At 59.2% G+C, this 56,480-nt stretch carries 58 protein-coding genes and 1 tRNA gene; 48 read left to right on the forward strand and 11 right to left on the reverse strand.

The features are described 5' to 3' along the window. Positions 1-273 precede the first annotated feature (273 nt). The 12 genes from ribA to AO268_RS22210 all read left to right on the forward strand — a co-directional run bounded on the left by ribA (position 274) and on the right by AO268_RS22210 (position 11,200). A complete protein-coding gene (gene ribA, locus AO268_RS22155) occupies positions 274-894 on the forward strand; it encodes a GTP cyclohydrolase II RibA (protein WP_076962761.1) in 621 nt (206 codons plus the stop codon). After that, entirely contained in the window at positions 891-2,573 is a 1,683-nt protein-coding gene (locus tag AO268_RS22160) for a WD40 repeat domain-containing protein (protein ID WP_099169862.1), read from the forward strand. Before ribA ends, AO268_RS22160 begins: the two co-directional genes overlap by 4 nt. A 149-nt stretch (positions 2,574-2,722) precedes the next feature. Continuing rightward, positions 2,723-3,607: a formylglycine-generating enzyme family protein gene (locus AO268_RS22165; RefSeq protein WP_169867333.1), complete on the forward strand. Its 885-nt coding sequence runs from the start codon at positions 2,723-2,725 to the stop codon at positions 3,605-3,607. Further along, the gene (locus AO268_RS22170) at positions 3,604-4,968 is read left to right on the forward strand and encodes an MATE family efflux transporter (protein ID WP_141562836.1); all 1,365 of its coding nucleotides are present in this window, start codon (positions 3,604-3,606) and stop codon (positions 4,966-4,968) included. The genes AO268_RS22165 and AO268_RS22170 overlap by 4 nt, the downstream gene beginning before the upstream one ends. A gap of 21 nt (positions 4,969-4,989) precedes the next feature. Beyond that, the gene (locus tag AO268_RS22175) at positions 4,990-5,538 is read left to right on the forward strand and encodes an NAD(P)H-dependent oxidoreductase (RefSeq protein ID WP_099169865.1); all 549 of its coding nucleotides are present in this window, start codon (positions 4,990-4,992) and stop codon (positions 5,536-5,538) included. A gap of 21 nt (positions 5,539-5,559) precedes the next feature. Further along, a complete protein-coding gene (locus AO268_RS22180; RefSeq protein WP_099169866.1) occupies positions 5,560-6,507 on the forward strand; it encodes a class I SAM-dependent methyltransferase in 948 nt (315 codons plus the stop codon). Continuing rightward, positions 6,504-7,160: a LicD family protein gene (locus AO268_RS22185; RefSeq protein ID WP_099169867.1), complete on the forward strand. Its 657-nt coding sequence runs from the start codon at positions 6,504-6,506 to the stop codon at positions 7,158-7,160. The genes AO268_RS22180 and AO268_RS22185 overlap by 4 nt, the downstream gene beginning before the upstream one ends. Positions 7,161-7,256: 96 nt before the next feature. After that, positions 7,257-9,149, forward strand: coding sequence for an aminotransferase class I/II-fold pyridoxal phosphate-dependent enzyme (locus AO268_RS22190; protein WP_099169868.1), 1,893 nt, complete (start codon positions 7,257-7,259; stop codon positions 9,147-9,149). Between the two features lie 7 nt (positions 9,150-9,156). Beyond that, on the forward strand, positions 9,157-10,260 hold the full coding sequence (gene ribD, locus AO268_RS22195; protein ID WP_169902062.1) for a bifunctional diaminohydroxyphosphoribosylaminopyrimidine deaminase/5-amino-6-(5-phosphoribosylamino)uracil reductase RibD: 1,104 nt from the start codon (positions 9,157-9,159) through the stop codon (positions 10,258-10,260). Between the two features lie 190 nt (positions 10,261-10,450). Further along, positions 10,451-10,690, forward strand: coding sequence for a T6SS effector amidase Tae4 family protein (locus tag AO268_RS22200; protein WP_090412788.1), 240 nt, complete (start codon positions 10,451-10,453; stop codon positions 10,688-10,690). Then, positions 10,687-10,914 carry a hypothetical protein gene (locus AO268_RS33285; protein WP_076964522.1) on the forward strand — a complete coding sequence of 76 codons (228 nt, stop codon included), beginning with the start codon at positions 10,687-10,689 and terminating at the stop codon, positions 10,912-10,914. Before AO268_RS22200 ends, AO268_RS33285 begins: the two co-directional genes overlap by 4 nt. Positions 10,915-10,954: 40 nt before the next feature. Beyond that, a complete protein-coding gene (locus tag AO268_RS22210) occupies positions 10,955-11,200 on the forward strand; it encodes a DUF6429 family protein (protein WP_076964521.1) in 246 nt (81 codons plus the stop codon). A gap of 78 nt (positions 11,201-11,278) precedes the next feature. Here AO268_RS22210 and AO268_RS22215 read toward each other — a convergent pair whose 3' ends face one another. From AO268_RS22215 to AO268_RS22230, 4 genes are all read right to left on the reverse strand, one after another. Further along, the gene (locus tag AO268_RS22215) at positions 11,279-11,521 is read right to left on the reverse strand and encodes a hypothetical protein (RefSeq protein WP_076964520.1); all 243 of its coding nucleotides are present in this window, start codon (positions 11,519-11,521) and stop codon (positions 11,279-11,281) included. A 12-nt stretch (positions 11,522-11,533) separates the two neighbouring features. Further along, positions 11,534-12,013 carry a hypothetical protein gene (locus AO268_RS22220; RefSeq protein WP_076964519.1) on the reverse strand — a complete coding sequence of 160 codons (480 nt, stop codon included), beginning with the start codon at positions 12,011-12,013 and terminating at the stop codon, positions 11,534-11,536. A 171-nt stretch (positions 12,014-12,184) separates the two neighbouring features. Next, positions 12,185-12,556, reverse strand: a complete 372-nt coding sequence (locus tag AO268_RS22225) for a PH domain-containing protein (protein ID WP_076964518.1) — start codon at positions 12,554-12,556, stop codon at positions 12,185-12,187. A 34-nt stretch (positions 12,557-12,590) separates the two neighbouring features. Next, entirely contained in the window at positions 12,591-12,920 is a 330-nt protein-coding gene (locus AO268_RS22230) for a hypothetical protein (protein ID WP_099169870.1), read from the reverse strand. Positions 12,921-13,170: 250 nt separating this feature from the next. Here AO268_RS22230 and AO268_RS22235 point away from each other — a divergent pair, with 250 nt between their 5' ends. The 5 genes from AO268_RS22235 (at position 13,171) to AO268_RS22255 (ending at position 17,879) form a co-directional block, all read left to right on the forward strand. Beyond that, complete coding sequence (locus AO268_RS22235) at positions 13,171-14,154, forward strand: helix-turn-helix domain-containing protein (RefSeq protein WP_099169871.1); 984 nt, start codon at positions 13,171-13,173, stop codon at positions 14,152-14,154. 160 nt (positions 14,155-14,314) lie between these two features. Continuing rightward, the gene (locus AO268_RS22240; RefSeq protein WP_099169872.1) at positions 14,315-15,349 is read left to right on the forward strand and encodes a DUF1254 domain-containing protein; all 1,035 of its coding nucleotides are present in this window, start codon (positions 14,315-14,317) and stop codon (positions 15,347-15,349) included. Positions 15,350-15,422: 73 nt separating this feature from the next. Continuing rightward, positions 15,423-16,265 carry a MipA/OmpV family protein gene (locus AO268_RS22245; protein WP_373562150.1) on the forward strand — a complete coding sequence of 281 codons (843 nt, stop codon included), beginning with the start codon at positions 15,423-15,425 and terminating at the stop codon, positions 16,263-16,265. A 14-nt stretch (positions 16,266-16,279) separates the two neighbouring features. Beyond that, positions 16,280-17,095, forward strand: a complete 816-nt coding sequence (locus tag AO268_RS22250) for an acid phosphatase (protein ID WP_099169873.1) — start codon at positions 16,280-16,282, stop codon at positions 17,093-17,095. 13 nt (positions 17,096-17,108) lie between these two features. After that, positions 17,109-17,879, forward strand: coding sequence for a hypothetical protein (locus AO268_RS22255; RefSeq protein ID WP_099169874.1), 771 nt, complete (start codon positions 17,109-17,111; stop codon positions 17,877-17,879). A 355-nt stretch (positions 17,880-18,234) separates the two neighbouring features. Here the strand turns inward: AO268_RS22255 and AO268_RS22265 are convergent. Further along, positions 18,235-18,319, reverse strand: a tRNA-Leu gene (locus AO268_RS22265). 108 nt (positions 18,320-18,427) lie between these two features. Here AO268_RS22265 and queA point away from each other — a divergent pair. From queA to AO268_RS22295, 6 genes are all read left to right on the forward strand, one after another. Beyond that, positions 18,428-19,477, forward strand: coding sequence for a tRNA preQ1(34) S-adenosylmethionine ribosyltransferase-isomerase QueA (queA, locus tag AO268_RS22270; RefSeq protein ID WP_099169875.1), 1,050 nt, complete (start codon positions 18,428-18,430; stop codon positions 19,475-19,477). 5 nt (positions 19,478-19,482) lie between these two features. After that, complete coding sequence (gene tgt / locus AO268_RS22275; RefSeq protein WP_032858353.1) at positions 19,483-20,598, forward strand: tRNA guanosine(34) transglycosylase Tgt; 1,116 nt, start codon at positions 19,483-19,485, stop codon at positions 20,596-20,598. A 43-nt stretch (positions 20,599-20,641) separates the two neighbouring features. Continuing rightward, positions 20,642-20,980 (forward strand): preprotein translocase subunit YajC, encoded by a 339-nt coding sequence (gene yajC, locus AO268_RS22280; protein WP_076964513.1) that lies wholly within the window; start codon positions 20,642-20,644, stop codon positions 20,978-20,980. Positions 20,981-21,042: 62 nt separating this feature from the next. Then, positions 21,043-22,914, forward strand: coding sequence for a protein translocase subunit SecD (gene secD, locus AO268_RS22285; RefSeq protein WP_099169876.1), 1,872 nt, complete (start codon positions 21,043-21,045; stop codon positions 22,912-22,914). Between the two features lie 9 nt (positions 22,915-22,923). After that, positions 22,924-23,838 (forward strand): protein translocase subunit SecF, encoded by a 915-nt coding sequence (secF, locus tag AO268_RS22290; RefSeq protein WP_076964511.1) that lies wholly within the window; start codon positions 22,924-22,926, stop codon positions 23,836-23,838. A 123-nt stretch (positions 23,839-23,961) separates the two neighbouring features. Continuing rightward, a complete protein-coding gene (locus AO268_RS22295; RefSeq protein WP_029298576.1) occupies positions 23,962-24,504 on the forward strand; it encodes a glycine zipper 2TM domain-containing protein in 543 nt (180 codons plus the stop codon). Positions 24,505-24,707: 203 nt separating this feature from the next. Here the strand turns inward: AO268_RS22295 and suhB are convergent, their stop codons facing one another. Next, complete coding sequence (suhB, locus tag AO268_RS22300; protein ID WP_003175971.1) at positions 24,708-25,523, reverse strand: type III secretion system regulator SuhB; 816 nt, start codon at positions 25,521-25,523, stop codon at positions 24,708-24,710. A 145-nt stretch (positions 25,524-25,668) separates the two neighbouring features. On the opposite strand from suhB, the gene trmJ reads away from it, so the two are divergent. The 21 genes from trmJ to AO268_RS22405 all read left to right on the forward strand — a co-directional run bounded on the left by trmJ (position 25,669) and on the right by AO268_RS22405 (position 44,583). Beyond that, on the forward strand, positions 25,669-26,439 hold the full coding sequence (gene trmJ / locus AO268_RS22305; protein ID WP_076964509.1) for a tRNA (cytosine(32)/uridine(32)-2'-O)-methyltransferase TrmJ: 771 nt from the start codon (positions 25,669-25,671) through the stop codon (positions 26,437-26,439). Positions 26,440-26,441: 2 nt separating this feature from the next. Continuing rightward, on the forward strand, positions 26,442-27,227 hold the full coding sequence (cysE, locus tag AO268_RS22310; protein ID WP_076964508.1) for a serine O-acetyltransferase: 786 nt from the start codon (positions 26,442-26,444) through the stop codon (positions 27,225-27,227). A 299-nt stretch (positions 27,228-27,526) separates the two neighbouring features. Continuing rightward, complete coding sequence (iscR, locus tag AO268_RS22315) at positions 27,527-28,018, forward strand: Fe-S cluster assembly transcriptional regulator IscR (RefSeq protein ID WP_038446306.1); 492 nt, start codon at positions 27,527-27,529, stop codon at positions 28,016-28,018. A gap of 50 nt (positions 28,019-28,068) precedes the next feature. After that, the gene (locus tag AO268_RS22320) at positions 28,069-29,283 is read left to right on the forward strand and encodes an IscS subfamily cysteine desulfurase (protein ID WP_076964506.1); all 1,215 of its coding nucleotides are present in this window, start codon (positions 28,069-28,071) and stop codon (positions 29,281-29,283) included. 99 nt (positions 29,284-29,382) lie between these two features. Further along, entirely contained in the window at positions 29,383-29,769 is a 387-nt protein-coding gene (gene iscU / locus AO268_RS22325; protein WP_034100437.1) for a Fe-S cluster assembly scaffold IscU, read from the forward strand. A 28-nt stretch (positions 29,770-29,797) separates the two neighbouring features. Further along, positions 29,798-30,121, forward strand: a complete 324-nt coding sequence (gene iscA / locus AO268_RS22330; RefSeq protein WP_010565230.1) for an iron-sulfur cluster assembly protein IscA — start codon at positions 29,798-29,800, stop codon at positions 30,119-30,121. 8 nt (positions 30,122-30,129) lie between these two features. Continuing rightward, positions 30,130-30,651, forward strand: coding sequence for a co-chaperone HscB (hscB, locus tag AO268_RS22335; RefSeq protein ID WP_076964505.1), 522 nt, complete (start codon positions 30,130-30,132; stop codon positions 30,649-30,651). A gap of 51 nt (positions 30,652-30,702) precedes the next feature. Beyond that, positions 30,703-32,565 carry a Fe-S protein assembly chaperone HscA gene (gene hscA / locus AO268_RS22340; RefSeq protein ID WP_076964504.1) on the forward strand — a complete coding sequence of 621 codons (1,863 nt, stop codon included), beginning with the start codon at positions 30,703-30,705 and terminating at the stop codon, positions 32,563-32,565. A 3-nt stretch (positions 32,566-32,568) separates the two neighbouring features. Continuing rightward, a complete protein-coding gene (gene fdx, locus AO268_RS22345; RefSeq protein ID WP_076964503.1) occupies positions 32,569-32,910 on the forward strand; it encodes an ISC system 2Fe-2S type ferredoxin in 342 nt (113 codons plus the stop codon). Between the two features lie 14 nt (positions 32,911-32,924). Then, a complete protein-coding gene (iscX, locus tag AO268_RS22350) occupies positions 32,925-33,125 on the forward strand; it encodes a Fe-S cluster assembly protein IscX (protein WP_076964502.1) in 201 nt (66 codons plus the stop codon). A 90-nt stretch (positions 33,126-33,215) separates the two neighbouring features. Next, positions 33,216-33,641 carry a nucleoside-diphosphate kinase gene (gene ndk / locus AO268_RS22355; RefSeq protein ID WP_017846179.1) on the forward strand — a complete coding sequence of 142 codons (426 nt, stop codon included), beginning with the start codon at positions 33,216-33,218 and terminating at the stop codon, positions 33,639-33,641. Between the two features lie 29 nt (positions 33,642-33,670). Beyond that, positions 33,671-34,819 (forward strand): 23S rRNA (adenine(2503)-C(2))-methyltransferase RlmN, encoded by a 1,149-nt coding sequence (gene rlmN / locus AO268_RS22360; protein WP_057437941.1) that lies wholly within the window; start codon positions 33,671-33,673, stop codon positions 34,817-34,819. Positions 34,820-34,831: 12 nt separating this feature from the next. Beyond that, positions 34,832-35,590: a type IV pilus biogenesis/stability protein PilW gene (pilW, locus tag AO268_RS22365; RefSeq protein WP_099169877.1), complete on the forward strand. Its 759-nt coding sequence runs from the start codon at positions 34,832-34,834 to the stop codon at positions 35,588-35,590. Beyond that, positions 35,590-36,579 carry a RodZ domain-containing protein gene (locus tag AO268_RS22370; protein WP_076964500.1) on the forward strand — a complete coding sequence of 330 codons (990 nt, stop codon included), beginning with the start codon at positions 35,590-35,592 and terminating at the stop codon, positions 36,577-36,579. The genes pilW and AO268_RS22370 overlap by 1 nt, the downstream gene beginning before the upstream one ends. Before the next feature lie 2 nt (positions 36,580-36,581). Then, positions 36,582-37,691 (forward strand): flavodoxin-dependent (E)-4-hydroxy-3-methylbut-2-enyl-diphosphate synthase, encoded by a 1,110-nt coding sequence (gene ispG, locus AO268_RS22375; protein ID WP_057437947.1) that lies wholly within the window; start codon positions 36,582-36,584, stop codon positions 37,689-37,691. A 23-nt stretch (positions 37,692-37,714) separates the two neighbouring features. After that, positions 37,715-39,004: a histidine--tRNA ligase gene (gene hisS, locus AO268_RS22380; protein ID WP_099169878.1), complete on the forward strand. Its 1,290-nt coding sequence runs from the start codon at positions 37,715-37,717 to the stop codon at positions 39,002-39,004. Between the two features lie 41 nt (positions 39,005-39,045). After that, positions 39,046-39,687: a YfgM family protein gene (locus AO268_RS22385; RefSeq protein WP_057437951.1), complete on the forward strand. Its 642-nt coding sequence runs from the start codon at positions 39,046-39,048 to the stop codon at positions 39,685-39,687. Next, positions 39,680-40,831, forward strand: coding sequence for an outer membrane protein assembly factor BamB (bamB, locus tag AO268_RS22390; protein WP_038446317.1), 1,152 nt, complete (start codon positions 39,680-39,682; stop codon positions 40,829-40,831). Before AO268_RS22385 ends, bamB begins: the two co-directional genes overlap by 8 nt. Positions 40,832-40,966: 135 nt before the next feature. Next, complete coding sequence (gene der, locus AO268_RS22395; protein WP_076964498.1) at positions 40,967-42,436, forward strand: ribosome biogenesis GTPase Der; 1,470 nt, start codon at positions 40,967-40,969, stop codon at positions 42,434-42,436. Between the two features lie 219 nt (positions 42,437-42,655). Then, positions 42,656-43,804: a pyridoxal phosphate-dependent aminotransferase gene (locus tag AO268_RS22400; protein ID WP_076964497.1), complete on the forward strand. Its 1,149-nt coding sequence runs from the start codon at positions 42,656-42,658 to the stop codon at positions 43,802-43,804. After that, on the forward strand, positions 43,792-44,583 hold the full coding sequence (locus AO268_RS22405) for an amidohydrolase (RefSeq protein ID WP_099169887.1): 792 nt from the start codon (positions 43,792-43,794) through the stop codon (positions 44,581-44,583). The genes AO268_RS22400 and AO268_RS22405 overlap by 13 nt, the downstream gene beginning before the upstream one ends. Before the next feature lie 124 nt (positions 44,584-44,707). On the opposite strand, the gene leuA is transcribed toward AO268_RS22405, so the two are convergent. From leuA to AO268_RS22430, 4 genes are all read right to left on the reverse strand, one after another. Continuing rightward, a complete protein-coding gene (gene leuA / locus AO268_RS22410; RefSeq protein WP_099169879.1) occupies positions 44,708-46,387 on the reverse strand; it encodes a 2-isopropylmalate synthase in 1,680 nt (559 codons plus the stop codon). A 380-nt stretch (positions 46,388-46,767) separates the two neighbouring features. Beyond that, on the reverse strand, positions 46,768-47,589 hold the full coding sequence (locus AO268_RS22420) for a M23 family metallopeptidase (RefSeq protein WP_099169880.1): 822 nt from the start codon (positions 47,587-47,589) through the stop codon (positions 46,768-46,770). 3 nt (positions 47,590-47,592) lie between these two features. Next, entirely contained in the window at positions 47,593-48,972 is a 1,380-nt protein-coding gene (gene xseA, locus AO268_RS22425; RefSeq protein WP_099169881.1) for an exodeoxyribonuclease VII large subunit, read from the reverse strand. Positions 48,973-49,002: 30 nt separating this feature from the next. Further along, on the reverse strand, positions 49,003-49,893 hold the full coding sequence (locus AO268_RS22430) for a LysR family transcriptional regulator (protein ID WP_099169882.1): 891 nt from the start codon (positions 49,891-49,893) through the stop codon (positions 49,003-49,005). Positions 49,894-49,992: 99 nt separating this feature from the next. Here AO268_RS22430 and AO268_RS22435 point away from each other — a divergent pair, with 99 nt between their 5' ends. The 4 genes from AO268_RS22435 (at position 49,993) to guaA (ending at position 54,731) form a co-directional block, all read left to right on the forward strand. Beyond that, positions 49,993-50,760, forward strand: a complete 768-nt coding sequence (locus AO268_RS22435) for a sulfite exporter TauE/SafE family protein (RefSeq protein WP_099169883.1) — start codon at positions 49,993-49,995, stop codon at positions 50,758-50,760. Between the two features lie 135 nt (positions 50,761-50,895). Continuing rightward, entirely contained in the window at positions 50,896-51,444 is a 549-nt protein-coding gene (locus AO268_RS22440) for a sugar ABC transporter ATPase (protein WP_076964490.1), read from the forward strand. Positions 51,445-51,603: 159 nt separating this feature from the next. After that, on the forward strand, positions 51,604-53,073 hold the full coding sequence (guaB, locus tag AO268_RS22445; RefSeq protein ID WP_099169884.1) for an IMP dehydrogenase: 1,470 nt from the start codon (positions 51,604-51,606) through the stop codon (positions 53,071-53,073). Positions 53,074-53,153: 80 nt separating this feature from the next. Beyond that, positions 53,154-54,731, forward strand: coding sequence for a glutamine-hydrolyzing GMP synthase (gene guaA / locus AO268_RS22450; protein ID WP_099169885.1), 1,578 nt, complete (start codon positions 53,154-53,156; stop codon positions 54,729-54,731). A gap of 140 nt (positions 54,732-54,871) precedes the next feature. On the opposite strand, the gene AO268_RS22455 is transcribed toward guaA, so the two are convergent. Further along, positions 54,872-56,480, reverse strand: a 1,609-nt coding sequence (locus AO268_RS22455) for an autotransporter outer membrane beta-barrel domain-containing protein (RefSeq protein ID WP_141562837.1), incomplete at its 5' end; no start/stop codon positions are given.

Genomic DNA, 56,480 nt, shown 5'->3' on the forward strand with positions numbered 1-56,480 from the left:
CTCGTCGAATTGATTGTTTTTTGATCATTTGGCGAGTTTAAAAGTTGCGCTAGGTGGTATGCCGGGGAAATACATGGCTACTTCAGACCATCCTTAAGGGGCCGCAGCGTGGCGGCCATAACAATCTGTCGGTATCGGTATCCAGAGTACGAAACTTCAAGTCATTAGAAGTGCTGTGCCCGGCTTGGTTTGTCTGCGTGTATGTACTCTTCCTATAAAAAGCTGCAGGGCGAATCGCCTTGCCGAATAACTGTCGTCCAGGGAAACAATAAAATGGCTACGATTATTAAGGAAGTCGATATACCACTCATGTTGGACAGTGAAGTGGTTGCCACTTTCATTTCATTCGATGAATTGAAAGATCCTGTTGAACATATTGCTATTCGGTTGGGTGGGTTCAAGGCGGGCGGTCATAAATTACCGTTGGTTCGGTTGCATTCCGAGTGTTTGACCGGCGATATCTTTCACTCCATGAAGTGCGACTGTGGCGATCAACTTTCCGAGTCGCTGCGCCTGATTAACGAAGTGGGTGGGTATTTGATTTACCTGCGCCAGGAAGGGCGAGGCATCGGTTTATATAAAAAGCTCGAAGCCTATGCATTGCAGCAGCATTCAGGTGTGGACACCTACGAAGCCAATAATATGCTCGGCTTCGCCGATGATTTGCGCGATTACTTTGATGCGGCACAGATGCTCAAGGCATTGGGCTGCCCGAAGATAATCCTGTTGACGAATAACCCGGAAAAAGAACTGCAGTTGAGAAACCTGGGTATTGAAATTACCGAGGTCAAGTCTACGTCCATGCATATTGGCAAACATAATGCGGGATATATAAAAGCAAAAATAGAAGTCACCCATCACCAGTTCACTGCACAGGCGGAGGTTTCTCAATGATTCAGCATCAGGCACCTATCAGCGGTCTCTCATTGTTTGGGCAGCAGTACATTGCAACGGCAGGCTACGATAACCAGATTATTTTGTGGAATGCCCAAACACGCCAACCCTTGCAGCGCGGCTGGCATGATCACTTGGCCAACTATTGCGACTTTTCCCCGGACGGCAGCCTGTTGGTGACGGCCAGCAGTGATGGGTCGACCCGTCTATGGAGCGTGCCTGAGTTCAAGTTGCAATGTGTCATGACCAGCCACAGCGATGACGTCATGCAGGCCAAGTTCTCGCCGGATGGTGAAAAAATAGCCAGTTGCTCTTACGACAGCAGTTTGTCGGTGCACCATAAAAACGGCAACTTCATCTGCAAGATGCAGGGGCATAGCGGCCTGGTAGAGAGTTTCGACTGGACAGCCGACAGCCAGCAGCTATTGTCCTGCGGCACCGATGGAACCATTCGTGCCTGGGATGCGGCCACAGGGGAGTGCCTGGCGATCAAGGAGACCGAAGGTCACGATATGGATGCCCTGGTGACCCTCTCGGCCGGGGTTTTTATCGTTGGCAATAACGACGGCGAACTCCAGGTCATCAGTGGCAATACGGTGTTAAGTACCTACAAGGGGCACCGTTCCAGCGTCAAGAAGCTGGTGAAGTCAAAGTTCGACAATAGCCTGCTGAGCCTGGGGTATGACGGGGTCGCGGTGTTGTGGTCGATCGAAGGCCACACCTTGGTGGAGTGGAAGCGTTCGGAGTATCCGAAGGAAATCTGGGCGCGCTCGGCGGAGTTTCAGAGCCGCGACAAAATCTATTTCGCAACGTTTGGCTCGACGTTCGCCATTTGGGATATCGCCCGCAACCATTGGGACCTCGAGGGTTTTGTGCCCTCGGCCAGCTTGAACTCAGTGTATGCGGCAGACGGGGTTGTCTACAGTATTGGCGATGCCGGTCTGTTGAAGGCCGATGGCAAAGACATGGGCGGGCCGCAATCGCTGTGCAACTTTGTGCTGAAAAGCGGACCGGTCCTGGTGTGCGGCGGGCAGACCGGACAAGTGTTCGATGTCCTGAAAAACCGAGTTGCCTATGCCCACCACGCGCCCCTCAACTGTGGGGTGAACTTTGAGCTCGACGGTGAACAACGCCTGGCTGTGGGCAGTTATTCCGGCGATATCATCATCTTCAAGATCAATGACCGACACCTGGAGTTTGTGTCTTGCCACAAGATTCATGAAAACGCGATCAAGGGTATTTCGCTGCATGGCAACTGCCTGTACACCGGGTGTGCCGATGGTGAGATCGGGGTCACGGATATCCGCACTTACGAGGTGGTCAACAAGATCACCCATGCCCATGAAGGCATCTTGAATGACCTCTGCTCTTATGCGCACGGGGTTGCCACGGTGTCCCGGGACCTGACCCTGAAGTTATGGGGGGAGCCGAGGGCGACGATTCCCAGCCGGCATACCCACTCTATCAAGTGCATTGCGTCCAACAGCGACGGCAACTTTATCGCCACCGGCAGTTATGGCGGCACCGTCGATATTTATGACTGCACGGCCGGGCAATGGCTGGGCAATGTGCGCAAAGTCAGTGCGGCGGGTATTTCTTCCCTGACCTGGGATGACGCCAAACAGCGCTTCCTGGCGTCGTCCTATGACGGTCGTATTTATGCCGTCGAGCTTGGCTGACCTTCAACTTTCAGCGTGGACTTACAACCATGAATGCACGAGAAAAAGTAGTTGTCGCAGAAAAGTGTACGGTGACCTCGCCACTCGATCCCTGTGAGCAACCTGCGGCTTATCAACCTCAAACCGGATTGCTCGAAACGTTGGCGCGGATGAGCCGTTTTTGCGAAACGCCAGAGGCGGCGGCGTTACTGCGCAGCTTTGAGGCAGCGACAGACTTGTCCCGGCGCTTGCAATTGGGCATGGAGCTAGCGATCAAGGGCGACCCGAGGATCGTCGGTGGTGCGCTGAACCATTTGGTGGCGATTCCCGCAGGCGAGGCCCGTATTGGTATCGACGAATCGCAAATCGATGCCGTGGTGCGTGAATATGCCGATGTGGGGGTTATTCGCGACTGGATTCTCAAGGAAGTACCCCGGCATACGGTGTCCCTGGCGGGCTTCAATATTTCAAAGTATCCGGTGACCAACCTGGAATACCTGGCGTTTTTACAGGATTGCCCCCATGCCGAAGTGCCTACGTCCTGGCCTTTGCGGGCATTTCCTCTGCACTACGCCAACCATCCGGTGTATTCGGTCAGCGCGAGCGCGGCGGATGCGTTCTGCACCTGGCTGTCGGCCAGGACCGGCCGGACCGTGCGCCTGCCTGACGAGGCGCAATGGGAATACGCCGCCGGTGCCGGGAGGTTTGAATACCCGTGGGGCAATGAGGCCCGGACCGAAAACGCCAATACCGCCGAGCTTGGGTTGTTGGCCACCACGCCGGTCGGCGTTTTCCCACAGGGTGCATCGCCGTTCGGCCTGATGGACATGGGGGGTAACGTCGAGGAATACACGTCGAATGATTATGACGCGTACCCCAATGGTCCTTTTGTCATGGACGATTTGATCTCTGAGAACCGGCCGACCTATCGAATCACCCGGGGCGGTTGCTTTGGGCGTTTTGCCGATCTTTGCCGGGTGTCCAGGCGGCACGGGCTGAGCATTACCCCCTATGCCTCGCTGTATGCCGTGGGCTTCCGGGTGGTTGCCGAGTGAGACAGCCAGCGTCCATGCCCCAGGACTGGTGGCGGTTGAGCAAAGAGATCAACAGCCAGGCCATGCACACCATGTTGTCGTTCAGTGCCCTGATGGTCGCGAATGCAATCGACATGGTGTTCATTGCCCACCTCGGTCATGAACCACTGACGGCAGCGAGTCTGGCCAGCCCTTTTATGTGGCTGATGAACACGATCGCCATGGGCATTGCCCTGGCGATCAGTGTGCATGTGTCCAAAGGGCAGGAAAGGGGCGGGGGCAACACGGTCATCGATGTGTTGCTGCCAGGCCTGCTGATGGGCGCCGCGGTCTATGGCGTGGTGCTGGTGGGCGTCGGCCTGAACCTTGAGGCCGTACTGGGTGCGATGGGGGCGGCACCACCGGTTTATGAGCAAAGTGAAGGTTATTTAAGGACATGGCTGTACGGCTTCATCATTACCCTCACGTTTGCCATTTCCACGGCGTATTTGCGGGGGCTGTCGTTATTCAAGACCCAGGCCGTGGTGGTCGCGGTGGTATGCCTGATGAACATCGTGCTCGATCCCCTGCTGATGTTTGGCGTGGGCGGTTTTGCCGGCTTCGGCCTGGTGGGTTCGGTGTATGCCGCCTGGCTGGCACAGGCCGGTGGGGCGCTGGTGTGCATCTACTTTGGCGTCAGGCATACCCGGGTCAGCGGCCCCGGCAAGCTGCGGGTGGGCCAGATGCTCAAGGCGGCGGGGAACATTTCCCGACTGGCCTGGGTGACCAGTTCCACGGCGACCTTCTGGCCGATCTCTGGAATCGTGGCCACTTATCTGATCTCGAAACTGGGGGATGCAGAAGTGGCAACCATGGGGGTTATTTCCAAGTTGCAGCCGCTGATCATGATTCCCGTCTGGGGGGTGTCTGCGGTTACCACCGTGTTGTTGAGCAAGGCATTTGTTCAACAGCGTCATGACCAGGTGGGGATGATTTTCAAGTCCGGCTATGTCCTGGTGTTGATGTGGCAAACCGTCGTGGCCCTGCCGTTCATTGTCTTTGCCCAGCCGGTGGCGCGCTTTATGTTGGGTGGCTATGACGACGCGCTGCCCTTTGTGGTGACGTACTTGATGATCATCCCGATCACGGTATTCGGCCGGGGCATGCTGTACCTGGCTGTCCATGGGTTGCCAGCGATTGAAAGAGCCCGGACCGCCATGGCGGTTGACGCGCTGTACGTCCTGGTGCTCCACACCGGCTGCTATTGGCTGGGCTATCTGTTTAACGATTTCAATCTGGCGCTGCTGATGTTGCTGGCCTTGAACCTGCTGGGAGGCGTACTGGCTGTGTGGGTGTCCCAGCGCGCCCGGCGCACGCAACAGTGGCCACTGGAAACTATTTGATATTTACCGACGGGGGCAACTATGGAAGTGCTGATTATTGCGGGCAGCCCAAGAATGGATTCGCAAAGTTTAAGGGTCAGTAGAATCCTGGAAAACTATCTGCGGGACTATTCGGTATTGACACCGACCGTCCTGAACCTGGCAGCACAGCCCACCGGCCCGCAGCGTGATGAACTTGCCAGCCGGGCCGAGGCTTTCATTGTTGTAGTACCGGAACATTCGGGTATGGCCCCACCGGTATTGAAGGAGTTCTTTGTTTCCAGCGAGTACCCGGTATTGGCACACAAGCCGGCCTTGATTGTTTCAATCTCCAGCGGCATGGGGGGGAGTTACCCGGTACTGGATCTACGGGCGACGACTTATAAAAACACCAAGATCTGCTACATGCCGGATCACCTCATTATTCGCGAGGTTGAGGACTTTGGCCCGGATATGAGCAGCCGTGCCTATGCCGGCCTGGGCAAGCGTATCAGTGCCTGTGTCCACATGCTGGAGTTATACGCACGCCAACTGTCGGCTGTTCGTGCCGACCTGTTGGGGGTGGGGGCGGCGATCACTTACGGCATGTAATCCTTATTGGGCGGGGCGACGATGAAACCACAAGAACTTCACCAGTTAGTGTTTAACTTCAGGGCGGCACGTGCCGTCATGTTTGCGGTACAGGCTGGCCTGTTCGAGGAACTGTGCCAGGAAGATCTGACGCTGGATGAACTGGTTGGCCGGCTGGAACTGCATCGTGTCTCTACAACGATCCTTGTGGAAACACTGGTGCAACTCAATGTCCTGAACAAACAAGGCCTGCGCTATCGCGTCGCGCAGGACCTTCGGGCCACGCTGCGTCGGGATACCGAGGGGTCGATCGCCAATTTGCTGTTGCTGGACGCCAATCATTGGTCGAACTGGTCGGTGGCAGAGGATTTCTTCCGTCCAGGGCAGGACACGGCGTTTGCCTATGACCGCCAGAGCAACTTTGCGGCGGCCATGCAACAGGGGGTCGGCGATATGAATGTGCGCTTGGCCCAAGTACTGCTCGCCCACGAACCGCGGCATATCGTGGATGTGGGCAGCGGCCCGGGGTTGTTGATTGAGCAGTTACTGGCAAGCGCGACAGATCTCACATACACGCTGGTGGATTTTGCGAACACCCTGGAAATCGCCAAGGGCAACCTGAGTGACTACAAACACTTCGATGTGAACTTCCTGGCCCATGACATTGTGCTCGGCAAGTTGGAGGTGGAGGCTGACTGTATTGTCACTTCGCGCCTGTTGATGGGGTTTGACGAGCCCGAGGCGAAACAGATTCTGGCGAATATGTGCCATGGCCTGGCACGTGATGGCGTGCTGGTGATCAATGAGTTCGATACCCAGACGAAAGTGGGAGCATTGATGTCGCTGGACATGCTGGTTAATTGCGGCGCGAGAGTTTATGGCCGGGAACAACTTGCACAATGCCTGGATGAATTGGGTTTTGAAATAGTTTCAGAGCAAGCCACTACGGTCTTCACCCGCGCATTGTCTGCCAAAAGGAAAGGGATATGAGTCAAGCGAAACTTGGAAAGACCCCCCAGGCGTTTGTCGATCAAATCTATGAGGGGCTTGAAGTCATCGACGAAGTGTTCAGCGCCAATGGGCTCGAATATTGCCTGGCGGCGGGTACTTTGTTGGGGGCCGTGCGGCATACCGGCTTGATCCCTTGGGATGATGACGCGGATCTCTATATTCTTGAGGCCGACACCGAAAAGTTCTTTGCTCTGGCGCCGCAATTTGCAGAGCGGGGTTATCGCCTCAGTCAACAACCCTGGGAACTGTGGGGCGGGTACAAGGTGTTTTCGACGGCGGGTATCTCCATGCCGCAAGAGAATAATCGCGATTACTTATATCCCTCGGTGGATATCTTTCCATTGTCCGAACTGGATGGGCAACTTCGTTATACCAGCCCCCTGGCCTTGGCAAATTGGCCCCGTGAGTACCTGAGCGTGGAAGATTGGCACTCCCGAGGCGCTACACGGTTTGGACACCTCGACTTGCCAGCCCCTGAAGCGCTGGCCTCCAGGCGTTACTTGGAGCGGGCGTATGGAAGTGAATGGAATAGCCATGCGGCCAAAGGGTTTGATCATCGGTATGAAGTGGACCTGGATGCCGAGAAAGTGACCCTGAGTGACTTCCGGTGTGCGGTAAAAACCCGGGCCTGAATCCAGGCTATCTTTGTTGATAGTCCTGACCGTAGTTTGCTTGCAGGATGTCAACAGTTCAGTACTTCGCTTTTGCTCTGCAATAGGTGAACTATCATGAAAAAAGCTATTGTCCTTGCCGCAGGCATGGGGTCTCGTCTTGGACGGGCCTCTGACTCTATTCCCAAGCCACTGACCGAAGTCAATGGTCTTAGTATCCTGGCTAATGCACTCAATATTCTTGTTGAAGCGGGTTATCAGGAAGTTGTTGTAGTGATCGGTTATAAAGGCATAAAGATACAAGCCAGTGTCGCAGCGCTGGAACTACCGGTGACGGTGCGATTTATCGAAAACACGCAATGGGCCACGACCAATAACCTGTATTCGTTGTTTCTGGCCTCCCATGAACTGGCAGGCGAAGAGGGGGTCACGTTGCTGGAGGGTGATATCTTCTTTCGGCCTTCGGTGATCACGGCATTGGACGCACGCAGCGCCGGCGAATGCCTGGCGGTGGTGTCACCGCTCACGCCCCTGATGGAAGGCACCTTTGCCGAAGTGGATGCCCATGGGTTGATCCGCCAGTTTGGCAGCAGCAAAAGTGATGATCATCTGACCGCCGCCAGGCCACTTAAGACGGCCAATCTCTATTATTTGTCGGCCGACTTTTGCAAAAACTATTTAATCGGCGAACTTGCCCGAAATGTAAAAAATGGTCGAGTGAATGATTACTACGAAGTGACCTTTAAAACCGCATGTGCGCAAGGCGTGGGGTTCAGGGCCATTGAAGTAGATCCAGGCACCTGGATTGAAATAGATAACTTGTATGACCTGCGTATCGCGTCCTATCAGTTTTCCGAGCACAAGCATGCGCTGCTTTCCAGCCAGCATGGGGGCTATTGGCGTTTTCCGGTGACCGACCACGCCCTGATCTATAACTTGCACTTTCCGCCTGTGGGCCTGAAGAAGCTGATGGTTGATCGCTTTGCTGATATTGCCCTCAACTATCCGGCCTCGTCAGGTGCAAGTCTGCCGCTTTTGTCGGACTTCCTCGGGGTGCCTGCCGACAACCTGGTGATTGCCAATGGCGTCTCGGAAATCATTCGCCTGTTGCCCAGGATTTTTTCCGGCAATGTGCTGGTGTTCGAGCCGTCGTTCAACGAGTTCGCCAATGCCTTCCCCGTGGAGCGTGTCACGACGATCAGGCTGGCTGCACACAATCAGTTTGCGCTGAATATCGAGCAGACGCTGCGCGTTATCGAACAGCAGCAGCCGGAGGCGATTGTGCTGGTGACGCCGAATAATCCCACAGGCTGTCTGATTTCCAGGGACACGATCCTGGAACTCTACAGACGTACCCAGGATCAGGCGCCTTATCTGATTGTGGACGAGTCATTTCTCGATTTTGCCGGCGATGCACGGGATCAATCGTTGCTCCATGACCTTCTGGCTTGGCCAAGAGTCATTGTGCTGCGAAGCATGAGCAAAACCTTCGGTATTGGCGGCCTACGGCTGGGTTACGCGGCGAGTGCGGACCAGGACTGGCTGAACGCGCTACGCAAGGAGCTGCCGATCTGGAACATCAATGGTTTTGCCGAGGAGTTCATGCTCAACCTGCCGCAATATCGTAAAGAGTATGCCGCCAGTTGCGCCCAGGTGCGGCGCGAGACGGATGGGCTGGTTGCGCAGCTGCGTGAAATCGAGGCCCTCGAGGTGTTCGCTACCGCCAGCAATTTTGTGTTGTGCCGGTTGAAGCCGGGCTACCCATCGGCCCCGGAACTGGCGGCATTACTGGTTGATGACTTCAGTATTTTCATCAAGGAATGCAGCGGCAAAGTGATGGATGACGCCGACCGATACCTGCGCATCTCCTCCAGGAATCGCGAGCAGAACGACAGGCTGGTGGACGCGTTGAAACACGTATTGCTTTTGGACGACTACACGCCGTCCCTTGGCCCCTGTGTCGGCCTGTCCCGCCTGCCCCTCAGCCAAGATGCAGCGCTCAGCGAGTGAGGAACCCATGAACCCGATTGACTGTATGCAAAGGGCAATTGAACTGGCGCAGCTGGGCCTGTATTCCACCAGCCCCAATCCTCGGGTCGGCTGCGTGATTGTCAATCAGGGGCGCATTGTCGGCGAGGGCTGGCATGTCAGGGCCGGGCACGCCCATGCTGAAGTGCATGCGCTGCGCCAGGCGGGCGCCGCTGCTGCCGGGGCGACGGCCTATGTGACGCTGGAGCCTTGCTGCCACTTCGGCTCCACGCCGCCCTGTGTCGATGCCCTGATCAACGCCGGGGTGAAACAGGTGGTGATCGCCATGGTCGACCCTAACCCGCAGGTCGCAGGCCAGGGTGTCAGGCGCCTGCGTGCTGCTGGCATCAGCGTCGCATTCGGCCTGCTGGAGCAACAGGCCCGGCAGCTCAATCGAGGGTTTATCAAACGCATGGTCACCGGCCTGCCGCTGGTGCGGGTGAAAATGGGCATCAGCCTGGATGGCCGAACCGCCATGCACAGCGGTGAAAGCCAGTGGATCACAGGGCCGGTGGCGCGGGCAGAAACCCAGCGCCTACGGGCGCAGTCGAGTGCCGTTATCACCGGCGCCGACACGGCCCTGCGGGACCAGGCGCGACTGACGGTGCGCAAGGCCGAGTTGCAACTGGAAGAGTCCCAGGCCTGCCTGGCCATGGAACGCCCACCCCTGCGCGTGCTGATCGACAGCCAAAGGCGAGTGCCCCATGACGCCGCCTTTTTTAGCGCCGGCCCGGCGTTGGTGGCAACCACCTCGATCTCACTGACTGATCCGGGCGAGGGCCAGGAGTTACTGATGTTTGATGCGGTCGACGGGCAGGTGCCGCTTGAAGCATTGCTCAAGACCTTGGCAAGCCGTGGCGCAAATGAGGTGCTGATCGAAGCCGGTTCGCGGCTGGTGGCGGCGTTTGCGCGCTTGAACCTGGTGGATGAATACATATTCCATATCGCGGCCAAGTTTCTGGGCTCCACGGCCAAGCCGGCGCTGGACTGGCCGATCGACCATCTGGGGGACGCGGTGAAGCTTGAGTTCACCAGCGTCAAACCTTTGGGGGATGATCTGTGTGTGATTGCACGGCCAGTGGGGGCTGCGTGAAAGGGCTTGGGTCGTTACCGCCATGGTCTGTAGTCCAGATTTGATGCGGGAAGTACTGCTTGCTGGTGGAGCGTCGTTTGTCTGCTCCTGAAATTTGCGTACGAGTAGGAGCTTTCCTGTTTTCATGTAGCCCCATCTTTGATAGCACGGCGTTTGCTACTTTTGCGTAAAAAATATGCGGAGATAGGTTGTGCCCGAAGGCTTCGAGGATACGTTGGGCGGGCAGCGAGGCATCATTTTCTTCAAAGACTTTTGGCGTCGAGGCAACGAGACGTTTGGCAATCGCAGTGGTGACCACATTGATCTGTGGAATGGGCGGCGGTTGACGGATTGGCTGAGCTACCCGCGTATTCAACTGGGTTTTTCGATTGAGGGAACATTCTCGGATTATCACGAGTCCAGGGAGATTTGGTTTTGGAAGGTTTTATGAGGGTGGTTAAGGGCGTGGTATTTGTAGTTTTGGTGGTCGCCGTGGCAGTTGCGGTGTTTAACGGGGTGGTTGTGGCGGCTTCGGCTTACTTTGGGCCGTTTTACGAGAGTGATGCGGATCAGAGTCGGAATTTTGGGATTTGGTTGGTGGGGAATGGGGTGGTGGTGGTAGTTTCAGTGTTAGCTGGAGTTGTTTGGTACCGTCGGCGTTTGCTTAGGGGGTAGAGGGGCACCATACCTGTTGAGTCTTAACGGAGGAGCAATCATGAACTACGACGAAAAACTGATTGAAGACGCCGTGCTCGCCCTGTTGGCGGCCTTCAGTTCAGACAAAGGCAATACCTGGAAAGGTTTCGATTTCGAGATCATGAACCGATTGCATGAACAGGGCTTCATCAGTGACCCGGTGAACCGGAACAAATCGGTATGGTTGACGGAAGAGGGACTGGAGCGAGGTCGGCAGCTGGCCGGCCGGTTGTTTGGGGGGAGCGGATCCAACCCGGAGAGCTGACTTCATATGACGGGCGCGCTGGGTGGGGAGGCAGGTGTAGGCGGGCAGCTCAAGGGGCCCGGGGAAATTCTGCCACCTTCACCCCATCTGCTCGAACCGCCGCCGCTTGAGGAACAACCCCACCCCCAGTGCAACGGCAAAGATCGACAGCAGCCCCAGGTCAAACCCAAATAAACGGATGTGGCTCGCAGCCACGCAGCCGACCGCCCCAATCGTTACCAGCAGCATCCCTAGCCATTTGCGAAGCGGGTACGACTTAAGAAACCGATCGAGCAGAAAGAACAGCACCAGGGCAATGACCAGTTGGGTAATGTCAGACATGTGTTTCTCCCGTCAGGTCTTGATGATCAGGGTCGAGGCGCTACGTTGCGGGCCGATGCCGCCATTCACCTGCGCCTCGATGCTGACCAGTACGTCGCCTGCATGATAGGTGGGCAGGGTTTCATTCACATACATGCGCACACCGGCGCCGATAGGGGCACCCACGTAAGGGGAGGCGACATAAGAGGTGGCGCCAGCGAAGGCCGAGGCCGCGAGGTTAGCGATCTTGGTGCGTTGGGCATTGAGAACATCGCCCTGTTGCCGGGTCAGCGGCTTGGAGATACCGATCATCATCAGGCACGGCAGGTTCTTGGCCAGCATCTTGTCGTACACCTCGACGACCTTGCGGTTGACCTCATAGTGGGCGCTTTTCGCTTCACCAAAATGCAGCTCGCCCAGGCGTCCGCGTTCGCTGTCGGTGAGGGTGATCTGCGAGACGTTGAACACGATCCCGTGATTGCCCATGTATTGGAAAGTCCCTTCAAACTTCATTGCACGCATCCTTTCGAGCCAAAGGTGGGGATTGTCTAGAAGGCGCGCGCTGGATTCAAATCATTTCACCTGCCTGGCAAATCGCAGGCAAGCCAGCTCCCACATTTGATGGCGTACACCCGTTGAGTCAGCACCGCCTGCGGTAAAACGACCTTGGTTTTTACCGGCCGATCAACCCAGCAGGTGCTTGGAAATCAGCCTGGAGATTTCCACCATCGAGGTCTTGCCCGTGAACTCGAACTTCACTTTGCCCAGCGACGAAAAGTAGATCTCCAGCTCCGAATCCAGGTCGAACGTGCCGGAAGTTTCCACCGAGTACGCAACGATGTTTTTGTAGGGCAGGGAGGTGAAGTCTTTCTTGCTGCCGGTGATGCCTTGCACGTTCACGGCGATGATGCGCTTGTTGGTGAATACCACCCCGTCGCGCATGGCTTTGTAGGCATCGACCACGTGTTCGTCATCGAGCAGCAGGGAGGCAACGCGTTCGGCGTATTCATTGTTTTGCTTGAGCTTGAAGAAGCCTTTGTTGTTGAAGTCGATCATTGGGTGGTCCTTGTGGTGTGTCGGGGAGGGTGCGTTACAAGATGGCCTTGAGGTAGTCCTTGAGTGCGTCGAGCGGGATCTTCAGTTCCTCCAGCGTCGAGGCTTGCTGGGCTTGTGTCGCAAGCTTTTGCAGTTCACGGCCCAACACCGTATTGGCGCCACCCAAGGCCTCCAAGGCCTGCGTCATGCATTCATCCAGCTTACGTTGGACAGTTGCCAGGTCGCCACCGCGCACCAACAACCCAAATACCTCCCGCTCATACCCATCCATGACCAGATCGTCGCGCAGAATCGGGCTGCCTTCTTCGGTCTCATGCACCAGCTTGAGGGCGAACAGAGCAACGGCTTCGAGTGTCAATTCCATGGTCCTGGTTCCTCGACTGTCGGGTGCGGTGGGCGATGATCACTTTTCTGCCGGCGAAAAAAAAGACCTTGAGTTTCAAGGTCTTTTTTAAAAGGGTGCCCGATGCCGAAAATGATGATCTTTTCGCTGAATCGGCTATCGTGGTTAATGTGCTGTCAATAGCGCGACTTTGGTAAAAAAGTGCTGGTGTTTACCATCACGCCAAGATGGTCTTCAGGGACATTACCTTTAAAAACAGGCTCGCATACCCATGACGCAAGCTACGCCAGCCATCAAACTCAGCACACTTAGGCAAATCGCCCCCTATCTGAGTATGCGGGGGGTGTCGCCGCTGGAGTTCTTTCGGCGTTTTGGTATTTCCCCCCATGTTTTTCAAACCCCTGAAACTTGGGTGCCACGAGCAGCCTGCTTTCATATCGCCAATGAAATGGCCGCTATCGCACAGGACCCCTTTGGCGGGGCAGTTATCGGGCACTTGACCGATGTCCGTTCAACCGGCATGTGGGGCGAATTGATATTGGGCTCGACCAACCTCGCTCAGGCATGTGCGGCGGCGGCGGTCCATACGGATTTGCTGCATCAGGGAAGCGAAGTAAAAATCGTCACCGAAGGCCGCACGACGAAACTGATCCAACACTTTACAGGGCACCACGGGGCTGATCCGAAGCAGGTCATTTTCGGCACCCTTGCAGTGCTTAGAAAAGTGCCGCTCATGTCCGGCGCGCCTGGCGCTATACGGGTACATCTAAAGACCCCTAGAGCGCGAGGCGACGAGGCGCTCGAAGAGTACCTGGGCCCGAATCTCGTAATGAATGCTGAGCACAACATGATCGAGTTTGATCGTGAGTTGCTCGAGATTGCCCTGCAGCCTGTTAGAGATGTTGCCTGGAAAACCACCCAAGCCTTGAAGTCGACCGCTGACGTCGCTGACGTGCTCGTCCAGCAGATAGCCGATCAGGAACTTTCCAAACTTGCCAGCATTTCAAGAAAAATTGGACTGTCTGCTCGAACACTACAGCGGCGTCTTGAACATTGCGGCATCGACTTCGACGCTTTACGTGACGAGACACGTCGCAGTGAAGCCGTTCAGTTGATTGCCAGTGGCAGATACAGCGCGACCGAAATTGCATATATGGTCGGTTATAGCGATCCAGCTCACTTTACCCGTGCCTTCAAGCGTTGGATGGGGAGTCCGCCGTCGCACTATCGCATCCTCTTGAAACAAGTCCGTTAACATCGTCGTCTAATCCATTCTCCCCAAACATTTTGCCTCTTTCTGGGGTGGCCTTCGCATGCGTACTCGCTTTGCTTTTGGCACCAAATGGCAAGTTTTCGCAGAGGCGTTCTTATACAGTCAAAAAAATAACGCCAACTTATAAGGCCTTGAGGTTTAAATGTCTCACTCATCCAGCACCTGCGTCCTCGCTATCATACTGGCAACGTTTGGAAGTGCGAACGCCCAGTCATCCCCGGAGGCGGTAATACCGGTGGGTGTGGATAACTTTGTTCGTGCCGAGTCCGATCTCTACCTGGGAAAAATGGTCGCGAGTGGCAGCTTGGGCCGGTTTGTTCATACCCGTGAAGCGGTGCCCATCGACGCCCAGAATGTGGTGCGGATGAATCGGGACACGCTCTATTCATCAGCGGTATTCGACCTCGATGCAGGCCCCGTCACAATCACTTTGCCCGAGACCGGCGGGCGGTTCATGTCGACGGCGGTGATCAATGAAGATCACTACGTCCCCCTCGTCACGTACGGTGCCGGCCGCCGGACACTGACAAAAGAGGCCATTGGGACACGCTACGTATTTGTGGCGGTGCGCACGTTCTTCGACCCCGCAGACCCCAAAGACCTTGAAAAGGTACATGCACTGCAGGATGCAATCACCGTCAGCCAGGCCAAGGTCGGGGAGTTTTTAGTTCCCAAGTGGGACCCGGCGAGCCAGGCAAAGGTGCGTGAGGCCTTGGAGGTCCTGGGGTCGACAATTCCTGACTACAACCAGTCCTTTGGCCCCAAGGGCACTGTCAATCCAATCCATCACTTGATCGGCACTGCGACAGGCTGGGGCGGGAACCCGGCCAAAGACGCGATCTACCTCGGCGGCGTGATGTCGCACAACGATGGGAAAACCATTTACCGACTTAAAGTTGGAGAGGTCCCGGTCAATAGTTTCTGGTCTGTCAGTGTTTATAACGCTGACGGTTACTTCCAGAAGAACCCCTATGACGCCTATTCGTTGAACAACCTCACCGCCAAGAAAAGTGAGGACGGCTCGATTGTTATCCAGTTCGGCGGTTGCGACGGGAAGATCGCCAATTGCCTGCCCACTCCCCCTGGCTGGAACTACACCGTCAGGTTGTATCAGCCGAGCGAACAAATACTGAATGGCAAATGGAGCTTTCCAAAGCCACAGCCCGTTGCACTCTGATTATCCACTCCTGACTTCTATTAACGTCGCAAAAACGCCAATCAGTGTGGTTTTACACCAAAGGAAGTAAGCGGTGACAATCCTCTATGGTTTGAACTTTCTCAAGTACCCGGTGAGGCTCATGGCAGGCGCGACTCTCGTCTTTGCGATGGTGTTGCCTGCACACGCCGACAATTCAAGTGAGCCCTCCGTGACCGTCGGTGGCGGATTTGCCGTTGGCCCGCTGTACGAAGGTTCATCACACTACGCCGCGTTCCCTTCACTGAAACTCAAAGCGGTTTTGCCTACCGAAAACTGGGGCAAATTTACCGCATCCTTCCCGGACGGGCTGCGCTGGGACCTACCGGGGTTGTCCCCTTTCGGGATCGCCCTGTTGCTGGGTTACGACCAGGGTCGCAAGGAAAGAATCCACACCCTGGGCGGTCGTGATGACTACCTCAAGGGCATGGGCAACCTGGACAGCACCGCGCTTGTCGGGGCGGAGGCGTATTGGATGCTACCGGCCGGACGCCTGTTTGTGCGCGGCCTGCAAGCCAGCCAGAGTCGCGATTACGGTGGCGAAAGTCTGGGGCGTACGGCGTTCCTGGAAGCCGGCTTTGCCACTGCCTACGCGCTGTCTTCCACACTGACCCTGGACTCGACCCTATACGGCACCTGGAGCAATGAGAAAGACATGATGGCGCGCTTCGGCGTCACCGCCCAACAAGCGGCGCGCACCGGTTTCGACGAATACCACCCGGGCGGCGGCATGCGCGACGTGACCTTGAAACTGGGCCTCACCTGGCAATGGCAACCACAGCTGGCGCTGGAAGGCGGCATCAAGACCTACGCCCTGGTCTCCGACGCCCGCAACAGCCCGCTGACGGGTGAAAACGTGGGCGCAGGCGCCTATCTGAATGCCCTTTATCGGTTTTGATCAGGGAACACTCGATGAAAACAGTACATAAGCAGCTGGGATTGGCCGGCCTGTTCTGGTCGGGACTGGTACTTGCCGGCGATGCCGCCACCACGGTCACGGACCCTCACTTCAAACTGGCCCCCGGATATCTGAACTCGGCGGACTTGCCACTGCGTCTGGCATTGCTGGGCGCTCCGCCAAAGTCTGACTCTGCGGCGCTTGCACGGGATGAAGAAGCACGGCGAGCAGCGCTGTCGCTACGCGGTACGGCTCGGGAGAAACTCGCCGCAGCGGATGCGGAGCTGTCATTCCCGGGCCCGGCCAACGCATTCTCCTGCGCGATGGGCGTGCCGATCAGCGAGAAAAATACACCGCATCTCTACACCCTGATGCAGCGCACCCTGACTGATGCAGGCGGCTCCACCTATGCCGGGAAAAATGCCTACAACCGCACCCGCCCTTTCGTGGCCCATAACGAAGGAACCTGCCGCAAAGACATGGAACCGTTGCTGCGTACCGATGGTTCCTGGCCGTCCGGCCACTCCGCTGCGGGCTGGGCCTGGGGGCTGATACTTGCGGAAATCAACCCCGTACGTGCCACCGAACTGATGACCCGCGGGTTGTCCTTCGGCCAAAGCCGGGTCATCTGCGATGCGCACTGGCAGAGCGACGTGGATGCAGGCCGCATCATGGGGGCCGCCACGGTGGCAAGCCTGCATAGCAATCCGGCATTCCTGGCGGACCTGGCGGCAGCGAAGGAAGAGGTCAAGGCCGCTCAAAAGGCTGGCCTGAAACCTACAGAAGACTGCGCGACCGAGAGCTTAGCGCTCTCGCTGACCCAGCACTGATCGGGGAAACACCATCATGCACAGTGACAACCCCCGCTCGACATTGCGGCGCAAGCACGCCCGCATGGTACTCCTGGCTGGCGCCTTTGTTGCCGCCGGGCCCGCCATGGCGGCAGACGACGATGGCTGGACGTTCAATGGCGGGCCTTACGTATGGGGCGCCGGCATTCGTGGACACGTGGGCCATAGCAGTACAGGGACACAGTTCATAAAGTCCGGCTTCTCCGACATCGCCAAGACGGTCGATATGTCGGTGATGCTGATGGGGGAGGCGCGACGTGGGCCCTACAGCGTGCTCGCCGACCTGATGTACATCGACACCGACACCCGCAACCGCCTGCCCGGCGGCGCCAAACTTGAGGTAGAAAGCAAGACAGCCTCCGGGTTCCTGGGGGGCGGCTACACCGTCCTGGGAGATGAAAACCGTCGTCTGGATGTCGCCGGTGGCGTGCGCGTTTGGTACAGCGGCACCACCCTCACCTTTCATGGTGGACCTCTTGGTGGTTCATCGGGCTCTGATAACGCGTCCTGGGCGGATGCCATGGCGGGACTGCGCGGGCACTATGCTGTGAATGACCGGTTCTGGTTGTCATCCTGGGGAATGGCGGGCGCCGGGCAATCCCGGGAAGACTGGGACCTGGCCGCGCTGGCGGGTTGGGAGTTCTGGCCGGGATTTTCAGCAGTGGTCGGGTATCGGGCCATGGGGGTTAATTATCGTCATGAGGGGTTTGTGTATGACATTGTCCAGAAGGGGCCACTGCTGGGTATTAGTGGGCGATTCTGAGGCTTTCATATATAGCTCCTGCAAGGAGATATGCGGATACACGCCCAGTGACATGCGTGCCGCCTGGCCTGATAGGTGTACCGGAAGTGCCAATACTTGCTGCCGTAGCAGGGCAAGACCCGAACTATCACTCAACGTGAAGGGGCTGCCGGCAGGCTTGGACGTTTTGCTTTGCAGGGCGGTCCATGGCATCGCTGTACACCTGCGGTTCTCGCACTGGAATATGTACAGGAAATGTACCCAAAAGAGGCTGGCTTGCAAGGGACGGGGGTGGAACCCCAGAGACAAAAAAGCCCGCAATTAGCGGGCTTTAGGGGTGTTGCGTAGACGCTGGTAGTCGTCTATGTACTGCAAATGGTGCCCCGAGGGAGACTCGAACTCCCACTCCTTTCGAAAACGGATTTTGAATCCGCCGCGTCTACCAATTCCGCCATCAGGGCTCAATGGCGGCGAAGTATAGAGAGGTGATTACCGTTGGTCAATCACGTTTCATGGTCTATTTTCACTATTTCCGCTAGACTTCCCGGCCCTGCTAGACGAACCCCATCATGCGCGTTGCTGACTTTACTTTTGAACTCCCGGATTCGCTGATCGCCCGCCACCCTTTGGCCGAGCGTCGCGCCAGCCGACTGTTGACCCTGGACGGGGTCAGCGGTGCCCTTGCACACCGTCAATTCATTGATTTGCTTGAGCATTTACGCCCGGGCGACTTGATGGTCTTCAACAATACCCGGGTGATTCCGGCGCGGCTGTTTGGCCAGAAAGCGTCCGGCGGCAAGCTGGAAATCCTCGTGGAGCGGGTGCTGGACACCCATCGCGTGCTGGCCCATGTGCGCTCCAGCAAGTCGCCCAAGCCGGGTTCGCAGATCCTGATCGATGGCGGTGGCGAAGCCGAGATGGTGGCGCGCCATGATGCGTTGTTCGAGCTCAAGTTTGCCGAAGACGTGTTGCCGCTGCTGGAGCGTGTCGGCCATATGCCGTTGCCTCCTTATATAGACCGCCCCGACGAAGACTCGGACCGCGAGCGCTACCAGACGGTGTACTCCGAGCGCCTCGGCGCCGTAGCCGCGCCGACGGCCGGGCTGCATTTCGACCAGCCGCTGCTGGACTCGATTGCCGCCAAGGGGGTCGAAACCGCCTATGTGACCCTGCACGTGGGGGCCGGGACGTTTCAGCCGGTGCGTGTGGAGAACCTTGAAGATCACCATATGCACAGCGAATGGCTGGAAGTCAGCCAGGCCGTGGTGGATGCAGTCAACGCGTGCAAGGCGCGCGGTGGGCGGGTGGTCGCGGTGGGCACCACCAGCGTGCGTTCCCTGGAGAGTGCCGCGCGTGATGGCGTGCTCAAGCCGTTCAGTGGCGACACCGATATCTTTATCTACCCGGGCCGGCCGTTTCATGTGGTCGATGCCCTGGTGACCAATTTTCATTTGCCGGAGTCCACGCTGTTGATGCTGGTGTCGGCCTTTGCAGGGTATCCCGAAGCCATGGCCGCCTATAAAGCCGCCATCGAGCAGGAATACCGTTTTTTCAGCTACGGTGATGCGATGTTTATCACCCGTAATCCGGCGCCGCGCGGCCCAGAGGAACAACTATGAGTCGTATGTCGTTTGAATTATTGGCCACTGACGGCAAAGCCCGGCGCGGGCGCCTGACCTTCCCCCGTGGCACCGTGGAGACCCCGGCGTTCATGCCGGTCGGCACCTACGGCACGGTCAAGGGCATGCTGCCGCGCGACATCGTGGCCACCGGCGCCGAGATCATCCTCGGCAACACCTTCCACCTGTGGCTGCGCCCGGGCACCGAAGTGATCAAGAAGCATGGCGACCTGCATGACTTCATGAAGTGGCAAGGCCCGATCCTCACCGACTCTGGTGGTTTCCAGGTGTTCAGCCTGGGTGCCATGCGCAAGATCAAGGAGGAGGGCGTGACCTTCGCCTCGCCGGTGGACGGTTCCAAGGTGTTCATGGGCCCGGAAGAGTCAATGCAGGTCCAGCGTGACCTGGGCTCCGATATCGTGATGATTTTTGACGAGTGCACGCCGTACCCGGCCGATGAAGACGTGGCGCGGATCTCCATGGAGCTGTCGTTGCGCTGGGCCCAGCGCTCGAAGAATGCCCATGGCGACAACACCGCCGCACTGTTCGGTATTGTCCAGGGCGGTATGCATGAAAGCCTGCGCAAGCGCTCGCTGGAAGGCCTGGACAAGATCGGCTTCGATGGCCTGGCCATTGGCGGGTTGTCGGTGGGCGAGCCCAAGCACGAGATGATCAAGGTGCTGGACTACTTGCCGGGGTTGATGCCTTCTGACAAACCTCGTTACCTTATGGGCGTTGGCAAACCAGAAGACCTCGTAGAGGGTGTGCGCCGCGGTGTGGACATGTTCGATTGCGTGATGCCAACCCGTAATGCCCGCAATGGGCATCTGTTCATTGATACAGGCGTGCTGAAGATCCGTAACGCGTTCCATCGCCATGATGATTCGCCGCTGGATCCCACCTGTGATTGCTACACCTGCCAGAACTTCTCCCGTGCTTATCTGCACCATCTGGACAAATGCGGGGAAATGCTGGGTAGCATGTTGAATACCATCCACAATTTGCGTCACTACCAAGTCCTGATGGCTGGTTTGCGCGAGGCTATTCAACAGGGTACATTGGCCGCCTTTGTCGATGCCTTCTATGCCAAGCGCGGGCTGCCCGTGCCGCCCTTGGACTGAGTTTCCCGACCCTAAGATTCACTATTTGCAACTGGAGTGCTAAATGACCTTTTTTATCTCTAACGCTATGGCTGACGCCGCTGCACCGGCCGCTGCCGGTCCTATGGGCGGTGGTTTCGAGTGGATTTTCCTGGTCGGCTTCCTGGTCATCTTCTACCTGATGATCTGGCGCCCACAGGCCAAGCGCGCCAAAGAGCAGAAAAACCTGCTGGGCAGCCTGCAAAAAGGCGACGAAGTGGTCACCACCGGCGGTATCGCTGGCAAGATCACCAAGGTTTCCGATGCTTTCGTGGTACTGGAAGTCTCCGACACCGTTGAAATGAAGTTCCAGAAGGGCGCCATCGCCGCCACGCTGCCAAAAGGCACGCTCAAAGCGATCTGAGTAACAACTTTTACCAATCGACGGGGCGCGCAAGGCGCCCCGCGTCATAAGCGGGCGGCGTGATGCTGAACAAATACCCTCTGTGGAAATACGTACTGATCCTGGCGGTGCTGGCGATCGGTTTTATTTATTCCGCTCCCAATCTTTATCCAGATGACCCGGCGATCCAGATCAGCGGCGCTAGCACGTCGTTGCAAGTGACCGATGCCGATCTGGAGCGTGCGAGCAAGGCGCTCACCGAAGCCGGTTTGACGGTCAAGGCTTCCAGCCTGACGGCCAACGGCAAGGGCGGCCTGTTGCGCCTGGCCAAGCAAGAAGACCAGTTGCCAGCCAAGGATGTTGTGCGCAAGGTGTTGGGTGATGACTATGTGGTCGCACTGAACCTGGCACAAACCACCCCGCAATGGCTGCGCAGCCTCGGCGCGCACCCGATGAAGCTGGGCCTGGACTTGTCCGGTGGTGTGCACTTCCTGCTGGAAGTGGACATGGACAAAGCCCTCGACGCACGTATGAAAGTCTACGAAGGCGATGTGAAGAGCCTGTTGCGCAAAGAGCGCCTGCGTTATCGCAGCCTGCCGCAGCTCAACGGTGCCATCCAGCTGGGCTTTGCTGACGAAGCCACCCGTGAACAGGCCCGCGCCCTGGTTCGCAAGAGCTTTACCGATTTCGACATTGTGCCCGCCGACCTCAATGGTCAGCCGGTGCTGCGTCTGGCGATGACCCCGGCCAAGCTGGCGGAAATCCGTGAATACTCCATCAAGCAGAACTTGACCACGGTACGTAACCGCGTCAACGAGCTGGGTGTGGCCGAGCCGCTGGTCCAGCGCCAGGGCGCCAACCGCATCGTGGTTGAGCTGCCAGGCGTGCAGGACACCGCTGAAGCCAAGCGCATCCTGGGCAAGACCGCCAACCTTGAGTTCCGCCTGGCCGCCGAGCCGGGGGCTTCCCGTGCGACGAGCGAGGAGTTTGAGTTCCGTGAAGGCAACCGTCCTCCAGCGTTGATCGAGCGTGGCTTGATCATCACGGGCGATCAGGTAACTGATGCCAAGGCGGGTTTTGACTCGCAACAGGGTTCTCCCGAAGTGAACATCCGTCTGGATGGTCACGGCGGCGAACTGATGAACCGCGCCACCCGCAGCAACGTCGGTCGCAGCATGGCGGTGATCTTCATCGAGCAACGTCCGGTGACCACCTACGTCAAGCAGATGGTCAACGGCGTCGAGAAAGACGTGCCGGTGCAGACCTTCAAGGAAGAGAAGAAGATCATCAGCCTGGCGACCATCCAGTCGCCGCTGGGGGCCCAGTTCCGTATCACCGGCCTGAACGGCCAGGGTGAGTCTTCCGAGCTGGCGCTGCTGTTGCGTGCCGGTGGCCTGGCGGCGCCGATGTACTTCGCCGAGGAGCGCACCATCGGTCCGAGCCTGGGTGCAGACAACATCACCAAGGGTATCGATGCTTCCCTGTGGGGCATGCTGTTCGTATCGCTGTTTATCATCGCCATCTACCGCTTCTTCGGCGTTATTGCCACGGTTGCGCTGGCGGTGAACATGGTGCTGTTGCTGGCCCTGATGTCGCTGCTGGGGGCTACACTGACCCTGCCGGGTATCGCCGGTATCGTACTTACCATGGGGATGGCGGTGGACGCCAACGTGCTGATCTTCTCGCGGATTCGTGAAGAGATCGCGGCGGGCATGAGCGTACAGCGGGCAATCAACGAAGGTTTCGGCCGGGCATTTACTGCGATTCTCGACTCCAACCTGACCACTTTGTTGGTCGGCGGGATTCTCTTTGCCATGGGCACCGGCCCGGTCAAGGGGTTTGCGGTGACCATGTCCCTCGGTATCTTTACCTCGATGTTCACGGCCATCATGGTGACCCGCGCAATGGTCAACCTGATCTTTGGCGGGCGTGACTTCAAGAAGTTGTGGATTTAAGGGGCTGCCATGTTACGTACAATCAACTTCATGGGCGTTCGCAACATTGCGTTCGGCGTCACTGTGCTCCTTACCGTCCTGGCGTTGTTCAGCTGGTTCCATAAGGGCCTGAACTACGGTCTGGATTTCACCGGTGGTACGCTCATCGAGCTGACCTACGAGAAGCCGGCTGACGTCACCAAGGTGCGTGCCCAACTGAACGCAGCCGGTTATAACGAGGCGGTCGTGCAGAGCTTTGGTGCGACCACCGACCTGCTGGTGCGTATGCCCGGCGAAGACCCGCAACTGGGTCATCAGGTGGCCGAGGCCTTGCTCAAGGTCGGTGGCGATAACCCGGCGGCGGTCAAGCGCGTCGAGTTCGTTGGCCCGCAGGTCGGCGAAGAGCTGCGCGACCAGGGCGGCCTCGGCATGCTGATGGCGCTGGCCGGCATCATGATCTACCTGGCATTCCGCTTTCAGTGGAAGTTCGGCGTCGGTGCGATTGTCTCGCTGATCCACGACGTGATCGTGACGGTAGGTATCCTGTCGTACTTCCAGATTACCTTCGACCTGACGGTATTGGCGGCAGTGCTGGCGATCATTGGTTACTCCCTCAACGACACCATCGTGGTATTCGACCGGGTTCGCGAGAACTTCCGGGTACTGCGCAAGGCGACGTTGATCGAGAACATCAATATCTCCACCACCCAGACCCTGTTGCGCACCATGGCGACCTCGATCTCCACCTTGCTGGCGATTGCCGCGCTGATGATCTTCGGTGGCGACAACCTGTGGGGCTTCTCCCTGGCGCTGTTTATCGGCGTTCTGGCGGGGACCTACTCGTCGATCTATATCGCCAACGTGGTGCTGATCTGGCTGAACCTCAACAGCGAGGATCTGATCCCGCCTGTGGCGACAGACAAGGAGGTCGACGACCGCCCTTGATGGGTGTTTGTTGATCGGCTGTGACAAAGAAGGCGCGAGTATTGAACTCGCGCCTTTTTTATTGCTCCAAGGCTGGGTATAGCGCGGACGTTTCAGTCCGCTTGTGATGGTCAGGAGGTTCACGTGAACAAGTCGTTACTGGTTGGTGCGGTATTGGGTGCTGTCGGTGTGACTGCCGGGGGTGCTGTCGCCACCTACAGCCTGGTAAAAAGCGGCCCTGAGTATGCGCAAGTGCTGGCAGTGCAGCCGGTCAAGACCCAGATCAAAACCCCCCGTGAGGTCTGCAAGGACGTCACCGTGACCCGGCAGCGTCCGGTGCAGGATCAGCATCAAATCGCCGGCACGGTAGTCGGCGCCCTGGCAGGCGGCCTGCTCGGCAACCAGATCGGCGGCGGTACAGGCAAGAAGATTGCCACCGTAGCCGGCGCAGTCGGTGGTGGTTATGCCGGTAACAAGGTTCAGGAAGGCATGCAGAACCGTGATACCTACACCACCACCCAGACGCGCTGTAATACCGTCAACGACATCAGCGACAAGGTTGTTGGTTATGACGTGCGTTACAACCTGGATGGCAAGGAAGGATCGGTGCGCATGGAGCGTGATCCGGGTAGCCAGATCCCAGTGGATAAAGAAGGGCGTTTGATCTTGGGCCAAAATCAACAGTAATCCCAAGCCTGGCGCAGCTCAAAATGTGGGAGCGGGCTTGCCCGCGATGGCGGTGGATCAGTCAGATGTGTCTAACCTGGCCCTCCGCTATCGCGGGCAAGCCCGCTCCCACAGTTGATTTGTGTTGTCGCTGGAATCGAGGCATGCCCAAATCCCGGGCATAAAAAAAGCACCCTTCGGGGTGCTTTTTTGTGCTCGCTCGCTTAACGCTTCAGCGAAGCCGGCAGGTGCGGCTGGATCGCCGTCAGGACTGCCTTGAAGCATTTGGTGTTGCCTGCAACCACGTGACCCTTCTCCAGGAAGTCGTGACCGCCGGTGAAGTCGCTCACCAGGCCGCCGGCTTCTTGAATCAGCAGGGCGCCTGCGGCCATGTCCCACTCGGACAGGCCCGACTCCCAGAACGCATCAAAACGACCAGCGGCCACATACGCCAGGTCCAGGCTGGCGGCACCGGCGCGGCGGATGCCGGCGGTCTGGCCAACCAGGGCGCGGAACATGCCCAGGTAGTTTTCCAGGTTATCCATCTGGTCGTCACGGAACGGGAAGCCGGTGCCCAGCAGGGCGCCGTCCAGGCTGGTGCGGCCGCTGACGCGCAGGCGGCGACCGTTCAGCTGGGCGCCACGGCCACGGCTGGCGGTGAATTCTTCCTGGCGAACCGGGTCCAGGACCACGGCGTGTTCCAGGCGACCACGGTATTTGCAGGCAATGCTCACGGCAAAGTGCGGGATGCCGCGCAGGAAGTTGGTGGTGCCATCCAGTGGGTCGATGATCCACAGGTAGTCTTCGCCTTCGCCGCTGCCTTTGTGCAGGCCGGTTTCTTCGCCGAGGATGCCGTGGGTAGGGTAGGCCTTGCGCAGAGCGTCGATGATTTTCTGTTCGGCGGCGCGATCCACCTCGGATACATAATCCTTGGCGTCTTTTTCGTCGACCTTGATGGTATCCAGGCGCTCGATGGAGCGGAAGATCAATTCACTGGCGCTGCGGGCGGCGCGCAGCGCGATATTCAGCATGGGCTGCATGGATGTGTCACCTAAGGTTGTTAAAGAAAGCCGAGCATTCTAGCAGAAACTTTCTTCAGGTGAAGGATGGCGTTCGCTTTCATGGCATAACCTTAGGCTGTTCTGTAAGATTTGCTCCCCTTTCCCGTGTCCGCGAGCGCCTCCCTTGCTGCAAAACATTCGTGTCGTCCTCGTTAATACCAGTCACCCCGGCAATATCGGCGGGGTGGCGCGGGCCATGAAAAACATGGGGCTGACGCGCCTGGTGCTGGTGGAACCGCGCGTGTTCCCGCACCACGAAGCCGATGCGCGCGCCTCTGGCGCCAATGACATCCTGGAAAAAGCCCAGGTCGTCGCCACTCTGGAAGACGCTCTGGTGGGCTGCAACCTGGTGCTCGGCACCAGCGCCCGCGACCGGCGCATCCCCTGGCCGCTGCTCGATCCCCGTGAATGTGGAGCCAAAGTGGTCGAAGAGGCGGCCGGCGGCGCTGAAATCGCCCTGGTATTTGGCCGTGAAGACTCCGGCCTGACCAATGACGAGTTGCAGCGCTGTCATTTTCACGTGCACATCCCGTCCGACCCCGAATTCAGCTCGCTGAACCTCGGGGCGGCGGTGCAGGTGCTGAGCTATGAAGTGCGCATGGCCTGGCTGGCAGCGCAAGGCCAGCCGAGCAAGATGGAGAAGGACGAGGTCGCGTCCACCAAAAGTGGTGAGTTGGCCACGATGGATGAGCTGGAGCGGTTCTATGAGCACCTGGAGCAAACCCTGGTCGCCATCGAGTTCCTTGACCCGGAAAAACCACGGCACTTGATGGCGCGCCTGCGAAGGCTTTACGGGCGCAGCTCGGTCAGCCGGGCAGAGATGAATATATTGCGTGGCATCCTCACGGAAACCCAGAAAGCGGCCCGTGGCGAGCTTCTTGAGCGGAAGGATTAAAAATGTTCGAGCGTTTGCGAGAAGATATCCAAAGCGTTTTCCACCGTGACCCGGCGGCGCGCAACGCCTTTGAAGTGCTGACCTGCTACCCGGGCATGCACGCGATCTGGATTCACCGCCTGTCCGGCGCCTTGTGGGGCATGGGCTGGAAATGGCTGGCGCGCCTGGTGTCGAACTTTGGTCGCTGGCTGACCGGGATCGAGATTCATCCGGGGGCCAAGGTCGGTCGTCGCTTCTTTATCGATCACGGCATGGGCATCGTGATTGGCGAAACCGCCGAAATTGGCGATGACGTGACCCTCTATCAGGGGGTGACGCTGGGCGGCACCACCTGGAACAAGGGCAAGCGCCATCCGACCCTTGAAGATGGCGTGGTAGTCGGCGCCGGCGCCAAGGTTTTGGGGCCGTTCACCGTCGGTGCGGGGGCCAAGGTCGGCTCCAATGCTGTAGTCACCAAGGCGGTGCCGCCGGGTGCAACTGTAGTGGGTATTCCTGGGCGCATCATCGTCAAGCCGCAAGTCAGCGATGAGCAGGAGGCCAAGCGCAAGGCCATGGCCGAGAAAATCGGCTTCGACGCCTATGGCGTCAGCGAAGACATGCCGGACCCGGTGGCCCGCGCCATCGGCCAGTTGCTCGACCACCTGCAGGCGGTAGATGGCAAGCTGGATGGCATGTGTGGCGCGCTGAAGGATCTGGGTAGCCCTTATTGTGCGACGGATCTGCCTGAGTTGCGCGAAGAAGACTTTGCCGAGATCAAGGACGAAAGCGCCACCACCAAGGCTGGCTAGATTTTAAGGCCGATAAAATCCCCTGTGGGAGCTGGCTTGCCTGCGATAGCGGTCTGCCAGTCACCCCTTGGGCTGCTGATCCGCCGCCATCGCAGGCAAGCCAGCTCCCACATTTGACCTCCATTGGTCTTGAGGTTGAGCCCCGGCCCTGTTCTTGCTGTTCGATCCCACCCCATCCTGCTATGATTCGCGCGCCCTTTTTACGGGTATTCCTGACTAAAGTACTAGGTCTTATAGTTGACTTAAATACTCGGGAATCGCATACTTGCTCCCATTCTGAAACACCTTGGTACTTGTCCATGAGACTGACTACAAAAGGCCGATATGCGGTGACCGCCATGCTCGACCTGGCCTTGCACGCGCAAAACGGGCCGGTGTCCCTGGCCGATATCTCCGAGCGCCAAGGCATTTCCCTGTCTTACCTTGAGCAACTGTTCGCCAAATTACGCCGCAGCAACCTGGTTTCCAGTGTGCGTGGCCCAGGCGGTGGTTATCAGTTGTCCCGTGACATGCAGGGCATCCAGGTCGCCCAGGTGATCGACGCGGTCAATGAATCCGTCGATGCCACCAAGTGCCAGGGCCTGGGTGATTGCCATGCCGGCGACACCTGCCTGACGCACCACTTGTGGTGTGACCTGAGCCTGCAGATCCATGAGTTTTTGAGTGGTATCAGCTTGGCTGATCTTGTGACTCGCCGTGAGGTGCAGGAAGTAGCCCAGCGTCAGGACCAGCGCCGATGCAATACCAAGGTGCCGCGTCTGGACAAGATTGAAGCGTCCGCCGTCGAGTGACAGCCGAAGAGCTAACGGCACGCCAGCCAGCCTGATTTAGGAGAAAGTCCATGAAATTGCCGATTTACCTTGATTACTCAGCGACCACCCCGGTTGATCCGCGTGTCGCGCAAAAGATGAGCGAATGCCTGCTGGTTGACGGAAACTTCGGCAACCCGGCCTCCCGTTCCCACGTTTTCGGCTGGAAAGCCGAGGAGTCGGTGGAGAATGCTCGTCGCCAGGTCGCCGACCTGGTCAATGCCGACCCGCGTGAAATCGTCTGGACCTCCGGTGCCACCGAGTCCGACAACCTGGCAATCAAGGGCGCCGCGCATTTCTACGCGACCAAGGGCAAGCACCTGATCACCACCAAGATCGAGCACAAGGCTGTCCTCGACACCATGCGCCAACTGGAGCGTGAAGGTTTCGAGGTCACTTACCTTGAGCCCACCACCGACGGTATCGTCACCCCGGCCATGATCGAAGCGGCGATGCGTGAAGACACCATCCTGGTTTCCGTGATCCACGTGAACAACGAAATCGGCACCATCAACGACATCGCCGCCATCGGCGAGCTGACCCGCTCCAAAGGCGTGTTGCTGCATGTCGATGCTGCCCAGTCCACCGGCAAGGTCGAGATCGACCTGTCCAAGCTGAAAGTCGACCTGATGTCGTTCTCGGCCCACAAGACCTACGGCCCCAAAGGCATTGGCGCGCTGTACGTCAGCCGCAAGCCGCGCGTGCGCATCGAAGCCACCATGCACGGCGGCGGTCACGAGCGCGGCATGCGTTCGGGCACCCTGGCGACCCACCAGATCGTTGGCATGGGCGAAGCCTTCCGCGTAGCCAAGGAAGACATGGCTGCCGAAAACGTGCGCATCAAGGCCCTCAGCGATCGTTTCTACAAGCAGGTCGAGAACCTTGAAGAGCTGTACATCAACGGCAGCATGACCGCCCGTGTACCGCACAACCTGAATTTGAGCTTCAACTACGTCGAAGGCGAGTCGCTGATCATGGCGCTCAAGGACCTGGCGGTTTCGTCCGGTTCGGCCTGCACCTCGGCCTCCCTTGAGCCGTCCTACGTCCTGCGCGCCCTGGGCCGCAACGACGAGTTGGCGCACAGCTCGATCCGCTTTACGTTCGGCCGTTTCACCACCGAAGAAGAAGTCGACTACGCAGCGCAGAAAGTCTGCGAAGCGGTCACCAAGCTGCGCACCCTGTCGCCGCTGTGGGACATGTACAAAGACGGTGTCGATATTTCCAAGATCGAGTGGGCGGCACACTAACTATAGAAGCCGCCACCCAAGCTCTGTAGGAACGTGGCGGAAAACGCAGGCGTTTCTACAGGGTTCCAGAGCGGCCCTGATGAGTGAGGATTCAGTACCATGGCTTACAGCGAAAAGGTCATCGACCACTACGAAAACCCGCGCAACGTCGGCAAGATGGATGCGCAAGATCCTGATGTGGGCACCGGCATGGTCGGCGCCCCGGCGTGCGGCGACGTTATGCGCCTGCAGATCAAGGTCAACGACGCTGGCGTTATCGAAGATGCCAAGTTCAAGACCTACGGCTGCGGTTCAGCCATCGCCTCCAGTTCCCTGGCGACCGAATGGATGAAAGGCAAGACCCTGGATGAGGCTGTCACTATCAGCAACACCCAGTTGGCCGAAGAACTGGCCCTGCCGCCGGTGAAAATTCACTGCTCGGTACTCGCAGAAGACGCCATCAAGGCGGCCGTTCGCGACTACAAGCAGAAGAAAGGCTTGATCTAAGCATTTGGCGACGAGTAAGGAGTCAATGATGGCTATCAGCATGACAGAAGCGGCTGCGCGGCACGTGCGACGCTCCCTGGATGGGCGCGGTAAAGGTGAGGGGATTCGTCTGGGTGTGCGCACCACGGGCTGTTCCGGCCTTGCCTATGTGCTGGAGTTCGTCGACGAGGTGGTTGCGGAAGATCAGGTGTTTGAAAGTCACGGCGAGAAAGTGATCATCGACCCGAAAAGCCTGACCTACCTGGACGGCACCGAGCTCGATTTCGTCAAGGAAGGGTTGAACGAAGGCTTCAAGTTCAACAACCCCAACGTACGCGGTGAATGTGGCTGCGGCGAAAGCTTCAACATCTGAGGCTATTTGTGGGTACTCCTTGTCATTTCGCTTTATTCGAGCTGCAGCCGAGCTTTCGCCTGGACCTCGATCAGCTTGCCACGCGCTACCGTGAACTGGCGCGTGGGGTGCATCCAGATCGCTTTGCCGACGCTTCCGAGCGTGAGCAACGCCTGGCGCTGGAGCAGTCAGCCAGCCTCAACGAAGCCTATCAGACGCTCAAAAGCCCTCCCAAGCGCGCGCGTTACCTGCTCGCCATGGGCGGTCGCGAGTTGCCGATGGAAGTCACGGTCCATGACCCTGATTTCCTGATGCAGCAGATGCAGTGGCGCGAAGAGCTCGAAGACTTGCAGGACGAGGCCGATCTGGCTGGCGTCGCGGTCTTCAAGCGGCGTCTGAAAGTGGCCCAGGATGAACTCAACGAAAGCTTCGCGGCCTGTTGGGACGATGCAGCGCAACGCGAGCAGGCCGAACGCCTGATGCGGCGCATGCAGTTCCTCGACAAGCTCACTTACGAAGTGCGCCAGTTAGAAGAGCGCCTCGACGATTAACCCAGTGCTGCACAGATTGCACGCCTGATAGACAGATAAGACCTGATTACCATGGCTCTACTGCAGATCGCCGAACCCGGCCAAAGTCCACAACCGCACCAGCGTCGCCTGGCGGTTGGCATCGACTTGGGTACTACCAATTCACTGGTCGCCGCACTGCGCAGCGGTCTCTCCGAGCCGTTGCCTGATGCTGATGGCCAGGTCATCCTGCCGTCCGCCGTGCGTTATCACGCCGATCGTACCGAAGTGGGCGAGTCCGCCCGCCTGGCGGCGTCTGCCGATCCGCTCAATACCGTGCTGTCGGTCAAGCGCTTGATGGGTCGTGGGTTGTCCGACGTCAAGCAATTGGGCGACCAGCTGCCGTACCGCTTTGTCGGCGGCGAATCCCATATGCCGTTCATCGATACCGTGCAGGGGCCGAAAAGCCCGGTGGAGGTGTCGGCCGATATCCTCAAGGTGCTGCGCCAGCGTGCAGAAACCACCTTGGGCGGTGAATTGGTTGGCGCGGTAATCACTGTTCCTGCCTATTTCGACGATGCTCAGCGCCAAGCCACCAAGGATGCAGCGAAACTCGCTGGCCTCAATGTGTTGCGCCTGCTCAACGAGCCGACCGCGGCCGCCGTGGCATACGGCCTGGACCAGCACGCTGAAGGCCTGGTTGCGATTTACGACCTGGGCGGCGGCACCTTTGATATTTCGATCCTGCGCCTGACCGGCGGTGTGTTTGAAGTGCTGGCCACCGGTGGCGACAGTGCCCTGGGCGGTGATGACTTCGACCATGCCATTGCTGGCTGGATGATCACCCGTGCCGGTTTGTCTGCCGACCTCGACCCGGGCGCGCAGCGTAAGCTGCTGCAAACCGCCTGCGCCGCCAAGGAAGCGCTGACTGACGCTGCATCTGTTGAAGTTTCCTACGGCTCCTGGTCGGCCCAACTGACCCGGGAAGCCTTCGATGCCCTGATCGAGCCGATGGTGGCCCGCAGCCTGAAAGCGTGCCGTCGCGCCGTGCGTGATTCCGGCATTGAGCTGGAAGATGTCGGTGCGGTGGTCATGGTTGGCGGTTCGACCCGTGTGCCACGGGTGCGCGAAGCTGTGGCCGAGGCCTTTGGTCGCCAGCCCTTGACCGAAATCGATCCAGATCAAGTGGTGGCCATCGGGGCTGCGATCCAGGCCGATACCCTGGCTGGCAACAAGCGCGACGGCGGCGAGCTGTTGCTGCTCGACGTGATTCCGTTGTCCCTGGGCCTGGAAACCATGGGTGGCCTGATGGAGAAGGTGATTCCGCGCAACACCACCATTCCCGTCGCCCGCGCCCAGGACTTCACCACGTATAAAGATGGCCAGACGGCCATGATGATTCATGTGCTGCAGGGCGAGCGTGAGCTGATCAGCGACTGCCGCTCCCTGGCACGCTTTGAATTGCGCGGTATCCCGGCCATGGTCGCGGGTGCGGCGAAGATCCGCGTGACCTTCCAGGTCGATGCCGACGGCCTGCTCAGCGTGGCAGCACGCGAGCTGGGCTCGGGCGTTGAGGCGAGCATTCAGGTCAAGCCGTCCTACGGCCTGACTGACGGTGAAATCGCCAAGATGCTCAAGGATTCGTTCCAGTATGCCAGTGACGACAAGGTCGCCCGCGTGTTGCGTGAGCAGCAAGTCGATGCCCAGCGCCTGCTTGAGGCAGTGCAGGGCGCCCTTGAGGCCGACGGCGAGCGCCTGCTGGACGCTGAAGAACGCCTGGTCATCGACCTGCAGATGCAGGAACTGGCCCAATTGATGAAAGGCACCGATGGCTATGCCATCGAACAACAGACCAAGCGCCTTTCACACGTAACCGATGCCTTTGCCGCCCGTCGTATGAACCAGACGGTAAAAGCCGCCCTGGCGGGACGCAACCTGAATGAAATTGAGGAATAACTGATGCCACGGGTCATTTTTCTGCCACACGCCGAGCATTGCCCGGACGGTATGGTCGTGGAGGCTGAGACCGGCAAGTCCCTTCTCGACGTCGCCCATGACAACCACATCGAGATCGAAAGTGCCTGTGGTGGCGTCAATGCCTGTACCACCTGTCACTGCATTATCCGCGAAGGTTTCAACAGTCTCAAAGAGGCCGATGAACTGGAAGAGGACTATCTTGATCGGGCGTGGGGCCTGGAGCCCACATCGCGCCTGAGCTGTCAGGCCAAAGTGGGAACCGAAGACCTCACCGTCGAAATTCCGAAGTATTCGCTCAACCATGCGGCCGAAGCGCCGCACTGATTCAAGGAAGTGTCATGAGTCTTAAATGGGTTGATGTGTTGGAAATTGCGATCCAATTGGCTGAAACCAAGCCAGATGTGGATCCGCGCTATGTGCGCTTTGTCGATCTCCATAACTGGGTTGTAGCGTTGCCGGAATTTGATGACGATCATAGTCGTGGTGGCGAGAAGGTGCTTGAGGCCATTCAGGCCGCCTGGATCGAAGAAGCAGACTGAGTCCTTTTTACGCAGTTAGGCAATACCCAAGAACCCGCGTATAATTCGCGGGTTTAATTTTTCGCAAATTACCGTTTCTGGAGTTACACCATGGCTGTTCAACGTACTTTCTCCATCATCAAGCCTGACGCTGTTGCAAAAAACGTCATCGGCGAGATCACCACTCGTTTCGAAAAAGCCGGCCTGAAGGTTGTAGCTTCGAAACTCAAGCAACTGTCCAAGGCTGAAGCTGAAGGCTTCTACGCTGAGCACAGCGCTCGTGGGTTCTTCGGCGACCTGGTTGCCTTCATGATCTCCGGTCCTGTTGTTGTACAGGTTCTGGAAGGCGAAAACGCTATCGCTCTGAACCGTGAGCTGATGGGCGCTACCAACCCTAAAGAAGCAGCTGCCGGCACCATCCGTGCTGACTTCGCTGATTCCATCGACGCCAACGCTGTACACGGTTCGGACTCCGAAGCCGCTGCTGCTCGCGAAATCTCGTACTTCTTCGCAGCTACTGAAGTAACCACTCGCTAAGCATTGGCTTAAAGAGTGAAGGTGAATCCATGACTACATCGACTGTAAAAACCAACCTGCTGGGTCTGACTCAACAGGAAATGGAAAAATTCTTCGACTCAATCGGGGAGAAGCGTTTCCGTGCCGGTCAGGTAATGAAGTGGATTCACCACTTTGGCGTCGACGATTTCGACGCCATGACGAACGTCAGCAAGGCCCTGCGCGACAAGCTCAAGGCGATTGCCGAGGTTCGTGGTCCCGAGGTTGTCAGCGAGGACATCTCCAGCGACGGCACCCGTAAGTGGGTGGTGCGCGTGGCGTCCGGCAGTTGCGTCGAGACCGTCTACATTCCCCAGGGCAAACGCGGCACCTTGTGCGTTTCGTCCCAGGCAGGCTGTGCCCTGGACTGCAGTTTCTGCTCCACCGGCAAGCAAGGCTTCAATAGCAACCTCACCGCCGCCGAAGTCATCGGCCAGGTGTGGATTGCCAACAAATCCTTTGGCAGCGTACCGGCGACCGTCGACCGTGCCATCACCAACGTGGTGATGATGGGCATGGGTGAGCCGCTGCTGAACTTCGACAACGTGGTTGCGGCCATGCACCTGATGATGGACGACCTGGGCTACGGTATCTCCAAGCGCCGTGTGACCCTGTCGACCTCCGGCGTGGTGCCGATGATCGACGAGCTGTCCAAGCACATCGATGTCTCCCTGGCGTTGTCGCTGCACGCACCCAATGACGCATTGCGTAACCAATTGGTGCCGATCAACAAGAAGTATCCGCTTAAGATGCTCCTCGAATCTTGCCAGCGCTATATGTCGTCCCTGGGCGAAAAACGCGTGCTGACCATCGAGTACACCTTGCTCAAAGACATCAACGACAAGGTTGAGCACGCAGTCGAGATGATCGAGTTGCTCAAGAACACCCCGTGCAAGATCAACCTGATTCCGTTCAACCCGTTTCCCCATTCTGGCTACGAGCGGCCGAGCAACAACGCCATCCGTCGTTTCCAGGATCAACTGCACCAGGCAGGTTTCAATGTCACGGTCCGCACCACCCGTGGTGAAGACATCGACGCCGCTTGTGGCCAATTGGTAGGACAGGTGCTGGATCGCACCCGTCGTAGCGAGCGTTATATCGCCGTGCGCGAATTGAGCGCCGACAGCGATCTGGCGCAGAACGCCGCGACACGAACCTGAGAGAGGAACTCTATGCCCCTGCGCCTTGCGCTGCTGTTGCTTGTTGCCAGCCTGTCGGTTGGCTGTGTTTCATCGGGCTCTGATAGCCCGTTGCAAACCGGCAAGGGCCGTGACGAAGCGCGTGCTGCCTATGTGCAGCTGGGGCTGGGTTACCTGCGCCAGGGCTTGAGCGAGCAGGCCAAGGTGCCGCTGCAAAAGGCCCTGGCCCTCGACGGCCAGGATGCCGACGCCAATGCGGGGCTGGCCCTGGTGTTCCAGGCCCAGGCCGAGCCCGAGCTGGCCGACCAGTATTACCAGAAGGCCCTGGCGGTTCGCCCCTATGACCCGCGCCTGCTCAACAACTACGGCAGCTTCTTGTTCCAGCAGGAGCGTTATAAGCAAGCGTCCGCTTATTTCCAGCAAGCAGCCACTGATACCCTATATCCTGAACGTTCGCGGGTTTTCGAGAACCTGGGAGTGACGTCCGTGCGCCTCGGCCAGCGTGAAGACGCCCGCCGGCAGCTGGAAAAGGCCCTGCACCTGAACCAGCGCCAGCCACGGGCCTTGCTCGAAATGGCCCAGTTGTCGTTTGAAGACAGGCATTATGTGCCGGCACGTGACTATTACGAGCGTTTTAGCCTGCTCAGTGGGCAAAATGCACGTAGTCTATTGCTGGGTGTGCGCCTGGCCACGGTTCATGAAGAACGCGACAAGGCCGCACGTTTTGGCCAGCAATTAGAACGACTCTATCCCGGTACGCCGGAATATCAGCAATACCTGTCGGAGCAATGATGAAAGCCGCGCACCCGGAAGTTGTAGCCGCTAATCGCGTAAACCCAGGCGAGACCTTGCGTCAGGCCCGCGAAAGCAATGGTTGGTCGCTGGAAGACGTGGCCCTCAAGCTCAATTTGACCACCTCTTCCCTGGGCAACCTGGAAAACGGCGCGTTCGACAAACTGCCAGGGCATACCTTCGCCCGTGGCTATATCCGTGCCTATGCCAAGCTGCTGGGCATCGACCAGGCCATCCTGGTCCAGCAATTCGACCAGTTCACCGGCACCGACTCCCAGGGCAGCAACGTACACGGTCTTGGCCGTATTGAAGAACCTGTGCGGGTTTCCCACACTATTTTGCGAATTGTCAGCCTGCTGCTGCTGATTGCAGTGATCGGTGGTGGTTTTATCTGGTGGCAGGACCAGACCTCGCTGCGCAGCAAGGACCTGATCAGCAACGCCCTGGAGCACGTCGAAGTCGAAAGCGCCGACGGCACCACCCAGATTCATCCCCTGGACGAGCCGGAAGACCAGGCCGTCGCCCAGGGCCAGGCCGCTCCCGAAACCCCTCTTGACCTGCAGGCGGGCCAGCCACCGGCCGAGGCCGGCAGTGAAGCGGCGCCTGCCGCCGTAGCGCCGGCGCCAGCCGCACCCGTAACCCAGGCGCCGGTCACTGCGGCCCAGGTGCCTGTCATACCGGCTCCGGTCGCGCCAGCCGCGCCAACGGTTGCCGCACCTGCTGCCCAGGTGCCTGCTGGTGTGGCGGGTGATGGCCGCCTCCTGATTACCTATGTCGCTGACTGCTGGACACAAGTCACCGACGGCAATGGCAAGGTCCTGTTCAGTGCTTTGAAGCGTAAGGGAGATACGCTTGAGCAGGTCGGCAAGCCTCCTTTGACGCTGCGTCTGGGCTTTGCCCGTGGCGCGCAAGTGGCCTACAACGGCCAGCCTGTAGACGTGGCGCCCTTCACCAGTGGCGAGACTGCTCGCCTGAAATTGGGACAATAGTCATGCACGGCGAATCTCCAATCAAACGTCGCGTATCGCGCAAAATCTGGGTCGGCTCCGTACCGGTGGGTGGCGATGCCCCCATCGCAGTGCAGAGCATGACCAACAGCGACACCAATGACGTAGCGGCCACCGTGGCCCAGATCAACCGCCTGGAAGCCGCAGGCGTCGATATCGTGCGGGTTTCCGTGCCGGATATGGACGCTGCCGAGGCCTTCGGTCGCATCAAGCAACTGGTCAAGGTGCCACTGGTCGCCGATATTCACTTCGACTACAAGATCGCGTTGCGCGTGGCCGAACTGGGTGTCGACTGCCTGCGGATCAACCCGGGCAATATCGGTCGCGAAGACCGGGTGCGTGCCGTGGTCGACGCTGCCCGTGATCGCGGGATCCCGATCCGCATCGGGGTCAACGCCGGTTCCCTGGAAAAAGACCTGCAAAAGAAATACGGCGAGCCCACCCCGGCCGCCCTGGTCGAGTCGGCACTGCGCCATGTCGAGCACCTTGAACGCCTGAATTTCCAGGACTTCAAGGTCAGCGTAAAGGCCTCCGACGTGTTCATGGCGGTAGAAGCCTACCGCCTGCTGGCCAAGGAAATCGTGCAGCCGTTGCACCTGGGCATCACCGAAGCCGGTGGTTTGCGCTCAGGCACAGTGAAATCTGCGGTGGGTCTCGGTATGCTGCTGGCCGACGGGATTGGCGATACCATTCGCATCTCCCTGGCGGCGGACCCGGTAGAGGAAGTGAAAGTCGGCTACGACATTCTCAAATCCCTGCATCTACGTTCCCGTGGCATCAATTTTATTGCCTGCCCGAGTTGCTCGCGGCAGAACTTCGACGTGGTGAAAACCATGAACGAGTTGGAAGTACGCCTGGAAGACCTGCTGGTGCCGCTGGATGTCGCGGTGATCGGTTGCGTGGTCAACGGGCCGGGTGAGGCCAAGGAGGCCCATGTGGGCCTGACCGGCGGTACCCCGAACCTGATTTACATCGACGGCAAACCGTCGCAAAAATTGACGAATGATAATCTGGTGGATCAGTTGGAACGGCTGATCCGCGAGAAAGCGGCCGAGAAGGTCGCCTCTGACGCAGCGCTGATCGCTCGCGGCTGATCGAATGAATTTAAGGATTTGATGTGAGCAAGTCTCTGCAAGCCATTCGTGGCATGAACGACATCCTGCCCGAACAGACGCCCCTGTGGCGCTATTTCGAGAGCACGGTCGCGCGCCTGTTGGATAACTACGGTTACAAGCAGATCCGCATGCCAATCGTCGAGTTCACCGAGCTGTTCAAGCGCTCCATTGGTGAAGTGACCGACATCGTCGAAAAAGAGATGTACACCTTTGAAGACCGCAACGGCGACTCCCTGACCCTGCGCCCGGAAGGCACCGCTGCGTGCGTGCGCGCCGTGCTCGAACATGGCATCACCGGTGGTGGCCAGACCCAGAAGCTGTGGTACATCGGCCCGATGTTCCGCCACGAGCGTCCGCAAAAAGGCCGTTATCGCCAGTTCCACCAGATCGGTTGCGAAGTCTTCAACCTCGATGGCCCGGACATCGATGCCGAGCTGATCGTGCTGACCTGGCGCCTGTGGGGCCAATTGGGCATCCGCGACGCGGTCAAGCTCGAGCTCAACAGCCTGGGCACCAGTGAATCCCGTGGTCGCTACCGTGAAGCGCTGGTCGAGTACCTGTCCGCCCACCTGGACAAGCTTGATGAAGACAGCCAGCGTCGCCTGAAGACCAACCCGTTGCGCGTCCTCGATACCAAGAACGCCGACACCCAGGCGGTGCTGGTCGATGCGCCGAAAATGGCCGACTACCTGGACGACGAATCCCGCACGCACTTCGAGGGCCTCAAGGCTCGCCTGGACGCGGCCGGGATTCCCTACGTGATCAACCCCAAGTTGGTGCGCGGCCTCGATTACTACAGCAAGACCGTGTTCGAGTGGGTCACCGACAAGCTCGGTGCCCAGGGCACCGTGTGTGCCGGTGGCCGTTACGACGGCCTGGTCGAGCAGATGGGCGGCAAGCCGACCACCGGCGTGGGTTTTGCCATGGGCATCGAGCGCCTGATCCTGCTGCTGGAAACCCTGGAGCAGATCCCTGAAGAAATTTCCCGTCAGGTGGATGTGTACCTGTGCGCCTTTGGCGAGGCGGCCGAACTGGCAGGCCTGGCCTTGAGCGAACAGTTGCGCGACCAACTGCCGAGCCTGCGCCTGCTGGTCAATGCCGGCGCGGGCAGCTTCAAGAGCCAATTCAAGAAAGCCGACAAGAGCGGTGCGTTGTACGCGCTGATCCTGGGCGACGATGAACTGGCCCAGCAAGTGGTAAGTGTCAAACCCCTGCGTGGCCAGGGCGAACAACAAAGCATTGCCTTTGATGCGCTTGCTGCGCACTTGGCCACCTGCATCGTGCAGGGTTGAAGCTGTCAAACAGCCGAATTTAGCGATTAAGGAGTATTGGGGTGTCGAGTACTGAAGATGATCAACTGGCCGAGTTCAAAGACTGGTGGCAGCGTAACGGCAAACCCCTGGTAACTGGCGGCCTGCTGGCGCTGGTGGTGGTGTTCGGTTGGCAGGCGTTCCAGAAGTATCAGGGCAATCAGTCGCAAGGCGCCTCGATGCTCTATCAGCAACTGCTGGAAACCACGCTGACGCCCACTGGCAAGCCTGACCCTGCCCAAGTGGCGGACCTGGCCGGCAAGCTGAAAAACGAATTTGGCGGTAGCACCTACGCCCAATACGGCAGCCTGTTCGTCGCGAAAGTCGCGGTCGATACCGGCAAGCTGGATGACGCAGCCTCCGAGCTCAAAGCCATCGCCGACAAGCCGAGCAACCCGACCCTGGGTGAAATCGCGCGTCAGCGCCTGGCCCAGGTCCTGGCCGCACAGAACAAGGCCGACGAAGCACTGAAACTGCTCGACGGCGATGCTGACAAGGCATTTGTAGCCACTCGCGAAGAGCTCAAGGGTGACCTGCTGGTCCAATTGGGTCGTACCGATGAAGCCAATGCTGCGTACCAAAAAGCCAAGGCTGCGCTGTCTGATGAAGCAGCGGTCGGTGGCTTACAAATCAAGCTGGACGACTTGGCCAAAGGGGATGCGTGACGTGATCCGTTGGAAACATGCAGCATTGCTGGCTCTGGCCGTTTTGGCCGCGGGTTGCAGCAGCAACAGCAAAAAAGAACTGCCTCCGGCCGAGCTGACCAGCTTCAAGGAAGAAGTGGTCCTGCAAAAGCAGTGGAGCCGCTCCATCGGTGACGGCCAGGGCGACACCTACAACATGTTGGTACCGGCAATCGACGGTGACAACATTGTGGCCGCTGACGTGACGGGCGTGGTGATCTCCATGGATCGCATGAACGGCGACGTCAAGTGGAAGAAAGACCTCGAACTCCCGGTTTCCGGCGCCGTCGGCGTGGGTTACGGCATGGTGATGATCGGCACGCTCAAAGGCGAAGTCGTGGCCCTGGATTCGAGCAGCGGTGAAGAGAAATGGCGCGCTCGCGTGACCAGTGAAGTTCTCGCGCCGCCTGCCACCAACGGCGATATCGTCGTGGTGCAGACCCAGGATGACCGTGTCATCGGCCTCGACGCCAGCACCGGTGAGCAGCGCTGGCTGTACGACAGCACCCCTGCGGTGCTGACGTTGCGCGGTACCAGTGGTCCGGTTGTGACCAATAACCTGGCGCTGGCAGGTCTGTCGACCGGTAAAGTGGTCGCCCTGGATACCCAGAACGGCGTGCCGGCCTGGGAATCGCGGGTCGCCATTCCACAAGGTCGTTCCGAGCTGGACCGGGTCGTGGACATCGATGGCGGCTTGCTGCTGTCGGGTGAAACCCTGTACGTCGCCACTTACCAGGGCCGTGTCGCGGCGCTGGACCTGCAAAGCGGTCGCGTCCTCTGGCAGCGTGATGCTTCCAGCTACGCCGGTGTTGCCCAGGGTTTTGGCAGCGTCTACGTGAGCCTGGCATCCGGCACCGTTGAAAGTGTCGACGAGCGTTCCACCACTGCCCTGTGGAGCAATGACTCGCTGGCTCGCCGTCAACTGTCGGCGCCAGAAGTGTTCTCCAGCTATGTAGCGGTAGGCGACCTGGAAGGTTACCTGCACCTGCTGAGCCAGGTGGATGGTCGCTTTGTCGGCCGTGAACGTATCGACAGCGACGGCCTGCGCGCGCGTCCGCTGGTAGTAGGCAACATGCTTTATGTGTTTGGTAACAGCGGCAAGCTGGAAGCCCTGACCATCAAGTAAGAACTATGCTTGGGGTAACCCCCCAGGCGGCCCTGCTTCGGCAGGGCATGCGGCACCTTCGGGTGTTGCCCCGAGCACCAGCCGCTGCCTTGCAGCGGCTTTTGTATTTTCTGAAATAACGCAGTGGAGAGCCGCATGGTTCCCGTAATCGCCCTGGTGGGCCGACCTAACGTCGGCAAGTCCACCTTGTTCAACCGCCTGACCAGGACTCGCGACGCCATCGTCGGCGACTTGTCCGGTCTGACCCGTGATCGCCAATACGGTGAGGCAAAGTGGCAAGGGCGCTCCTACATTATTGTCGACACCGGTGGTATCTCCGGTGACGAGCATGGCATGGACGAAAAGATGGCCGAGCAGTCGCTGCTGGCCATCGAAGAAGCTGATGTTGTGTTGTTCCTGGTGGACGCCCGCGCCGGCTATACCGCTGCCGACCAGATGATCGGCGAGCACCTGCGCAAGCGTAACAAGCGCTCCTATTTGATCGCCAACAAGATCGACAACATCGACCCTGAGGCGGCCCGTGCCGAATTCAGCCCGATGGGCCTGGGGGACGCGATTCCGGTCGCCGGTGCCCACGGTCGCGGCATCACCCAGATGCTGGAAATCGCCCTGCGCGACTTCCCCAAGGATGACGCCGACGAAGTTGAAGGTGAAGAGGAGATCGTCGCCGAAGGCGAGGAAGCCAAGCGCATTCCTGGCCCAAGCGAAAAAGACGGGATCAAGATCGCCATCATCGGCCGCCCGAACGTGGGCAAGTCGACCCTGGTCAACCGCATGCTCGGTGAAGACCGGGTAATCGTCTACGATCAGCCTGGCACCACCCGTGACAGCATCTACATCCCGTTCGAGCGTAACGACGAGAAGTACACGCTGATCGACACCGCCGGTGTGCGCAAGCGCGGCAAGATCCACGAGGAAGTCGAAAAGTTCTCGGTGGTCAAGACCCTGCAGGCGATCAAAGACGCCAACGTCGTGATCTTCGTCATGGACGCCCGCGAAGGCGTGGTCGACCACGACCTCAACCTGCTGGGCTTTGCCCTGGAGGCCGGTCGGGCACTGGTGATCGCGATCAACAAGTGGGACGGCATGACCCCGAGCGAGCGTGACTTCGTCAAGGTCGAGCTGCAACGTCGGTTGTTCTTCGTCGACTTCGCCGATATCCACTTTATCTCGGCGTTGCACGGCACTGGCGTGGGCAACCTCTACGCCTCGGTGCAGAACTCGTTCAAGTCCGCGGTTACCCGCTGGCCGACCAACCGCCTGACCCAGATCCTCGAAGACGCGGTGGGCGAACACGCGCCACCGATGGTCAATAACCGCCGGATCAAGCTGCGTTACGCCCACTTGGGGGGTGCCAACCCGCCGATTATCGTGATCCACGGTAACCAGATCGAGAAGGTGCCCAAGTCCTACGTGCGTTACCTGGAAAACACCTACCGCCGCGTCTTGAAGCTGGTCGGCACGCCGATCCGCATCGAGTTCAAAGGTGGCGAGAACCCGTACGAAGGTAACAAGAACAGCCTGACTGACCGCCAAGTGAACAAGAAACGTCGCTTGATGAGCCACAACAAGAAGGCTGACAAAAAGCGTAAAGACCGCCGCTGATAGTGGAGCGCGCTTGTGTGGAAGCGGGCTTGCCCGCGATAGCGACAGGTCAGACACCGATGTGCTGACTGACCCACCGTCATCCCAGGCAAGCCAGCTCTTATGTAAGTTAGGCGTTACCCAAGAAGGGGCTCTGAACGAGCCCTTTTTTGTGCCTCACGATTGACCCTTCGGCGCTTGCAGCTTACAACTTGTAACTCACCGCCAGGGGCCCACCGAATGATCACCAGCAAGTTGCCAAATGTCGGCACCACCATTTTCACCACCATGTCGCAACTCGCTGCCGAAACCGGCGCGCTGAACCTGTCCCAGGGCTTCCCCGACTTCAACGGCCCCCAGGCCTTGCTCGACGCGGTGGGTAAACACGTTGCCAGTGGCCATAACCAATACGCACCGATGACCGGCCTGCCGGCCCTGCGCCAGCAAGTGGCGGCCAAGATCGCCCGCAGCTATGGCGTGCAGGTTTGTCCCGACAGCGAAGTCACCATCACCCCCGGCGCCACCCAGGCGATCTTCTGTGCGATCCAAGCGGTGATCCGCAGCGGTGATGAAGTAATCGTCTTCGACCCGTGCTACGACAGCTATGAGCCGGCGGTGGAGTTGGCCGGTGGGCGGTGCGTGCATGTGCCATTGGCGCCGGGGGATTTCAGCCTGGATTTCGAGCAGATCAGGGCCGCGCTGTCCCCGCGTACGCGCATGATCATCCTCAACACCCCGCACAACCCCAGCGGTGCCCTGATCAGCCGTGCCGAGCTGGACCAGCTGGCCGAACTGATCCGTGACCGTGATCTCTACCTGGTCAGCGATGAGGTCTACGAGCACCTGGTATTCGATGGTGTGCCCCATGTCAGCGTCCTGGCCCACGAAGAGCTGTATCCGCGCGCGTTCGTGGTCAGCTCCTTTGGCAAGACCTATCACGTCACCGGCTGGAAAACCGGCTACGTGGTGGCGCCCGCGGCCTTGAGTACCGAGCTGCGCAAGGTACATCAATACGTCAGCTTCTGCGGTGTAACGCCGTTGCAGTACGCCCTGGCCGACTTTATGGCCGAGCACCCGGAACATGTCGAAGAACTGCCGGCCTTCTACCAGGCCAAGCGCGACCTGTTCTGCGATCTGCTGGCTCCCTCGCGTTTTAGTTTTGCGCGGGTGCCCGGTACTTACTTTCAACTGGTGGACTACTCACAGATTCGCCCGGACCTGGATGACGTGGCCATGTCGCTGTGGATGACCCGCGAGCATGGCGTGGCGACAATTCCGGTCTCGGTGTTCTACCAGAATCCACCTCAAGGCCAGCGCCTGGTGCGCCTGTGCTTTGCCAAACGCGAGGAGACGCTGCGCCAAGCAGCTGAGAAACTATGCGTGATCTAAGTGCTTTACCCGACCTGAACATCGCCCTGGTACAGACCACCCTGGCCTGGCATGACCGCCAGGCCAACCTGGAGCATTTTGAACTGTTGCTGGAGCAGGCCAGGGGCGCCGACCTGATCGTGCTGCCGGAAATGTTCACCACCGGCTTCTCCATGGCGTCCGAAGCGCTGGCCGAAGCGGAGCAGGGGCCGACCCATAAGTGGCTCAAGGCCCAGGCGCAGAAGTACAACGCGGTGATTACCGGCAGCGTGATCATCCAGGCGGCCGATGGCAGCCACCGCAACCGCCTGTTGTGGGCGCGGCCCGATGGTGAGGTGCTGCACTACGACAAGCGCCATCTGTTTCGCATGGCCGGTGAGCATAATCACTACACCCCCGGCGAGCGCCAGGTGCAGTTCGAGCTCAAGGGCTGGCGGATTCGCCCGCTGATCTGCTACGACCTGCGCTTCCCGGTGTGGAGTCGCGACGCCCAGGATACCGACCTGCTGCTGTACACCGCCAACTGGCCGGGTGCGCGGCGCCAGCACTGGAACCGCCTGTTGCCGGCCCGGGCCATCGAAAACCTGTGTTATGTGGCGGCGGTGAACCGGGTGGGCACGGACGGCAAGGGTTTTGCCTACACCGGGGACAGCCAGGTCCTGGACTTCCAGGGCGAAAGCCTGCTGAGCGCGGGGGAGGCGGACGGGGTGTTCCAGGTGTGCCTGGAGGCGGCGCAGTTGGCGGAGTATCGTCAAAAATTCCCGGCAAACCTGGATGCCGATGCCTTCACATTCCTGTGACTGATCGTTCCCACGCTCCGCGTGGGAACGCCTCCAGTGACGCTCCGCGTAGTGCCTTTAAGAGCGGACGCAGAGCGTCCTGAGGTGCATTCCCACGCGGAGCGTGGGAACGATCAGGGCAGCGTTACGCCGCTTTCGCTTCCAGCTGGCTCAACGAACGGTTCAGCGCGCTGAACACCGCCTTGAAGCTGGCCGTGGTGATGTTTTCATCAATCCCCACACCATGCACCGGACGCTCGCCGTTCACGCGCAGTTCAATGTAAGCGGCAGCCTTGGCGTTAGTGCCCGCGCCAATCGCGTGCTCGTTGTAGTCCATGATCTCGACCCCAATCGGCAGGCCGGCCACCAGCGCTTCCAGCGCACCATTGCCCTTGCCGTGCCAGCGCAGGTTGGTTTCGCCCTGGCCCTTGCCGGAGACTTCAACTTCTACCGAGCTGTTGCCGTTTTCTTCCTGCAGGCGATGGCTGACCAAGGCGTACGGGGTGTTGGCTTGCAGGTATTCGCGCTGCAATAACGCGTGGATCTGCGCGGCGGTCATTTCCAGGCCCACGCGGTCGGTCTCGGCCTGTACCACCTGGCTGAATTCGATCTGCATGCGGCGTGGCAAGCTGATGCCGTATTCCTGCTCCAGCAGGTAGGCGATGCCGCCCTTGCCCGACTGGCTGTTGACGCGGATCACCGCCTCGTAGCTGCGGCCAATATCGGCCGGGTCGATCGGCAAGTACGGCACTTCCCACAAGGCATCCGGTTTCTGCTGGGCGAAGCCCTTGCGGATTGCATCCTGGTGCGAGCCGGAGAACGCGGTGTGGACCAGGTCGCCGACATACGGGTGACGTGGGTGCACCGGGATCTGGTTGCACTCTTCGACCACTTTGCGTACGCCGTCGATGTCGGAAAAGTCCAGCCCAGGGTTCACGCCCTGGGTGTAGAGGTTCAATGCCACGGTGACCAGGTCGACGTTACCGGTACGCTCGCCATTGCCGAACAGGCAGCCTTCGACACGGTCGGCGCCGGCCATCAGGCCCAGCTCGGTGGCCGCGACGCCAGTGCCACGGTCGTTGTGGGTGTGCAGGCTGATGATCACGCTGTCACGACGGTTGATATGGCGACCGAACCACTCGATCTGGTCGGCATAGATATTGGGCGTGGCGCATTCCACGGTGGCCGGCAGGTTGAGGATCATCTTGTGCTCGGGTGTCGGGTTCCACACCTCGATCACCGCGTCGCACACTTCCTTGGCGAACGAAAGTTCCGTGGCGCTGAACGTCTCCGGGGAATACTCGAAGGTCCACTGGGTTTCCGGCTGCTGGGCGGCGTATTTGACGAACAGCTTGGCGGCGTCGACCGCGATGGCCTTGATCCCGTCCTTGTCCTGGTTGAACACAATACGGCGGAAGGACGGCGAGGTGGCGTTGTACAAGTGCACGATGGCTTTCTTGGCGCCGCGCAGGGATTCAAAAGTCCGTGCGATCAAGTCTTCACGGCCCTGGGTCAGCACCTGGATGGTGGTGTCCTCGGGGATATGGTTGTCTTCGATCAGGGTACGGACGAAGTCGAAGTCAGTCTGCGACGCGGCCGGGAACGAGGCCTCGATTTCTTTCACGCCCACGGCGACCAGGGTTTTCCAGAAGCGCAGTTTCTTCACCGCATCCATCGGCTCGATCAGCGACTGGTTGCCGTCGCGCAAGTCGGAGCTGCACCAGATCGGCGCGCTGGTGATGGTTTTCGATGGCCAGGTGCGGTCCGGGATATCAATGGTCGGGAACGCGCGGTATTTAGACGACGGGTCTTTGAGCATGCTCATCAGAAGAATCCTTGTTGTAGGGCCGAGAAGAGGCGGCCTGCCAGAAAGCGTTTATTGGATAAAACCGGGGGGCGAGGCAGATCGATTCAGCCTGGCAGTCGTGCGCTGACGAGGCACAGGCTGCGGTGCTGGCGGAGCTGAATGAGGGTGTGAGAGGTTTTCATAAGCTCAACCCTAACCGCCGGGGTGAAAGATGGCAAGCAGTCGAAAAAAATTGAGAGAAGTTCTGCTATTGCTGTAGGAAACGAGATTTTATTGTGCTGAAGGTCTAGAGGCTTTGTTTTGTTTGCGTAAGGCTTTCCAGATGCGCAATCAGCGGCGATGGGGCTGGCGCCGTCGCATGCAAGCCCGCGATGGCGCCAGTGTGCCCAGCGATCACATCAAGGCTGGAACGCGCCAATAAAGATCGCCGGGTCCACCCGTGCATCATTCAAGCTGACATTCCAATGCATATGCGGCCCGGTCGCCCGGCCCGTCGAACCGACCTTGCCGACCACCGCCCCGCGCACCAATTGCTGGCCTACCTTCACGTCAATCTTCGACATATGGCAGAACATGCTGATAAAGCCCTGGCCATGGTCGACAAACACGGTGTTGCCATTGAAGAAGTAATTACCCACCAGGATCACCTTGCCATTGGCCGGCGTCTTGATCGGCGTGCCGGCGGGCACCGCGAAGTCCAGACCTGAATGCGGGTTGCGCTCTTCACCGTTGAAGAAGCGGCGCACGCCGAACCTGCTCGACAGCGGACCGTTCACCGGCTTGTCCAGCACCAGGTTGCTCGGCAGGTTCGGGCTGAAGCTGCGGTAAGCCTTGAGCTGTACGGCCAACTCGCCTTCGATGCGCTTGAGTTGCGCCGGGGCGGGGTTGACCTGGCTTTTGTTCTTCAGGGTGATGCGCTGTTCCGGGTACTTTTTGTAGCCGACGATAAACGGCAGGGTGCGCCCGCCACTGCTGATGCGCTCGTTACCGGGCTTGACCGTCAACGGGATGCCGACAATCGCCAGCCAGTTGTCCTGTTCCTTGACCACCAGCACCGGCTTGCCCTGATAGGTGGCTTTTGGCGCGGCGGCCCCAGGGCCCAGGTCGACCACGGCCACGCCACCGGGCACCGGCTTGTTCAGGGTGCGGGTGATGTAGCTGTCGGCATGGGCATTGAAGGCGAGGCACAGCAACATCAACAGGCTAAATAGACGAGGCATCAATCAATCCAGTAATGAAAGGGTGACGGGGGTCAGGTGGTTATCTTCGACCCGCACTTGCAATTGGCCTTCACCGAGGCGCGCGGTCAGGCGCTGGCCGGTGTGGGTTTGCGCGGCAGTGCGAATGGCCTGGCCGCGCTCGTCCAGCAGGATGCTGTAGCCACGGCCCAGGGTCGCCAGCGGGCTGACCACCTGCAACGTCTGCACCTGGCTTTGCAGTTGCAGGCGCCGCGCCTTGAGGCCTTCGCGCATGGCCCGGGGCAGGCGTTCGGCGAGGCTGTCCAGGCGTTGGCGCAGCAGGGCCAGTTGCCGCCCCGGATGCTGGCCGGCCAGACGCGTTTCCAGGCGGATCAGGCGCTCGCGCCGGGTATTGAGGCTGCGCTCGAACGCACGGCGCAGGCGCATGTCCAGGTCATCCAGGCGCTGGGCCTGCTGGCGCAGGCGCTCACCGGGGTGGCGCAGGCGCCGGGCCATGCCTTCCAGGCGCAGACGGTCGTGGGTCAGGCGGTTGCGCATCAGCATCACCAGGCGCCGGTGCAGGCTTTCGACCTGGCGCACCAGGTTGCTCGCATCCGGCGCCAGCAGCTCAGCAGCCGCCGACGGCGTGGGCGCGCGTACGTCGGCCACGAAGTCACTGATGGACACATCGGTCTCATGGCCGACCGCACTGACGATAGGCGTGACACAGGCATCGATGGCCCGCGCCACGGCTTCTTCGTTGAAGCACCAGAGGTCTTCCAGGGAGCCACCACCCCGGGCCAGGATCAGCGCATCGAAACCACGGGCATCCGCCAGCTTGAGGGCGCGGACAATCTGCGCCACGGCTTCGCGGCCCTGCACGGCGGTGGGGATCAGGGTCAGTTGCACGTTCGGTGCGCGGCGGCCGAACACACTGATGATGTCGCGGATCACCGCACCTGTGGGCGAGCTGATAATCCCGATGCGCTGCGGGTGGGCCGGCAGAGGCACCTTGCGCTCGGCACTGAACAGCCCTTCGGCGCTGAGTTTTTCCTTCAGGGCATCGAAGGCCAGGCGCAACGCACCATCACCGGCGGGCTCCACGGTGTCGAGGATCAACTGATAGTCGCCACGCCCCTCGAACAGCGAGACCTTGCCGCGCACCTTGACCGCCAGGCCATCCTTCAGCGCCTGGCGCACCCGCGCAGCGTTATTGCGAAACAGCGCACAACGCACCTGCGCGCCGCTGTCCTTGAGGGTGAAATACACATGGCCGGAGGCCGGGCGGGCGAGGTTGGAGATCTCGCCTTCGACCCAGATATTGCTGAACACGTCCTCCAGCAACACCCGCGCGCGGCCGTTGAGCTGGCTGACCGTCAGGACTTCGCGGTCCAGGCCCAGGCGGGCAAACGGGTCTTTAATCATGGCAAGAGATCTTTAGTCATGGGCGGCAGTTTATAGGCATTCGCCCAAGGTTTGACAGAACTGCGCCACCAACGCGCTCGGCGCCTGCGCGCAGGCCAGGGCCACGGTGCTATGAGCATCGGGGTCGGCCAGGGGCAGGAAGTGAATATTGGCCGGGGCAATGTCGCGCATCGACTCGGGCAGCAGGGCAATGCCAAACCCGGCCTGGATCAACTGCAACTGGGTGGTCTTGCGCGACATCACCCGGGCGGCCTTGGGGAAAAATCCGGCACGCATGCACAACTCGGCTGACAGGTAACTCAGGCCGCCGCGTTGCGGGTGGGGGATCGAGATAAAGGCTTCGTCTTTCAATTGCGCCAGTTCAATGGCCGATGTGTGCCCGGCCAAACGGTGGGCCGGCGGGACGGCCAGCAACAGTGGCTCCTTATATAAAGGCACGATGCGCACCCCTTCGCGCTGGCGCAGCACCGGCAGGCGGAGGAGGCCGACCTCCAGGCGACCCTCGGCAATCTCCTCCAACTGCGCTTCGGAGGACAGTTTGGCGATATCCAGCGACACCCCGGGGCACTGCTCCAGCCAGGTGCTGATCCCGCGCAGCATCCGTCCACTCATCGGCACCGTACTGGAATGGCTCAGGCGCAGGGTGCCGAGCTGGCCGTGGCCGACCTGGGTCGCCAGTTCACTGGCCTTGTGCAACTCGCCCAGCAGGTTGCGTGCCCGTGGATAAAACGCTTCGCCGGCTGCCGTGAGTCTGGGTTGGCGGGCGGTGCGCTCGAACAGCGGCGTGTGCAGGAAGTTTTCCAGCTCCTTGATCTGCCGGCTAAGGGCCGATTGCGCGACAAACAGGCGCTCAGCGGCGGCGCTGAAGCTGCCGCTCTCGGCGATTTCAACGAAGTAACGCAGTTGCCGGGTGGAAATCACGAGTCATGCCTTTTCGAGATAGGTGGAGGGCCTGGAAGATATTAGTCGCAACTCATCCGCTTGGCTAAAGTGAGGGCCATCACTGACAAGGAATATTGCATGAGCCTGGTTGAATTGATGGGGCAGTGGTCGTTCGGGACGGTGGACTGGCTGGTGATCGGCCTGGGGATTGCCCTGGCCTATATCGTGTTTGGCATCGCCGGATTTGGCACGGCACTGGTGGCCGGGCCGATCCTGATTATGTTTATGCCGTTGTCGAAGATTATCCCGCTACTGGTGCTGCTGGATTTTGTTGCAGCGTTTGGCAACCTGCTGCAATCGCGGCGGGATGTGGTTAGGCCGGAGCTGCTGCGATTACTGCCGTGCATGGCCATTGGCTGCATCCTCGGCGTGGTCTTCTTGCTCAACCTGCAGTCGGACCTGCTTGTGCTGTTGATGGGCCTGTTTATCAGCGCCTATGCCATCTACAGCCTGGCGGTCAGGGCCAAGCCCACGGCCCTGGCTGCCGGCTGGGCGGTGCCGATGGGCGTGGTGGGTGGGTTGTTTGGTGCGTTGTTTGGCAGTGGCGGCTTTTTATATGCGATTTATCTGAACAGCCGCCTGCCCAGGGACGGGGCGCGGGCGACCCAAAGTGCGCTGATCAGTGCGAGCACGGTGGTGCGCCTGAGTCTGTTTTTGATCGCCGGGGTGTATGCCGAGTTGCCACTGCTGCTGTTGGCGGTGTGCCTGCTACCGGCGATGGCCCTGGGGTTATGGGCGGGGCGGCGGTTGACCTTGCGCATGTCCCGTGAGGCGTTTGTGCGGTTGGTGACGTGGTTGGTACTGGCCAGTGGCATTGCCTTGATTGGGCGGTATTTGAGTACTTGACCTGTGTGTATCAGGGATTAAGCTGCCGGGCTCTAGGGCCTCATCGCGGGCAAGCCCGCTCCCACATTGAAATGCAATCGAATGGGGGAGCGGGCTTGCCCGCGATGGCGTCAGACGCCACACCGCAGGACTCCCATGAATTCCCAAAGCATCCTTGTCCCGAAAATCTCCACCTTGCCCGTCCACGAACCCCGCGCCCGGGCCATCGTGCGTTGGCTGGTGCGCAAGAACATCATCAAGGAAGAACTGACCACCTGTGGCCGCACCGGCAACCGCATGGGCTACGCCTTGGCCGACGGCGCCCGCGCCGTGGTGCTGCACCCTGAGGCGCTGCCGTTCAACGAGCCGGTCAACGGCCTGGAAATCATCTACAAACGCTGCATCTATACCCCGGCCAAGGGCTTTCTCGAAGAAGCCGGCTGCCCGGAATGCCGCAAGGAAGTCGGCGAGGCGCTGTTCGATAGCCTGGAAGACTGGATGCCCGGCCACACCGACAACTTCACTTGCCCGCTGTGTGGGCATGAAGATGACATCAATGGCTTCCTGTTCCTGCAGGAATGCGGGTTTTCCAACCTGGGCTTTATCTTCAACAACTGGGCGGAAGCGGGCTTCAAGCAGAGCTTTATCGACGAGTTTGCCGATTGGCTGGACCAGAAAATCAGCTGGGTCAAAGTCGAACTCTAGCAGCACCCTGATCGTTCCCACGCTCTGCGTGGGAACGATCAGGGTCTGGAAATTCCCCATCTATCAGTATTACCAAGTTTGTCAGAGTTTTACGTTGAGGCCCGAGGGGTGTCTGAGTATAATGACGCGCTTCCATTTTCCCGCTCGGGAGCCCCCGCGATGCTGCGTATCAGCCAAGAAGCTCTGACATTCGACGACATTCTCCTAGTGCCCGGTTATTCCGAGGTGCTTCCTAACGAAGTCAGTCTCAAGACCCGCCTAACCCGTGGCATCGAGCTGAATATTCCCCTGGTTTCCGCTGCCATGGACACCGTCACCGAAGCCCGTCTGGCCATTGCCATGGCCCAGGAAGGCGGCATCGGTATCATCCACAAGAACATGACCATCGAGCAGCAAGCTGCCGAAGTGCGCAAGGTCAAGCGTTACGAAGCCGGCGTGGTGAAAGATCCGATCACCATCGAAGCCGACGCCACCGTGCGCGACCTGTTCGACCTGACCCGCCTGCACAACATCTCCGGTGTTCCCGTGCTGCACAATGGCGACCTGGTCGGCATTGTCACTTCCCGTGACGTGCGCTTTGAAAACCGTCTTGAAGTCACCGTCCGCGAAGTGATGACGCCTAAAGAGCGCCTCGTCACCGTCAAGGAAGGCGCCGACAAGAACGATGTGCGTGAACTGCTGCACAAGCACCGCATCGAGCGCGTGCTGATTGTCGACGACAAATTCGTCCTCAAAGGCATGATGACCGTCAACGACATCGAAAAAGCCAAGGCTTACCCGCTGGCCAGCAAGGATGACCAAGGTCGTCTGCGCGTTGGCGCCGCCGTTGGTACCGGTAAAGACACCGGCGACCGCGTTGCAGCCCTGGTCGCTGCCGGGGTTGACGTGGTGGTGGTCGACACCGCCCACGGTCACTCCAAGGGCGTGATCGACCGCGTACGCTGGGTCAAGCAGAACTTCCCCGATGTACAGGTGATCGGCGGCAACATCGCCACCGGCGCAGCGGCCAAGGCCCTGGCCGAAGCCGGCGCTGATGCGGTCAAGGTCGGTATCGGCCCTGGCTCGATCTGCACCACGCGGATCGTAGCGGGTGTGGGCGTGCCGCAAATCAGCGCCATTGCCAATGTTGCCGCTGCCCTTGAAGGCACTGGCGTACCGTTGATCGCCGACGGCGGCATCCGTTTCTCTGGTGACCTGTCCAAGGCCATCGTGGCCGGTGCTTCCTGCGTGATGATGGGCTCGATGTTCGCCGGTACTGAAGAAGCCCCGGGCGAGATCGAACTGTTCCAGGGCCGTTCGTACAAGGCTTACCGCGGCATGGGTTCGCTGGGCGCCATGTCCCAGGCGCAAGGCTCTTCGGACCGTTACTTCCAGGACTCCTCGGCAGGCGCCGAGAAGCTCGTACCGGAAGGCATCGAAGGCCGTGTGCCGTACAAAGGCACCCTGAGCGCCATCATCCATCAACTGATGGGTGGCCTGCGTTCCTCGATGGGCTACACCGGCAGCGCCGACATCGAAGAAATGCGCACCAAGCCAGAGTTCGTACGGATCACCGGCGCCGGCATGGCTGAATCCCATGTCCACGACGTGCAGATCACCAAGGAAGCGCCAAACTACCGCGTAGGTTGAGGCTTCCAGCAAAACGTTAAGTAACCGGGGCTGTTCTTCAGCCCCGAGTTGTTTCTGATTCATTAGACGAGACTGACTTCATGGCCCTCGACATTCACGCCCACCGCATCCTGATCCTCGACTTCGGTTCCCAGTACACCCAGCTGATCGCCCGCCGCGTGCGTGAAATCGGTGTGTACTGCGAACTGCACCCGTTCGACATGGATGACGAAGCGATCCGCGAATTCGCCCCTAAAGGCGTCATCCTGGCCGGTGGCCCCGAGTCCGTGCACGAAGCCAACAGCCCGCGTTGCCCGCAAGCGGTGTTCGACCTGGGCGTGCCGGTCTTCGGTATCTGCTACGGCATGCAGACCATGGCCGAGCAACTGGGCGGCAAGGTTGAAGGTTCCGAACTGCGTGAATTCGGTTATGCCCGTGTGGACGTGGTCGGCAAGAGCCGCCTGCTGGACGGTATCGAAGACCACATCGACGCCGACGGCCTGTTCGGCCTCGACGTCTGGATGAGCCACGGTGACAAAGTCACCCGGATGCCGGAAGACTTCCACATCCTGGCCAGCACCCCAAGCTGCCCGATCGCCGGCATGTTCAGCGACGAGAGTCGTTACTACGGCGTGCAGTTCCACCCGGAAGTGACCCACACCAAGCAAGGCGGGCGCATCCTGTCGCGCTTCATCCTCGACATCTGCGAGTGTGAAGCCCTGTGGACCCCGTCGAAAATCGCGGAAGACGCCATTGCCAACGTGCGCGCCCAGGTCGGCACCGACAACGTGCTGCTCGGCCTGTCCGGCGGCGTTGACTCCTCCGTGGTTGCCGCGCTGCTGCACAAGGCCATCGGCGACCAGTTGACCTGCGTGTTCGTCGACAACGGCCTGCTGCGCCTGCACGAAGGCGAGCAAGTGATGGCCATGTTCGCCGAAAACATGGGCGTCAAGGTGATCCGCGCCAACGCCGAAGATCAGTTCTTGAACAACCTGGCCGGCGAGTCCGACCCGGAGAAGAAGCGCAAGATCATCGGCCGTACCTTCATCGACGTGTTCGATGCCCAGTCCAACAAACTGGACAACATCAAGTACCTGGCCCAGGGCACCATCTACCCCGACGTGATCGAGTCGGCCGGCGCCAAGAGCGGCAAGGCCCACGTGATCAAGTCCCACCACAACGTGGGTGGCCTGCCTGAGGAAATGAACCTCAAGCTGGTAGAACCGCTGCGCGAGCTGTTCAAGGACGAAGTCCGCCGTCTGGGCCTGGAACTGGGCCTGCCGTACGACATGGTCTACCGCCACCCCTTCCCGGGCCCGGGCCTGGGCGTGCGTATCCTCGGTGAAGTGAAGAAGGAATACGCCGACCTGCTGCGTCGTGCCGATCACATCTTCATCGAAGAACTGCGCAAGGCCGACTGGTACCACAAAGTCAGCCAGGCCTTCGTCGTGTTCCAGCCGGTGAAATCGGTTGGCGTGGTCGGCGATGGCCGTCGCTACGCCTGGGTCGTGGCCCTGCGTGCCGTCGAAACCATCGACTTCATGACCGCCCGCTGGGCACACCTGCCGTACGAACTGCTGGAGACGGTCAGCGGCCGTATCATCAATGAAATCGAAGGTATTTCGCGGGTGACTTACGACGTGTCGAGCAAGCCGCCGGCGACGATTGAGTGGGAATGATGGGGCGTGGGGCCTTGCCCGGCACCCACTAGCAAGAAATGTCCTGGAGCCCGCGTAATTGCGGGCTTTTGGCTTTTTGGGGTTGGCGCGCTCTGACCGTTTTGTGCCTTGTCAAAGGGTGTTCCGTTGAGGGGCTCTCTCTAAAATCTGAAAGCAACGCCTGCGTTCATACCATGGCTGTTCTCGCTGCCAGACACGATCCCGCTGTAGTTGAGAGAAATCGAAGTGTCTTTGGATAACGCAATTTCGGCGCTGGCCTTCAGCAGGGCTCCATCGCGGGACACAGGTACACTGTTGATCGTAAAGGCTGTATCACTGCCGGCAAACTTCAACGAAGTATCACGATCCCGATTGCCGAATTGATGCTGCCAGCCTAATTCACCACGCAAGGTCACCGCTCTGACCGACTCGATGGGCACATGCATTTGCCCGCGAACCCCCAACGTGGAGAATGTCGCGCTCTGGGTCTGTGCGCTGGAATGCAGGGAGGTTTTCCCCCCATGTTCGTTAAAACTGTCACTCTTGAAGTTGACTTGATTCAAGTTGACAAACGGCTCCACATTTTCCCATCGGTTGTAATTGGCCTCGGCGAATACTTGGTCGGTGCGGGAGGTATATTGCGCCTTCTGACGCTCTGATATTTGAGCGTACACAACGCTGCGCGATGTCGCCTGATCATGCCAGGTAGACGCCGCCCCTATACGCAATGACAGGCTATCGAAGCGTTTGCCGCCATATAACGACAGATGATAATTGTCACTTTCACCAGAAGCAGAAGACGCGCCATTCAACGTTGTGCGGGTATAGCCGGTGGCGCCTCCTAAACGCCAGCCATCCATTACTTCAGTATCCAGGCCGAGCAGTACACCGTTGGTGGAGGCGCTATAGCCTCTGGCAACGTTGCTCCCTTCTATCTGGCTGCGTCCGCCCAGTAGCTGAACCCAACCACCTTCACCGGCATCCGCTATGTGCGCGTCAGTACGCTGTTGCTGGACGTGTTGCAAACGACTGTTCAAGGCTTCGCGAAGGTAGCGACTGTCCGCCATCTGTGCCGCAGCAAGATCAGAGTGAATTTGCCCGGTAAGCTGGCTGAAGGCCTGTTGAGCCTCGGTATTCGAGCGGGATAGCAAAAGACTTTCGTAAACCGGGTTATTGGCTTTTAACGTGTCGGCTGCTGTCGCTACCGAGCGTTCGTTTGGGTTTTGTGTAACATCCGCAAAACGAGTGGTGTTTCGATCAATACTCAGTATCACCTGTTGGGGCTGGTAATTCAGGCTTGCCCCTAGAAAGAGATAATCAGGAGTCACCGAGGCAAACTTGCCACTGATACCGGCACTGGCACTCAGGATATTGAACTGTTGCCCGAGCAAACTGCGGGTCTCGTCCGAGCTCAATGGGGCAGTAGCATTTTCCAGGGAGACCACCACATCGCCGCCAGCGATAACGGCCTGGCCTGTTGCTTGGATACGATCGCTACGCCCGTCAGGCGCCACCTCTACGGCATAAAGTGAACCAGGGTTAAACGTGATGTCACCGGCGTTTAACGTTCCAATAGAGTTACCTGGAGCGGCTTGCCCACCGTTATTGAACGTCAGTTGCTGGACAATGCCTCTGCCAGACAGGCGGGCTACTGCCCCTTGAGCAGTACTGCCTAGGGAAACTCTGAAAAAGACTTTCTGATTTGGCAAAATACCGCGACCCCACCCACCGAGTTTCCCGATGAAGCAGATGACCTTCGCCGACGCCGAG

Source organism: Pseudomonas sp. ICMP 8385 (assembly GCF_002699915.1).
Taxonomy (GTDB): domain Bacteria; phylum Pseudomonadota; class Gammaproteobacteria; order Pseudomonadales; family Pseudomonadaceae; genus Aquipseudomonas; species Aquipseudomonas gessardii.

Excerpts from the sequence above, each read along its gene's own strand:
- ribA (WP_076962761.1), top strand. The coding sequence starts at position 274 with ATGGCTACGATTATTAAGGAAGTCGATATACCACTCATGTTGGACAGT.
- AO268_RS22160 (WP_099169862.1), top strand. The coding sequence starts at position 891 with ATGATTCAGCATCAGGCACCTATCAGCGGTCTCTCATTGTTTGGGCAG.
- AO268_RS22165 (WP_169867333.1), top strand. The coding sequence starts at position 2,723 with ATGAGCCGTTTTTGCGAAACGCCAGAGGCGGCGGCGTTACTGCGCAGC.
- AO268_RS22175 (WP_099169865.1), top strand. The coding sequence starts at position 4,990 with ATGGAAGTGCTGATTATTGCGGGCAGCCCAAGAATGGATTCGCAAAGT.
- AO268_RS22180 (WP_099169866.1), top strand. The coding sequence starts at position 5,560 with ATGAAACCACAAGAACTTCACCAGTTAGTGTTTAACTTCAGGGCGGCA.
- AO268_RS22185 (WP_099169867.1), top strand. The coding sequence starts at position 6,504 with ATGAGTCAAGCGAAACTTGGAAAGACCCCCCAGGCGTTTGTCGATCAA.
- AO268_RS22190 (WP_099169868.1), top strand. The coding sequence starts at position 7,257 with ATGAAAAAAGCTATTGTCCTTGCCGCAGGCATGGGGTCTCGTCTTGGA.
- ribD (WP_169902062.1), top strand. The coding sequence starts at position 9,157 with ATGAACCCGATTGACTGTATGCAAAGGGCAATTGAACTGGCGCAGCTG.
- AO268_RS33285 (WP_076964522.1), top strand. The coding sequence starts at position 10,687 with ATGAGGGTGGTTAAGGGCGTGGTATTTGTAGTTTTGGTGGTCGCCGTG.
- AO268_RS22210 (WP_076964521.1), top strand. The coding sequence starts at position 10,955 with ATGAACTACGACGAAAAACTGATTGAAGACGCCGTGCTCGCCCTGTTG.
- AO268_RS22215 (WP_076964520.1), bottom strand. The coding sequence starts at position 11,521 with ATGTCTGACATTACCCAACTGGTCATTGCCCTGGTGCTGTTCTTTCTG.
- AO268_RS22220 (WP_076964519.1), bottom strand. The coding sequence starts at position 12,013 with ATGAAGTTTGAAGGGACTTTCCAATACATGGGCAATCACGGGATCGTG.
- AO268_RS22225 (WP_076964518.1), bottom strand. The coding sequence starts at position 12,556 with ATGATCGACTTCAACAACAAAGGCTTCTTCAAGCTCAAGCAAAACAAT.
- AO268_RS22230 (WP_099169870.1), bottom strand. The coding sequence starts at position 12,920 with ATGGAATTGACACTCGAAGCCGTTGCTCTGTTCGCCCTCAAGCTGGTG.
- AO268_RS22235 (WP_099169871.1), top strand. The coding sequence starts at position 13,171 with ATGACGCAAGCTACGCCAGCCATCAAACTCAGCACACTTAGGCAAATC.
- AO268_RS22240 (WP_099169872.1), top strand. The coding sequence starts at position 14,315 with ATGTCTCACTCATCCAGCACCTGCGTCCTCGCTATCATACTGGCAACG.
- AO268_RS22250 (WP_099169873.1), top strand. The coding sequence starts at position 16,280 with ATGAAAACAGTACATAAGCAGCTGGGATTGGCCGGCCTGTTCTGGTCG.
- queA (WP_099169875.1), top strand. The coding sequence starts at position 18,428 with ATGCGCGTTGCTGACTTTACTTTTGAACTCCCGGATTCGCTGATCGCC.
- tgt (WP_032858353.1), top strand. The coding sequence starts at position 19,483 with ATGTCGTTTGAATTATTGGCCACTGACGGCAAAGCCCGGCGCGGGCGC.
- yajC (WP_076964513.1), top strand. The coding sequence starts at position 20,642 with ATGACCTTTTTTATCTCTAACGCTATGGCTGACGCCGCTGCACCGGCC.
- secD (WP_099169876.1), top strand. The coding sequence starts at position 21,043 with ATGCTGAACAAATACCCTCTGTGGAAATACGTACTGATCCTGGCGGTG.
- secF (WP_076964511.1), top strand. The coding sequence starts at position 22,924 with ATGTTACGTACAATCAACTTCATGGGCGTTCGCAACATTGCGTTCGGC.
- suhB (WP_003175971.1), bottom strand. The coding sequence starts at position 25,523 with ATGCAGCCCATGCTGAATATCGCGCTGCGCGCCGCCCGCAGCGCCAGT.
- cysE (WP_076964508.1), top strand. The coding sequence starts at position 26,442 with ATGTTCGAGCGTTTGCGAGAAGATATCCAAAGCGTTTTCCACCGTGAC.
- iscR (WP_038446306.1), top strand. The coding sequence starts at position 27,527 with ATGAGACTGACTACAAAAGGCCGATATGCGGTGACCGCCATGCTCGAC.
- AO268_RS22320 (WP_076964506.1), top strand. The coding sequence starts at position 28,069 with ATGAAATTGCCGATTTACCTTGATTACTCAGCGACCACCCCGGTTGAT.
- iscU (WP_034100437.1), top strand. The coding sequence starts at position 29,383 with ATGGCTTACAGCGAAAAGGTCATCGACCACTACGAAAACCCGCGCAAC.
- iscA (WP_010565230.1), top strand. The coding sequence starts at position 29,798 with ATGGCTATCAGCATGACAGAAGCGGCTGCGCGGCACGTGCGACGCTCC.
- hscA (WP_076964504.1), top strand. The coding sequence starts at position 30,703 with ATGGCTCTACTGCAGATCGCCGAACCCGGCCAAAGTCCACAACCGCAC.
- fdx (WP_076964503.1), top strand. The coding sequence starts at position 32,569 with ATGCCACGGGTCATTTTTCTGCCACACGCCGAGCATTGCCCGGACGGT.
- iscX (WP_076964502.1), top strand. The coding sequence starts at position 32,925 with ATGAGTCTTAAATGGGTTGATGTGTTGGAAATTGCGATCCAATTGGCT.
- ndk (WP_017846179.1), top strand. The coding sequence starts at position 33,216 with ATGGCTGTTCAACGTACTTTCTCCATCATCAAGCCTGACGCTGTTGCA.
- rlmN (WP_057437941.1), top strand. The coding sequence starts at position 33,671 with ATGACTACATCGACTGTAAAAACCAACCTGCTGGGTCTGACTCAACAG.
- pilW (WP_099169877.1), top strand. The coding sequence starts at position 34,832 with ATGCCCCTGCGCCTTGCGCTGCTGTTGCTTGTTGCCAGCCTGTCGGTT.
- AO268_RS22370 (WP_076964500.1), top strand. The coding sequence starts at position 35,590 with ATGAAAGCCGCGCACCCGGAAGTTGTAGCCGCTAATCGCGTAAACCCA.
- ispG (WP_057437947.1), top strand. The coding sequence starts at position 36,582 with ATGCACGGCGAATCTCCAATCAAACGTCGCGTATCGCGCAAAATCTGG.
- bamB (WP_038446317.1), top strand. The coding sequence starts at position 39,680 with ATGCGTGACGTGATCCGTTGGAAACATGCAGCATTGCTGGCTCTGGCC.
- der (WP_076964498.1), top strand. The coding sequence starts at position 40,967 with ATGGTTCCCGTAATCGCCCTGGTGGGCCGACCTAACGTCGGCAAGTCC.
- AO268_RS22400 (WP_076964497.1), top strand. The coding sequence starts at position 42,656 with ATGATCACCAGCAAGTTGCCAAATGTCGGCACCACCATTTTCACCACC.
- AO268_RS22405 (WP_099169887.1), top strand. The coding sequence starts at position 43,792 with ATGCGTGATCTAAGTGCTTTACCCGACCTGAACATCGCCCTGGTACAG.
- leuA (WP_099169879.1), bottom strand. The coding sequence starts at position 46,387 with ATGAGCATGCTCAAAGACCCGTCGTCTAAATACCGCGCGTTCCCGACC.
- AO268_RS22420 (WP_099169880.1), bottom strand. The coding sequence starts at position 47,589 with ATGCCTCGTCTATTTAGCCTGTTGATGTTGCTGTGCCTCGCCTTCAAT.
- xseA (WP_099169881.1), bottom strand. The coding sequence starts at position 48,972 with ATGATTAAAGACCCGTTTGCCCGCCTGGGCCTGGACCGCGAAGTCCTG.
- AO268_RS22435 (WP_099169883.1), top strand. The coding sequence starts at position 49,993 with ATGAGCCTGGTTGAATTGATGGGGCAGTGGTCGTTCGGGACGGTGGAC.
- AO268_RS22440 (WP_076964490.1), top strand. The coding sequence starts at position 50,896 with ATGAATTCCCAAAGCATCCTTGTCCCGAAAATCTCCACCTTGCCCGTC.
- guaB (WP_099169884.1), top strand. The coding sequence starts at position 51,604 with ATGCTGCGTATCAGCCAAGAAGCTCTGACATTCGACGACATTCTCCTA.
- guaA (WP_099169885.1), top strand. The coding sequence starts at position 53,154 with ATGGCCCTCGACATTCACGCCCACCGCATCCTGATCCTCGACTTCGGT.